The following is a 57,671-nucleotide window of genomic DNA, read 5'->3' on the forward strand; positions in this document are numbered from 1 at the left end:
GCACGGGCTCGATCTGCCAGGAGTAGTTGTCGGTGGTGAACTCGCCGCCCTTGTCCTTGAAGACGCGCTCCACGTCCTCGTAACGGGAGACGACGTAGCTCTGCGTGGGCTCGTGCCAGAAGAGGGGGGCGCTCTCACGCATCACGCGATAGGCCCGGTAGGGATCCGCGGCGAACTCGGGCGAGAGGATGTCGGGGACCTGCTGAGCGGTGGACATGGATCTCCCTGGGACCGGTAACAGGCTTACCGCACAAGGTTATTGATCATCCGACGGCCGGGACAGCCTGTCCCGGCCAGCTGTTCAACGATGGACGATCCTTGGCCGAAAAGCGCCCCCGTCCGGAAGCTAGCAGCTCGGCACCGAGCCCTGGTCCTTCTCCAGCTCGACGAGGGAGTCGACGGCGCCCTCGAGGGTGGTCACCGGGATCAGGCGCAGCCCCTCGGGCAGTTCGGACTTGGCCTCGGAGCACTCCGCCCTCGGCACCAGGAAGACGGTGGCGCCGTCCCGGCGGGCGGCCTGCGTCTTCAGCGCCACCCCGCCGACCGCGCCGACCTTGCCGTTCGCGTCGATGGTCCCGGTGCCGGCGATCGTACGGCCGCCCGTGAGGTCGCCGCCGCTGCCGTCGCCGTCGAGCCGGTCGACGATCCCCAGGGAGAACAGCAGGCCCGCGCTGGGGCCGCCGACGTCGGCGAGCCTGAGCGTGACCTCGATGCCGTCGTCCGTGCGGTCGAGGTACCTCAGCGCGGCCTCGGTCGCGGTGTCCTGGGACTTCTCCATCTGCTCGGTGTTGTACCGCTCGATCTCCTTGGTGCTGTCCCCCGCGGGGTAGACCGCGTCACGCGGCATCACGGCCTGGTCGGTGCGGAACCAGCCGTCGATCACCTCGCCCAGGGTGACGTGCGTGTCGGGGCCGGTCGCCTCGATGGTCGTCATCCGCAGCTGCCCGGTCGTGTCGCGGGTGGGAGCGCCGGAGATCGTGATGACGGGGGTGCCCTTGTTGTCGCCGAGGACGTTCGCCGTCATCCCCGGCTGCGCCACCGAGAACGGCAGCGGCGCGAACCCCGCGGTGGCGAGCAGCGCCACGAGCGGAAGGGCGCAGACGGCGAGGGCCTGGGGACGTGTGAGGCGTGAGAGCACGCGCCCAATCTAACGCGCGCCCCGGCCCCGGCCGCGCGCCGGTGCCCGGCCCGCAGCCCCACGGCGACCCGCGGCGGCCCGCGGGCACGCGTCCCGCCGGCCGCGGCCCCGGCGTCCGGTCCGGCCCACGCCGGACGGCCCCGCTCACTGCCCGCCCGCGCCCTCCCGCCCTCCGCCCGGCGGCCTGCGATCAGCGGTCGGTCACCAACGGCCTGCGGCCTGCGGTCAGCGGCCTGCGGCCGGCGGTCGGTCACCAACGGCCTGCGGTCAGCGGCCTGGGACAGGCGACCGGTCCGGCGACCGGCCGACCGGTGACCGGCCGAGCAGCGGGCGGGCAGCGGGCGGTGGGTCAGCGCAGCGCCTCCGCCACCTCCCGGGCCGCTTCCATCACCCGCTGGCCGACCCGCTCCGGCACCGCGTCGGCCAGCATCACGACCCCCACGCTGCCCTCCACGCCCGTCACGCCCAGCAGGGGCGCCGCGGCCCCGCTCGCGCCGGCCTCCAGTTCGCCGTGGGTCAGGGTGTACCCGGGGTCCCCGGAAGCCCTCCGCTGCCGGGCGGACAGGATCGCCTTGCCCGCCGCGCCCCGCTCCAGGGGATGGCGGAATCCGGCCCGGTAGGCCACGTGGTAGTCGGTCCACGTCGGTTCGACCACGGCGACGGCCAGTGCCTCGGCCCCGTCGACGAGCGTCAGGTGCGCGGTGGCCCCGATGTCCTCGGCCAGCGACCGCAGCGCGGGCAGCGCGGCCTCCCGCACCAGCGGGTGCACCTGCCGGCCCAGCCTCAGCACCCCGAGCCCGACCCGGGCTCGTCCGCCCAGGTCGCGTCGCACGAGGGCGTGCTGTTCCAGTGTGGCGAGCAACCGGTACACGACGGTGCGGTTCACGCCCAGTTTGTGGGATAGCTCGGTGACGGTCAGCCCGTGGTCGGTGTCGGCCAGCAGCTTGAGGACCCGCAGTCCCCTGTCGAGCGTCTGAGAGGTCTCCGCGGTCACGACGCCCACTCCTTAGTGGTGAGGTCGGCGGCCCCACGGCGGCGGATGCGTCGCCGAGTCCCGTCAGCGACGCGCGTCAGAGGCCGCCGATCGGCAGAGGGGTCCGGTGGATCCGGACCCGGTCGCTTCACGGCTGCGCTCCGCGGCGGCGCTGCCACGGGGCGTGTGCGTAGCGGGACAGTAGCGAAGCAGGTTCGCTCAGCGGAAGGCTCCGTCCAGAATCCGGGCAGTGGCCGGTGGGGACTACCTGTGTTTGTCCCCATACGTACGGTGCGCGATCCGGCGCCGACCGCCCCACCGGCGCGCGGTGGACACCCCGGGGGGTCACTTCCGCTTGCGGGCACCCCTTCCGTCGCGGACACCTCTTCCGCTTACGGGCCCCACTCCCCTCCACGGGGGTCACTTCCGTCCGCGGGGGTCGCTTCCGTCCGCAGGCGTCACTTCCGTCCGCAGGCGTCACTTCATGCGGGTCGCCCACTCCTGCACCTTGGCGATGCGCTGCCGCAGCTGCCCCGCCGTCGCCTCCGCGCTCGGCGGCCCGCCGCACACCCGCCGCAGCTCGGTGTGGATCACCCCGTGCGGCTTGCCGCTCTGGTGGACGTACGCGCCGACCATCGTGTTGAGCTGCTTGCGCAGCTCCATCAGCTCCTTGTGGGAGACCACCGGGCGCCGCTCGGCCGGCAGCTCCAGCAGGTCGGCCTCGGTGTCCGGCTTCTTGCGGCTGTGCGCGATCTGCTTGGCCTGCCGCTTCTGCAGGAGCAACTGCACCTGCTCGGGCTCGAGCAGCCCGGGGATGCCGAGGTAGTCCTGCTCCTCCTCGCTCCCGGGGTGGGCCTGCATGCCGAACTCGGCGCCGTTGTACATGACCCGGTCGAAGACGGCGTCGGACTCCAGCGCCTCGAAGGGCAGCATGTCCTGCTCGCCGGTGTCCTCGTCCTGCTCCCGGTTCGCCTCGTCCATCTCCTTCTCGGACTCGGCGTACGGGTCCTCCTCGCCCTCCTTCTTCGGCTTGTCGAGGACGTGGTCGCGCTCGCGCTCCATCTCGTTGGCGAAGCCGAGGAGGTCGGGCACGGTCGGCAGGAACACGGAGGCGGTCTCGCCGCGCCGCCGCGACCGCACGAAACGGCCGACGGCCTGCGCGAAGAACAGCGGCGTGGAGATGGTGGTGGCGTACACGCCGACCGCGAGGCGCGGCACGTCGACGCCTTCCGACACCATCCGCACCGCGACCATCCACCGGTCGGTGCCGCGACTGAACTCGTCGATCCGGTTCGACGCGCCGGCGTCGTCGGACAGCACGAGGGTCGCCTTCGATCCGGTGATCTCCCGGATCAGCTTGGCGTAGGCGCGGGCCGACTCCTGGTCGGAGGCGATGACCAGCGCGCCCGCGTCCGGTATGGCCTTGCGGACCTCGGTGAGCCGCTGGTCGGCGGCGCGCAGCACGCTCGGCATCCACTCGCCGCGCGGGTCGAGCGCCGTGCGCCAGGCCTGGCTGATCGCGTCCTTCGTCATCGGCTCGCCGAGCCGCGCGGCGATCTCGTCGCCGGCCTTCGTGCGCCAGCGCATGTTGCCGCTGTAGGAGAGGAAGATGACGGGCCGCACGACGTTGTCCGCGAGGGCGGAGCCGTAGCCGTACGTGTAGTCGGCGGACGAGCGGCGGATGCCGTCGTCGCCCTCCGCGTACGTCACGAAGGGGATCGGGTTGGTGTCGGAGCGGAACGGCGTACCGGTGAGCGCGAGCCGCCGCGTGGCCGGCTCGAACGCCTCCAGGCAGGCCTCGCCCCAGGACTTGGAGTCACCGGCGTGGTGGATCTCGTCGAGGATGACGAGGGTCTTGCGCTGCTCGGCCCGGTTGCGGTGCAGCATCGGCCGCACGCCGACGCCCGCGTACGTCACGGCGACACCGTGGTAGTCCTTGCTGAGCGGCCCGGCGCTGTACTCGGGGTCCAGCCGGATGCCGATCCGCGCGGCCGCCTCCGCCCACTGCTTCTTCAGGTGCTCGGTGGGCGCCACCACGGTCACCTGCTGCACGACGTGATGGTGCAGCAGCCAGGAGGCGAGGGTCAGCGCGAAGGTCGTCTTGCCGGCGCCGGGGGTGGCGACGGCGAGGAAGTCGCGCGGCTGCTCCTGGAGGTACTTCTCCATCGCCCCCTGCTGCCAGGCACGCAGCTTGCCGGCGGTGCCCCAGGGGGCCCGGCCGGGGAAGGCGGGGGAGAGGTGGTGCGAGTGGGAGGCGGTGCTGGCGCTGGCGGTGGTAGTCACGGTCTCCGTCGTGGGGCTCGGGCGGCTCGGCTACGTAGAACGACCGGGCCACCCTACCGGCGGGCCGACACGGCCGACGCGCGGACGATGCCGGGTCGGCCTTCGGTGGGACTGACGTCACATCGACGGTTCGGACAGCTCCCGCAGCGCCTCGGAGATGACCTCGACCTCGTCCGCGGCACCGGTGGCCACCGCGATCACCAGGCGTTCGGCGGCATCGATGTCCGGACGCAGTTGCACCCCGTTCATCGCCAGGAAGACGACACAGGAGGTCCATGCCGTGCGCTTGTTCCCGTCGACGAAGGGGCGGTTGATCGCCAGCGACTGCAGGAGCGCGGCCGCCTTGCCGAAGAGGTCCGGATACGCCTCCTGTCCGAACATGGCGGCAGCCGGGCGGTGCGCGGCCGATTCCAGCAGCCCCGCATCGCGGACGACGACGTCCTGGTCATCGACCGCGAGGTCGGCGATGGCCAGGACGTCCTCGGCCGTCAGGTAGACAGGGGTCACTTGAGCCGCTCCAGCAGTTCGGCCCACTTGGCGGTCTGCTCCTTGGCCGCCTTGCGCACGAGTGCTTCGTGAGCCGTCCGCGCCAGGTAGTCGTCCACGGCCCGGAGCAGTATCGCGTGCATGCTGACCCCCTCCTCCTCGGCGCGCAGCTTCAGGGCTTCCGTCTGGTCGTCGCGGAGACGCAGGTTCATGGCCATACCAAAACGGTACCCCCTTGTGGGGTCAAACTGGTACCACTCAGGAAGAGGTCCGCAGCCGCGTCGTCACCCACGCCCCCACCAGGGCCACCGCCGCCATCGGCAGGAAGACGGCGGCGAAGGCGGCCGGGTGGGAGGCGCCGGAGGCCTCGGCGGCCGCGTGCGACACGGTCCCGCCGCCGAGCGCCGCGAAGGCGGCGCCGCCCGCGGACAGCAGCAGCACGTTGGACAGGCCGTCGGAGATCTGGAGGGCGGCCGAGTTGGCGCCGGCCTCCTCGGGGGCGGAGAGCTGGAGCAGGAGCACGCTGGTCGAGGAGATCACCAGGCCCATCCCGAAGCAGCCGAAGCCCCAGGCGACGGCCACCGTCCAGACGGGCACCGCGTCGATCAGGACGCTCGGCGCGGCGGCGACGGCGGCGGCCACGAGCACCATCCCGCCGGTCGTCAGCCGGTCCCGGTACGGCTCCACGCGCGGCCGGGACTGCACCCAGGAGCCCAGCGCCCAGGTCGCCCCGCCGGCCGCGAGGGAGAACCCCGCGAGGGTCGGGCTGAGGCCGCGCTGGGTGACCAGCATCAGCGGCACGAAGGACTCGGCGGCGATGAACGACCCGGCGGCCACCCCGCGCAGCAGCACCACCGAGGGCAGGCCGCGGGCCGCCCGCCAGGTGCCGGGCGGGAGCAGTCCGAGGACGGCCGGCACCAGCAGGGCGACGCCCGCGGCGGCGGGCAGGAGGGAGAGCGGACGCAGGTCCTGGGCGGCGTACTGGAGCAGGCCCGCACCGAGGGAGATGCCGAGGGCGAGACGGATGCGGCGCCGGTCGGAGGAGGCGTCCGCGGCGCCGTCGACCGGGCCCGCGGCCCGCCGTCGTATCTGCGGCAGTGCGAGGGCCAGCGGCAGGAGGACCAGCACGGGGATGCCGAGGAACACCCACCGCCAGCCCAGGTGCTCGGTCACCGCGCCGGACGCCAGCGGGCCCACGACCGACGGCACCACCCAGCTCGCCGCGAACGCCGCCATGATCGCGGGCCGCAGCCGCTCCGGGTAGGCCCGCCCCACGACGACGTACAGCGCGACGATCACCAGCCCGCCGCCGAGCCCCTGCACGGCCCGGCCGAGGATGAACAGCCACATGACCCCCGCGGTCCCCGACAGCAGGAGTCCTGCGGCGAAGGCGGCGATCCCGCACGTCAGCGCGCCGAGCGGGCCGCGGCGGTCGGACCACTGACCGGCCAGCACCATGCCGAACAGGCTGGTCGTGAAGTATCCCGAGAACGCGAAGGCGTACAGGGACAGTCCGTCCAGCTCCCGCGCGGCCACCGGCATGGCCGTCCCCACGGCGGTCGCCTCGAAGGCGATCAGCAGGACGACGGACACGATCCCGATGCTCAGGGCCCGGTGGTCCCGCCCCAGCACGGTCCCCTCCGACCGGCGCGGGCCGGGCTTCCCGGGTACGTCTGCTGTGCCTGCTGCGTCTGCTGCTGTGTCCGCGACATCGGTGTCGCGGGGTTCCTGGACGGCCATGACGGTCAGGGTAAGGCCCACAACCGACATTGACCCCTGTCGGGAGGCGGGACCGGCCCTCGTCCTTCGGTCCTCGTCCATCGGTCCTACGCCGCCCCGGCCGCCGCCGGACCACCCGTCCGCGCTTCCGCCGGATCACCCCGTTCGTGAACGGCACATGGCAGTCGCGTTGCAGCCCCCACGGCTCCCTTGAGCCCACCGGTTTCCGGGGCCTACGGTCGTCACGAGCGGTTCGGGGGGAGCACCTCCCGGAGAACCCGCCCGCCGGCCGTACGGTGCGATCGCCGCCACGGCCGTGAAGAAAAAGCAGTGACACGGCCGTGTGCCCGAGTGGTTCAGGGAGTCGCCTGCGCCGCACTCATCAGCGAGCTCCGCTCACGGGGACTTACGCGGGTTCGATTCCCGCCACGGCCTCCACCACCGTTTCCCGCCGGGGGCGTTCCCCGTCTACGCCTCTCGCCCCGCCCCATCCGGCCACGACGTGCCGAGGTCCTCGCGCATCGCCGCCTGGGCCGCTTCCGCGGCCGCCAGGTAGTCGCGCACGTGGGCCCGGAACTCCGGGGCGTCCGTGACGGTGCCCGCCGCCGCCAGGTCGCGCAGGGCCCGCACCTTCCAGAAGGCCTCGTTGACCGGGGCCATGACGTCCCACGGTGCGATCAGGGCCAGTTCGTAGCGCAGCGGGTACAGGTTGCTGGCGGTGAAGACCCCGTGGGCGGCCGTGCGGGCCTCCGCCGGGGGGAGCGAATCGCCGGCGGTCTCGTGCAGGCGGGTGTACGCGTCGGACAGCGCGGCCATGAACGCCGCGTACGCCTGCCGGCGGGTGTCCCGGTCGAGGGCCTCGCGGTCACGGCGCCAGCGGACGCGGTCGGCGAGCAGGGTCGATCCGATGCCGATCACCGCGCCGGTCAGGGTGTTCACGGGTGCCAGCCAGTCCATGCGGGAGACCTTACGGCGTGGGCTATGCGTAGAGTCCGCCGCCCGCCTCGTCCTCGAACACGCCCGGCCAGTAGCGCCAGCCGTCGTCGGTGGGCGTCCTCGGGGTCGGGTCGCAGGCCACCGGGTCGAGGGCGGCCAGGGTGCGGGCCATGACGGCGGCCAACTGGTCGTAGGCCTCCGTCAGTTCGTGTTCCGCGTCGAGGGTGTGCTCGCGGTGGACGAGCCAGAGGGTGAACGCCAGCGTCGAGATGTCGGCGTTCAGCGGACGGAGTCTGGACTCCGCCCCGCTCCAGGCCAGCACCGCGCCGGTGGCGCCGTCGAGGACGAGGCTGGTGTCCTCCACGAGGTGCCCGAGGCGGATCAACCGGTCCGCGCCCTCGGGGAGTTCGGTGTGCGGCTCGTCGGCCCAGTGCTCGGTGAGGGTGGGCAGGGGCACGTCCAGGTCGAGGGAGAACCAGACGCACTCCTCGGGCAGTCCCGTCTCCCGCAGGAAGCGGCGGGTCGGCTCGTGGGAGAGGGCGGCCGGGAAGTCGACCTCCTCGAAGCGGACGATCGCGCCGGTGTCGAACTCCTCGTCCAGCAGCCGGGGCGGCAGGTCCAGGGCGAGCCCGGAACGGGTGCCGGGGCCCGCGACCAGCGCGAGGGGACGGATCACGGCGGCCAGCCGCCAGAACGGGGGCACCTCGCCGTCCGCCCCCGACTCGTACAGCGCGAGGAGCCGACCGGACGCCTCGGCCACCGCCTCGGGCCCTGAGCGCCCGGCGTAGGCCGCGAACTGGCCTCTGAGCGCCGCGAGTTCGTCGGCGGCGGTGGCGAACCGCACCAGCTTCTCCAGGGAGGGCGCGAGCGGCCGGCGGTCCATCAGGTCGGGGCGGTCGTGGAGGAGGTACGTCGTCGTGATCTCGCCGGTCGCGCCGTCGAGGAGCACGGCCTCGGTCCCGGGGCCCGCCGGGCCGAGGAGCCCGCCGATGACCAGCTGGCCGCGCAGGTCGTCGGGGAGCCGGTGGCCGGGGCCGGCGGTGGAGTCGGCGACCGGGCGCAGGCCGTCCGCGCGCAGCGCCTCGAACGTCACCAGCGCGCCGACGTCGGGCAGTCCGGGGCCGGTCAGCCAGCGGCGGCTCGGCGCGTGGGTGACGTAGGGATCCAGCTCGGCCTCGGAGAGGGTGATCACCGGCGTGCCGGTGGTGGTGCTGGTCGTGCTCATCGGTCCCCCGTGCGTGAAGTTCGCCGTCCCACTGCTGCGCACCTTACGCGGCACCACTGACAACGGCCCTCGACAGGAAGGACGTCCGGTCACGCGCGCGCGTTGCCTCTCCGCGAGGATCGCACCGGCCCTCTCCCCCGCGGTCGACTCCGCGGTGTCGGGCCGGGGTCGGAGACGTGACGCGCGGGTGCGGGCCGGTGGACGCCGTCGGGCGGGCGCCCGGCACCACGTCCCCCCGCGCGACGACCGCGCACCCCGCACGACGGTCGTGCGTCCCGCGCGCGGCACGTGTCGGGGACGTCCCGCACGCGCACGTGTCCGGGACGTCCAGCGCGCGTGCATGTCCGGAGCGGCCCGCGCCGGCGGGCCGGCGCCGCGACCGCGGGCCGGCGGCGTCGAGGGCCTCCCCGTCGGCGCCGGAAAGGCGCTCCTCACGGCCCCGTTCGTGCGGGGGCCGCGCTCACCGGCTCGTGACGACGGCCGCCTGCGGCCTTATCGGCAGCCGGTTCACCGGGCGGCCGGTCGCCGCCCGCACGGCGGAGGCGATCGCCGCCGGGGAGGTCACGACCGGCACCGCGCTGGCCGCCTTCGCGCCGAACGGGGCCACCACGTCCCGCTCCTCGACCAGTTTGACGATCCGGATGTCCGGCACGTCCAGGGCCGTGGGCAGGGCGTAGCCGGTGAGGTCGGGGTGGCGGACCAGGCCGCGCGGGGTGCGCAGGTTCTCGGTGAGGGCGATGCCGACGCCCTGGGTGACGCCGGCCTCGATCCGGGCGGCGAGCTGTGCCGGGTTGAGCACCCGGCCGACGTCCTGGGCGACCGCCAGTTCGACGACCCGCACCGAGCCCAGCTCGATGTCGACGTCGACGACCGCGCGGATCGCGCAGAAGGCGAGGCCGACGAACGCGTCGCCCTGGCCTGCCCCGTCCAGCGGCTCGGTGGGGTGCGGGCGGCACTGCGCGGTGGCCCACAGCTCCTTGCCGTGCAGTTCCTCGGCGACGGTCGTCGACAGGACGCCGTCGTACGAGGTGATCTTGCCGTCGGTGATCTGGAGGAGTTCGGTGGACATGCCGAACTTGTGGGCCAGGGGCTGGAGGAGCTGGGTGCGGACCATCTTGGCCGCGCGTTCCACCGCGCCGCCGGAGACCCAGGTGTGGCGGCCGCGGCAGCCGGGGCCGGCCGGGGGCTGGTCGGTGTCGACGGGCGCGACGTGCACCTCGTCGACGCCGAGGGTCTCCTGGACGATCTGGCGGGCGAGGGTGGTGAAGCCCTGGCCGCTCTCGACGGCCGCGCACAGGACGGTCGCGACGCCGTCCTGGACCTTGACGGTGGCGGTGGAGACCTCGTCCGTGCCCTCCGCGCCGAGCATGTGGACCATGCCGAGGCCGTAGCCGACGCCCCGGCGCACCGCGCCCGGCTCGCCCGCGCCCTCGGGGCCGCCGGGCAGCAGCCAGTCCTCCTCGGGGGTGTCCTTCGGCAGGGCGGGCAGCGGGAAGTCCTGGACGGCCTGGAGGAGTTCGGCGACGGGCGCCGGACAGGTCACCGTCTGGCCGGTCGGCAGGACGTCGCCGGTGGCCATGGCGTTGCGCAGCCGCAGCTCCGCCGGGTCCACGCCGAGTTTCTTGGCCAGTTTGTCCATCTGCGCCTCGTAGGCGGCGCAGACCTGCATCGCGCCCTCGCCGCGGACATGGCCGGAGGGCGGGTTGTTGGTGCGGACGACCCAGCCCTCGATGAAGGCGTTGGGGACGACGTAGGGGCCGCAGGCGAAGGAGACGGCGGCGGCGAGGGCCTCGGCGGAGGTGTCGGCGTAGGCGCCGGCGTCGAGGAGGATCTGCGCCTCCACCTTGACCAGCCTGCCCTCGGCGTCCGCGTGGTGGCGGTACCGCAGCAGGGTGGGGTGGCGGTGGGCGTGGCCGAGGAACGACTCCTCGCGGGTGGCGGTGAGCTTGACCGGGCAGCCGGTCCGCAGCGCGAGCAGGCCGAGCGGGAGCTGGAAGCCCTGGTCCTCGCGGTCTGCGGTGGCGCCGGGCACACCGGTGACGACGATCTTCACCTGATCGGGCGACAGGCCGAAGCAGGCCGCGGCGGTGTCCCGGTCGCTGTGCGGGTCGGTGGAGGCCAGGTACAGCTCGACGCCGCCGTCGGGCCTGGGCACGGCGAGGCCGGCCTCGGCGCCGATGGGGGCGGGGTCGGCGCGGCCGATGCGGTACTGGCCCTCGACGACGACCTCGCCGGTCGCGGCCGGGTCGCCGTGGTGCAGCGGGATGTGCCGGATCAGGTTGCCGTCGGGGTGCAGCGGCTCGGCCTCGAAGGCGAGTTCGGGGTCGGTGACCGGGTCGAGCACCTCGTACTCGACGATGACGGCCGCGGCGGCCATCCGCGCGGTGTCGGGGTGGTCCGCGGCGACGGCCGCGATGGGCTCGCCGTGGTGGCGCACGACCTCGGAGGCGAACACCGGGCGGTCGGCCCGGCCGCGTCCGTGGAGCGGCCGGCCCGGCACGTCCTCGTGCGTGACGACGGCCCGTACCCCGGGCATCTCCCGCGCGTGGGTGGTGTCGATGGAGACGATGCGCGCGTGGGCGTGCGGGGAGCGCAGCACGGCCGCCCAGAGCAGGCCCTCGGCCCACAGGTCGGCCGCGTACGGGAAGGTGCCCTCGGTCTTGGCGCGGGCGTCGGCGGCCGGCAGGGAGGCGCCGAGGCCGTGCGGGATCGGCTCGGGGGCCGGGGCGGCCTCCGCGGGGCCTGTCGCGGTGGCTGCTTCGTCGGTCACGCCTGGCCTCCGTCCTGGCCGTACGCCGGGTCGTGCGGGTGGGGCTGCGCGGGGTTCTCGAACGCCGACGCGTGGATGCCTCCGCCGCCGGGGCCCGCCTGGTGGGGAATGCGTGGCTCGTCGCCGTCCGGCTCGGTGTCCGCCGAGGCGTGCGCCTCGCGTTCGGCGACGACGTCCTGGACGGCCTGGAGGACGCCCCGGTAGCCGGAGCAGCGGCACAGGTTGCCGCAGAGCGCCTGGCGGGCCTCCAGCTCGGTGGGCGCGGGGTTGCCCTCCAGCAGGTCGTGCACGGTCATCGCCATGCCGGGCACGCAGAAACCGCACTGCACGGCCCCGCACCGGGCGAGGGCCCGCTGCACGTCGGAGGGCTGCCCGTCGACGGCGAGGCCCTCGACGGTGCGGATCTCGCTGCCGGCGGTGGTGACGGCGGGCACCAGGCAGGAGGCGACGAGGCGCCCGTCCACCTGGACGTTGCAGGCGCCGCACTCGCCCTGGGAGCAACCGTCCTTGGCGCCGGCGAGCCCGAGCCGCTCCCGCAGGACGTAGAGCAGCGACTCGCCGATCCAGGCGTCGGCGACGGGCCGTTCCGAGCCGTTGACGCGCAGGGCGTAGGAGGCGAGGGGGTGGTCGTCGTGGTGGGCCGCACCCGGCGCGGGCCCGGCCTCCGTGCCCGCGTCCACAGGCGCGGACGCGGGGTCGGGGTCGGAGTCGTCGGGGCCGACGGGGTTGGGGAATCCGGCGGGTTCGGCGGGTTCGGCGGGCTCGACGGGCTGAGCCCGTCCGGCGGGTTCGGCCTGTCCGCCGCCTTCGCCGTGTTCGCCACGTTCGCCGTGTTCGCCGTGTTCGCCGTGTTCGCGGCCTTTACCGCTTTCGTGGCCCTCGCCGCTTTCGCGGCCTTCTTCGTATTCGTCGTACTCGCCGCGTTCGCCATGTTCGCCGTGTTCGCCGGGCCCGTCCGGGCGGGCGTCCGGGTCCGGGGCGTCCGCCGGCCGGGAGGGCTCGGCGGTCGCCGCGGGCTCGTGGGCGCCTTCCCCGCCGTCGGGGCCTCCGGGGTCCCCGGGCGCCCCGGAGGGCGCCTGGCGGGCCTCCGCGGGGCCCGGTGCGGCCTCGTACGGCTGTCCGGGCGCGGGGTGGCCGCCGGGGTGCTCGTGGGACGCGGGGCCGGCGTCGTGCCGCGGGGGGTACCCGAAGGCGGGGGCGTCCGGCCGGACTCCGGCGGCCTCGGCGAGCGGGGCGCCGGCCCCGCCGGTCCCGCCGGTCCCGCCGTCCCAGAGCCGCTCGTCCGGCGCGGGCTCCGGCGCCCAGGGCGCGGAGGCGCCGCCCGGCAGGGTGGCCGGGGGCGTGCCGCCGCCCCACTGCTCGACCAGTGCCGAGGTGGTGAACTCTCCCGACTCGTCGGGCAGATCGCCGCCCGCGACGGGGATCGACCACTGGCCGGTCACGTCGTGGCCGGGCGCCGGGGCGGACTCGGCGGGCGCGCCCGCGTCGCCGAAGGTCCACTGGCCGGTGGCGCCGGGGTGGTACGTGAACCGGTCGCCGCCCGCCGTCCCGTTCGCCGGCGCGGGCCAGTCGGTACCGGCGGCGGGGTCCGCCCAGGTGCCGTCGCCGGCCGCCGGGCCGGTCCCGTCGTGGGTCGCCTCGATCTGCGGGGGCACGTAGCCGTGGCCGGGCGCCGCGAGCGGACTGCCGTCGCCGCGGGCGGCCAGGAGTGCGTCGATGCCGCCCTCGGGGAGCTTCACGAAGGCGGTGGCGCCGTCGTCGTAGTCGCCCTGGGGCAGCGGGTCCCAGCGGCCGCCGCCCGGCGGCGTGCCCTGTCCGTGCTGGTCGTCGGTCATGACAGTGCCCTCCCCAGTGCTCGTCGGGCGAGCGCGGCGACGGTGCGCCGCAGGTGCAGTACGGCGGGCGGTAGCGGTTGCACGGAGCCGTCCTCGGCGGGGACCGGTTCAGGGATGCAGGCGGCGGCGACGTACTCGCCGAAGGCGTGGAGCGCCTCCGGGACGAGCGCGCGGTTGTTGTCCCAGTCGATGAGCCGGGCGACCCACTGCTCGGCCTCCAGGGGCCGCAGCGGCATCGGCGCTATGGCTCCGACGGCGCACCGGACCCCGCGCCGGGCGGGGTCGAGGACGAGGGCGACGGAGGCGACGGCCCGTCCGGGGCCGGTGCGGCCGGTGGCCTTCAGGAAGACCTGGGGGGCGTGCAGCAGCGGCACGCGCACGTACCCGATGAGTTCGCCGCCGCGCAGCATGTCCATGCCCGCCAGGAGGTGCGACACCGGGATCTCGCGGCGGATGCCGTCCGGACCCGCGATGATCAGGGTCGCCTCCAGCGCGGCCAGCACGGGCAGCGCGTCACCGGTGGGCGAGGCGGAGGCGATGTTGCCGCCCAGGGTGCCCGCGTTGCGGATGTGCGGCGGGCCCGCGGCGCGCGCGGCGGCGGCGAGCGCCGGGATGAGGGCGGCGAAGTCGGGGCGGCCCATGCGCGCGTGGGTGAGTCCGGCGCCGAGCAGGGCGTGCCCGTCCTGGTACTGCCAGCCGCGGATCTCGCTGATGCGGCCGAGTCCCACCAGGGCGGTGGGCCTGAGCTGGCCGGAGTTGACGGCGGCCATCAGGTCGGTGCCGCCCGCCACGGGCACGGCGGCCGGCGTGACGGCGAGCGCCGCCACGGCTTCGTCCAGTGTCGCGGGCAGCGTGACGGCCTGCCCCGCCTGCGGCGCGTGCGTGGTCAAAACCGGCTGCCCCTTCCCGCTGCCCCACCTGGTCCCACCTGTGCTGCCGTACGGTACGTGCTGACAGGGCGGACGTGGCAACTCTGGCACATCTTCGCAAGGCCCGGACGCGGGGGTCCGCCAGGAGGCATTCGCCCACCTCACCCGCGAGATGGTCCGGTTTCGGGCGACATCGCCGATGTGCGCGAATTGCCACTCTTCAGGTATCCCTGCGGTGTTCTTCCGTGATCGGGCCGCGGTCCGGACCGAGTTGTCCGGTTGTCCGGGCCCGTCGGTCCGGACTCACCGGTCCGGGCTCACCGGTTCGGGGCGGCGGTCCGGGCTCACCGGTCCGGGGGCGGGCCCTCGATCGGGCGGCCGAGCACGCCGGGCCGCTTCTGCCAGGGCTTCGGGCCGCCCGGTGGCCGGTAGGCGACGCCCAGGGCGTCCAGGCGCTCGTAGTGGAGCTCCATCCGCCGTTCGAAGCCAGCGAAGTCCCGCCGCTCCGGGGCGGGCAGCCGGCTCCAGGCGACCTCGGCGAAGGCCGCGAGCCGGGGGAAGACCTGGTAGTCCACGCGGGCGGCGTCCTCCATCGCCTCGGTCCACACGTTGGCCTGCGCGCCCAGCACGTGCCGCGCCTCGTCGGGCGTCAGCCCGGGCGGCACGGGCTCGAACCGGTAGACGTCCTCCAGGCCGCGCACGTAGCCGATCGGCACGGGCTCGTCGGCGCCGCCGTCCTGCCGGTGGTCCAGGTACACCTGCTGCTCGGGGCACATGACGACGTCGTGCCCCGCGCGCGCGGCGGCGATCCCGCCCGCGTACCCCCGCCAGGACGACACGGCGGCGCCCTCGGCGAGGCCGCCCTCGAGGATCTCGTCCCAGCCGATGAGGCGCCGTCCGCGGGCGGCGAGCCAGGTGGCGAAGTGGCCGATGAACCAGGCCTGCAGTCCGTCCTCGCCGTCGAGGCCGAGTTCCCCGATGCGGGCCTGCGCGGTGGGCGAGGCGCGCCACTGGTCCTTGGGGCACTCGTCGCCGCCGACGTGGACGAACTCCGACGGGAAGAGTTCGAGGACCTCCTCGAAGACCCCCTCGTAGAAGCGCAGGGTGTCCTCGGTGGGGGCGAGGACGTTCGGGCTGATCCCCCAGGTGTCCCAGACGGAGAGCGCCTCCGTGTCGACGACGTCGGTGTTGCCGAGTTCCGGACAGGCGGCGATGGCCGCCTGCGAGTGTCCGGGCACGTCGATCTCGGGGACGACGGTGATGTGCCGGTCGGCGGCGTAGGCCACGATCTCCCGGATGTCGTCCCGGGTGTAGAAACCGCCGTGCGGCCTGTCGTCCCACAGCGGTGAGGCGCGGTGGCCGAATTTCGTGCGGGAGCGCCAGGAGCCGATCTCGGTCAGCCGCGGGTGGCGCTCGATCTCGATGCGCCAGCCCTGGTCGTCGGTCAGGTGGAAGTGGAGGACGTTGAGTTTGTGCGCGGCCATCAGGTCGAGTTGGCGCAGGACTCCTTCCTTGGGCATGAAGTGCCGGGCCACGTCGAGGAGAAGACCGCGCCAGCGGAAACGGGGGCCGTCCTCGATGACCTGGTGCGGGATGCCGTGGCGCGTCGCGGGCCGCACAGGGGCGCGCCGGAAGGCCTCCGGGCCGAGGAGCTGACGCAGGCTCTGCGCACCCCAGAAGACGCCGGCCGGGTCGCCGCCGCGGATCTCGACGCCCTGGCGGACACCGACGCCCAGCCGGTACGTCTCCGGCTCCATCGTGTCGTCGACCAGCAGCCGTATCCCGCCGCGGGCCTGCTCGGAGCCGGTGCGCAGCGGCAGGCCGAGCGCGGTGCCGAGGCCGGCCCGCAGCCAGCGTTCGGTGCTCTGCGTGCCGGGCGCGGCCCACAGGGTGGTGCGCTCGTCCAGCAGCACCTCGCCCCGTGTGGGGCCCTCGACGGCGCGCGGCGCCGGAATGATCTCGTTGCCAGAAGTCACGTCGGTCCTTCACCGCCGCGCCGGGTCCGGAGGACACCGGCGGCGCCATCGACAGGGTCGACTGCGAAGTGTCGCCGATGACGGGCGACTTGGTGAAGAGGAAGGTGTTCCGGACGGAGGCGCGGAGGTGGGGGAAAACGCACTCGCGGCCACCGGGCCGGGCCGGACGGGGGAAAAGGATCCGCCGCGGGAATCCGCGCGCGGCTCGGCCCGTCGAGGGGTGCGGTCCTCCTCCGGCGCCCGCGGGAGGCCTTTCCCTAAGCCCTCGGCATGCGGATCGCGAAGGCATCGCGAAAGCGTCACGAAGACACCGGAAACGCGCGGGGAAGGCGCGGGGGAAGGCGTCGCGAAACCGGTGAGAAGGCAACCGGGAAGGCGGTGCGGGCCGGGGTCGGCGGGGCGGTCCGAAAACAGAACCGGAGCCGGAACCGGAATCGTGCGACGGCGGCCGCGACGGGAAACGCGACGGCCGCCGGGACGAGCACCGGGGCGACCGTGGCGGCCTCACCGGCGGGGAGGACGACGGCCGGAATCCCCACCGCCCGAGGGCGCGGCGGAAGGAATCCGGGGAGCCCGGAAAATCCGGGCCCGGAACCGGGGACGGGGCCCGGAAGGCCGGGCCCGGCGCGGCGGAACAGCGCGACGGAACGGGGGCCGCGGAACGGGAAGCCGCGGATTTCCCCGCCGAAGCCCTGACCCGCCGAAGCCCTGACCCGCAGAAACCCTGCCCCGCCGAAGCCCTGCCCCGCCGAAGCCCTGCCGCGCGGCGGCGCGGCCCCCGGCGGGGAGGAACGCGGTCCCCGGGCCTCAGCCCGGGGAGCACGTCACTTGTCGCCCTTGCCCTTGCCCTTGCCGTCGTCGCCACCGGAGCCCATGGACTCGTAGATCTCCTTGCACATGGGGCACACGGGGTACTTCTTCGGGTCGCGGCCGGGCACCCACACCTTGCCGCAGAGCGCCACGACGGGGGTCCCGTCGAGCGCGCTCGCCATGATCTTGTCCTTCTGGACGTAGTGCGCGAAGCGCTCGTGGTCACCGTCGCCGTGCGACACCTGCGGCGTCGGCTCTACGAGGGTCCCCGTTCCGGTGCCGCGCTCGGGCTCAAGAGTGCTCATACGGCCAAGGGTACTGAAGGTCACACGCGTCAGTTGAGCGAAGGGTCGTCCGGGTACGTCGCCACCATCGCCAGCTCGTTGCGCTGCCGGCGCAGGACCTCGCGCCAGAGGGTCTCCGGCGAGGGCGAGGACACGTCGCCGGGCTCGGACTCCACCACGTACCAGGCGCCCTCCACCAGTTCGTCCTCCAGCTGGCCGGGGCCCCACCCGGCGTACCCGGCGAAGATCCGCAGGGAGCCGAGGGCCGAGGCGAGCAGCTCCGGCGGGGCCTCCAGGTCGACGAGGCCGATCGCGCCGTGCACCCGCCGCCAGCCCAGCGGCGCGCCGTCGACGGCGGCGCCGCCGGGGACCACCGCGACGCCGAGCGCCGAGTCGAGGGAGACCGGGCCGCCCTGGAAGACGACGCCCGGCTCGCCGGTGAGGTCCGCCCAGTCCTCGAGGATGTCCCCGACGCCCACCGGGGTCGGGCGGTTGAGGACGACGCCGAGCGAGCCCTCCTCGTCGTGGTCGAGGAGGAGCACCACCGCGCGGTCGAAGTTCGGGTCCGCCAGGGCGGGGGTCGCCACGAGCAGCCGCCCTGTGAGCGAGGACACCTCGGTCATGCCAGACATGATCCCCCATCTTCCCCTCGCGTGGGGAGGCGACCGGGAACACGGGCAGGGGTGCAGGCCGGGCGCACGCGCGCGGTCCGGGCGCACGGGCACCGCGTCCCCGCCCGCGGTGACCCCGTGTGCCCGGCGGGAAACGGTTCGTGTTGTGACGCAGCCATGACCTCCCCGAGCGCTCCTCGGGCTTACGGGACCGGGGTCCACGGCGATTACTCTGTCTTCTCTGCCCTGCCCCACTCCACGGAACGCGAGATACATGACCGTCAACGGCTCAGACGACGTCCTGCTTGTCCACGGCGGAACCCCGCTTCAGGGCGAGATCCGGGTCCGCGGTGCGAAGAACCTCGTGCCCAAGGCCATGGTCGCCGCCCTGCTGGGCAGTGAGCCGAGCCGGCTGCGCAACGTTCCGGACATCCGTGACGTGCGAGTCGTACGCGGCCTGCTGCAACTGCACGGGGTGACGGTCCGTCCGGGTGAGGAGCCGGGCGAGCTGGTGCTCGACCCGACCTACGTCGAGAGCGCCAACGTCGCCGACATCGACGCCCACGCGGGTTCCAGCCGCATCCCGATCCTGTTCTGCGGCCCGCTGCTGCACCGCCTCGGCCACGCCTTCATCCCCGGCCTGGGCGGCTGCGACATCGGCGGCCGGCCCATCGACTTCCACTTCGACGTGCTGCGGCAGTTCGGCGCGAAGATCGAGAAGCGGGCGGACGGCCAGTACCTGGAGGCCCCGCAGCGGCTGCGCGGCACCAAGATCCGGCTGCCGTACCCGTCCGTCGGCGCGACCGAGCAGGTGCTGCTGACGGCCGTCCTCGCCGAGGGCGTCACGGAACTCTCGAACGCGGCCGTCGAGCCGGAGATCGAGGACCTGATCTGCGTCCTGCAGAAGATGGGCGCCATCATCGCGATGGACACCGACCGCACGATCCGCATCACCGGTGTGGACACGCTCGGCGGCTACGACCACCGCGCCCTGTCGGACCGGCTGGAGGCCGCCTCCTGGGCGTCCGCGGCGCTGGCGACCGAGGGCGACATCTACGTCCGCGGCGCCCAGCAGCGCTCGATGATGACGTTCCTGAACACGTACCGCAAGGTGGGCGGCGCCTTCCGGATCGACGACGAGGGCATCCGCTTCTGGCACCCCGGCGGCCGGCTGAAGTCGATCGCGCTGGAGACGGACGTCCACCCGGGCTTCCAGACGGACTGGCAGCAGCCGCTCGTCGTCGCCCTCACCCAGGCCACGGGCCTGTCCATCGTCCACGAGACGGTCTACGAGTCGCGGCTGGGCTTCACGTCCGCGCTCAACCAGATGGGCGCCCACATCCAGCTGTACCGCGAGTGCCTGGGCGGTTCGGACTGCCGCTTCGGCCAGCGCAACTTCCTGCACTCGGCGGTCGTGTCCGGCCCGACCCAGCTCCAGGGCGCGGACCTGGTCATCCCCGACCTGCGCGGCGGCTTCTCCTACCTGATCGCCGCCCTCGCGGCCCAGGGCACGTCCCGGGTCCACGGCATCGACCTGATCAACCGCGGCTACGAGAACTTCATGGACAAGCTGATGGAGCTCGGCGCGAAGGTGGAACTGCCGGGCAAGGCACTCGGATAGCCCGGTCCCGCACACGCCGATGGGGCGGCGACCCGGACCGGGTCGCCGCCCCATCGGCGTGTGTCTGCGCGCCCTGAGGGGCGCGGGGCGCTGCGGGACCGGCCACAGATGGCCCGCAGCCGCCCCACGGCGCTCTCAGCGGAGCGTCACTTGCCCTTGGCCGCTTCCTTGAGCTTGCTGCCCGCGGAGACCTTGACGCTGTAGCCGGCCGGGATCTGGATCGGGTCGCCGGTCTGCGGGTTGCGCGCGGTGCGAGCGGCACGGTGGGTGCGCTCGAAGGTCAGGAAGCCGGGGATGGTGACCTTCTCGTCGCCCTTGGAGACGATCTCGCCGACGACCTCGGCGAACGCGGCCAGCACGGCGTCGGCGTCCTTGCGGGTCACCTCGGCGCGGTCGGCCAGCGCGGCCACCAGCTCACTGCGGTTCATGTTCTTACTCCCGTGTTCTTCTTGCCGTTGCGGCGTGCCACGCGGCGGAGCCGCATGTTGGGCACAGCGAAGCCGATGCTGCCAGGGTCTTCGGACAGTCCCCGGACCCGGGTCCCTTGTCGGACCCTCGCGCCCAGGGACGCATCCTGCCCCCACCTGCGGCGGGAAAGCCAATCCGGCACCCGCAGGAGTCGTGAGAACACCCTTGGGAGTCACACGGAGAGGCCCACTGACTGGCCGCCCACCCTAGAGGGCGGTCAGATGGACCGGGTTCCACGACGCGCCGGTTTCATGACACATCGTGGCGATCCTCACAGCCTCCGCACACCGGGGGACCTCAGGCGGTGACCCCGGCGGCCTTCGCGGCCTCGCGCACGGCCCCGGCGACGGCGCCGGCGACCTTGTCGTTGAAGACGGAGGGGATGATGTAGTTCGCGTTCAGTTCGTCCTCGGAGACGACGTCGGCGAGGGCCTTCGCGGCGGCGAGCATCATCTCGGTGTTGACGGTGCGGGACTGGGCGTCCAGCAGGCCGCGGAAGACGCCGGGGAAGACCAGCACGTTGTTGATCTGGTTGGGGAAGTCGGAGCGGCCGGTGGCCACCACGGCGGCCGTGCGGCGGGCGACCGCCGGGTCGACCTCGGGGTCGGGATTCGCGAGCGCGAACACGATCGCGTCGTCGGCCATGGCGGCCACGTCGTCGCCGTCGAGGACGTTGGGGGCGGAGACGCCGATGAAGACGTCCGCGCCCCGCACGGCCTCCTTCAGGGTGCCGGTGAGGTTCTCGGGGTTGGTGTTGTCGGCGATCCAGCGCAGCGCGGAGCCGGGGGCCGCGTCGACGAGGTCGGTGCGGCCGGCGTGCACCACGCCGTGGATGTCGGCGACGACGGCGTTCTTCACGCCGGCCGCGAGCAGCAGCTTGAGGATGGCCGTGCCGGCCGCGCCCGCGCCGGACATGACCACGCGGATGTTCTCCATGGTCTTGCCCGCCACGCGCAGGGCGTTGGTCAGGGCGGCCAGGACGACGATGGCGGTGCCGTGCTGGTCGTCGTGGAAGACGGGGATGTCGAGGGCCTCGCGCAGCCGGGCCTCGATCTCGAAGCAGCGGGGGGCGGAGATGTCCTCGAGGTTGATGCCGGCGAAGCCCGGCGCGATGGCCTTGACGATCTCGACGATGGCGTCGGTGTCCTGGGTGTCCAGGCAGATGGGCCAGGCGTCGATGCCGGCGAACCGCTTGAACAGGGCCGCCTTGCCCTCCATGACCGGCAGCGCGGCCTTGGGGCCGATGTTGCCCAGGCCCAGCACGGCCGAGCCGTCCGTCACGACCGCAACGGAGTTGCGCTTGATGGTCAGGCGGCGGGCGTCCTCGGGATTCTCCGCGATCGCCATGCACACCCGGGCCACGCCCGGCGTGTAGATCATGGAGAGGTCGTCGCGGTTGCGGATCGGGTGCTTCGACGCCATCTCGATCTTGCCGCCGAGGTGCATCAGGAACGTACGGTCCGAGACCTTGCCCAGCATCACGCCCTCGATGCCGCGCAGCTGCTCGACGATCTCGTCGGCGTGCGCCGTGGACGTGGCCGCGATCGTCACGTCGATGCGGAGCTTCTCGTGGCCGGACGCCGTGACGTCGAGGCCGGTCACCGAGCCTCCGTGGGACTCGACGGCCCCGGTGAGCTGGGAGACCGCGGTTCCGCTCGCGGGCACCTCCAGCCGGACCGTCATCGAGTAGGAGACGCTGGGCGCCGTTGCCATGGCCGACTTCCTCTGCTTTCACCGGTGACGCTGGATGCCGTTCGATCGTCGCACCTACTGTCGAGTAGGCGTTAGCCGCCCCGGGTTGCGAACGTTGAGTTCACAACGAAAGAGGCCCACGTCACACGGACGTGGGCCTCTTCCCTCTGTCTGCGACACCGGCCCGCCATGCTCGCCTCGCGGCAAGTGGTCGCTCGTGGCGACGAAGGTTGGGCCCGGGGGCTTGGATCGGGCCGGTGTCACGTCCAGGCTAACAAACGGATCCCGGAACACCATTCCCGTGCGGGGACTTCACGGGAATCAGTCCCTCAGCAGATCGGGCACCCCGTCCCCGTCGGGTTCGTCGCGGTCCGCGGAGACGACCGTCAGCTGCTGGGTCGCCCTGGTCAGCGCGACGTACAGCACCCGCAGGCCGGCCGGGGACTCGTCGGCGATCTCGGCCGGGGAGACGACCACCGTCGCGTCGTACTCCAGGCCCTTGGCCTCCAGGCTGCCGAGGGCCACCACGCGGTCGCCGAGTCCGGCGAGCCAGCGGCGGGCCTCCTCGCGGCGGTTCATGGCCACGACGACGCCGACGGTGCCGTCGACCCGTTCCAGGAGGCGTCCGGCCTCGGCGCGAACGGTGGCGCCCGGGGAGTCCTCCACGGCGACGAACCGCGGTACGACCCCCGTGGACCGCACCGCCGCCGGGGACTCGGCGCCCGGCATCGCCAGGGCCAGCACCTTCGCGGCCAGCTCGGCGATCTCCGCCGGGTTGCGGTAGTTCACGGTGAGTCGGAAGCGGCGGCGCGGACGGCTGCCGAGGGCCTCGTCGCGGGCCTGGGCGGCCTCGTCGGGGTCGGACCAGGAGGACTGGGCGGGATCGCCGACGACCGTCCAGGTGGCGTGCCGGCCGCGGCGGCCGACCATGCGCCACTGCATCGGCGTGAGGTCCTGGGCCTCGTCGACGATGACGTGGGCGTACTCGGTGCGCTCCTGGGCGAGGCGCTCGGCCCGCTCGCGCTGCGACTCCTCGCGCACCGGCATCAGCTCCTCGAGGCCGGTGAGCTGGTCCAGCGGGTCGAGTTCGCGTCTCCTGCGGGGGCGGGCCGGGGTGCCGAGGATCGCCTGGAGCTCGTCGAGCATCGCGATGTCGTGCACCGAGTGGCCCTCGCGCCTCAGCGAGCGGGCGACCCTGCGGATCTCGCCGGGGTTGAGGATGCGGCGGGCCCAGCGGCCGAGCCGGCGTTCGTCGGCCATGGCGGCGAGGACGGACTTCGGGGTCAGTTCGGGCCACCAGGCGTCGAGGAACGCGATGAAGGAGTCCTCGCCGGTGACGTCCTCGTCGAAGGAGGAGCGCAGTTCGGCGGCCAGTTCGGGGTCGGCGTGCCGGCCGGCCGCGCCGGAGCGCTCCCACAGGGCGTCCAGCAGGAGCCTGCGGGCGCGGGGGCGCAGCAGGTTGACCGGCGCGGTGCCGCCGAGGGCGCTCTGCCGGATCCGGTCGAGGTCGCCGGCCTCCAGTTCCAGGCGCCGCCCGAAGGCGACCACGCGCAGCCGGTCGGGCGTGCCCGCGGGGGCCTGGGGGCGGCCGCCCGCGGGGCCGGTGTCGCCGTCGCCGTCGGCGGACTCCCCGAACGCGAGCTGCCCGGCCGGCGGGCCGCCGCCCGGCCGCCCCGCCTCGAGGGCCCCGCGCGCCGCCTTCCGCAGCACCTTGAGCATCCGGTACGACCCCTTGGCGCGGGCCACCGCCGGGGGGTCGTACAGGGTGGCCTCGACGCCGTCGACGAGGGAGCCGACGGCGCGGATCGCGACCTGGCCCTCCTCGCCGAGGGAGGGCAGGACGCCCTCGGTGTACGCGACGAGGAGCGGGGTCGGGGAGACGATCAGGATGCCGCCCGCGTAGCGGCGGCGGTCCTGGTAGAGGAGGTAGGCGGCCCGGTGCAGGGCGACGGCCGTCTTCCCGGTGCCGGGGCCGCCCTCGACGTAGGTGACGGAGGCGGCGGGGGCACGGATGACCATGTCCTGCTCGGCCTGGATGGAGGCGACGATGTCGCGCATGGTGTGGCTGCGGGCCTGGCCGAGGGCGGCCATGAGGGCGCCGTCGCCGACGACGGGCAGTTCCCGGCCGTCGAGGCGGGCCGTGAGCTGCGGCCGCATCAGGTCGTCCTCGACGCCGAGGACGCGGCGTCCCTTGGACCGGATGACCCGGCGGCGCACGACCCGGCCGGGGTCGACCGGCGTGGACCGGTAGAACGGGGCGGCGGCCGGGGCCCGCCAGTCGATGACGAGCGGCTCGTAGTGCTCGTCGAGGACCCCGATGCGCCCGATGTGGAGGGTCTCGGCGATGTCGGCGGTGTGGTCGTCGCGGATCGCGCCGTCGGCGGGTTCGACGGCGGTGTAGGCGCCGTCGGGTCCCTTTTTGCCGTCCTTGCCGGCGAGCAGGTCGATCCGGCCGAAGAGGAAGTCCTCGAACTCGTTGTTGAGGCGGTTGAGGTGGATCCCCGCCCGGAACACCTGGGCGTCCCGCTCGGCCAGGGCGCCGGGCGTGCCGACCTGACCGCGGCGGGCCGCGTCGTGCATGAGGAACTCGGCCTCGCGGATGTTCTCCTCGAGGCGCCGGTACACCCGGTCCAGGTGTTCTTGTTCGACGCTGATCTCACGGTCACGAACTGAGTCCTGAACCGAGTCGACCGCGGTTTCCTGCTGAGCCTGAGCGGCCACCGGGCCCCCTTCTGACGTGCTGGGCAGCCGTCAACCGTACGCGAAGGGGGCCACCGCGGGCTACGGCGCGTCGACCTCGACGAGTTTCTTCCCGTCGAAGGTCATCACCTCGAAGTGGTCGATCTCGTTCGGGGTGAACGCGGCGCCGCCCTGGACGTAGAGCGGGTTCTTGGCCTGCTCGGTCTTGGCGCCGGGCAGGCCGTAGCCCCATTCCGGGACGGACCAGGACGAGACGGTCTCCCGTTCGCCGTTCTTGCCGACGGCGATGAGCGAGCACTTGTTCGGTCCCGCCACGTTCTTCAGCTCGACCACGGCCTCGGTGCCCCAGGCCTTCTCGCCCATGGCGACGGTCGCGGTGACCTTGGTGCCCGGGTCGGTGCCCGTGACCTTGTCGGAGAGCGTCTCGAAGACCGACCGCGCGGGGCTCGCGCCCGCCTCGACGGTGGTGCCGCCGCCGTCGTCGCCGCCACCGGCCGCCACGGCCACGAGCGGGCCGCCGATGATCAGCGCGACACCGGCTGCGATCATGTACATGCTGCGCCGGCGCTTCCGGGCGCGGTGGTCGGAGACCTCGACGACGAGCTTCTCGGCCAGTCGCGGGCCCGGTTTCGCGGACAGGGACTCGCCGATGGCGGGGGTCCCGGCGCCCGGCAGGTCCGCGAGCGCGGCCAGCATCGGCTCCATCCCGGCGAGTTCGTCGAGCTGCTGGGCGCACCACTCGCACCCGGCGAGGTGCGCCTCGAAAGCGGTTGCCTCGGCGTCGTCGAGGATCCCGAGGGCGTAGGCGCCCACGGTCTCGTGTTCGCTCGGGCCCGGAGATCCCTGCGCGGCTCCCTGCATGGGCCCAGACATACCCGAACCACCCGTTCCGAATCCCCCGTACACGCTCATCACGCCGTCACCCCCCGCTCCTCCAGAGCCAGCTTCATCGACCGCAGGGCATAGAAAACCCGTGAGCGTACGGTGCCGCTGGGTATCCCCAGCGTCTCAGCCGCCTCGTTGACGGTACGCCCCTTGAAGTAGGTCTCGACGAGCACCTCTCGGTGGGCCGGGGTCAGGTCGTCGAGAGCGTCCGACAGCGTCATCAGCCACAGCGCCTTGTCGATCTCGTCCTCCGCGGGGATGACCTCCAGCGGCGACGGGTCGACCTCCTGCGGCCGGGCCTGCCGGCTGCGGTGGCCGTCGATGACGATGCGACGTGCGACCGTCACCAGCCAGGGGCGTACCGATCCGGTCGCCCGGTTGAGCTGACCGGCGTTCTTCCAGGCACGGATGAGTGTCTCCTGCACGACGTCCTCGGCGCGCTGCCGGTCACCGGCAACCAGTCGCAGGACGTACGCGAGGAGGGGTCCGGCATGCTCCCGATACAGAGCGCGCATCAGCTCCTCATCAGGTTCCGAGGGCTGGGACATGCGATGTCGGGCCCTCGATCCACGTTCATTGGCCACGGCCGCATCCTTGCGCACGCCCACCTCCGGTGTCCGGGGGTTCCCCCGAGTCGGTCGCTCTCCCACCGGTACGGATGCGGTCCGGCGGGTGTTCAAACCGGAGTGACAGATTTCTGCGGAGTGACACGACAAGGGGAACATGAGGGCACATTCCCGCCCCTCTTTCTTTACATTTCCCCCACACGAACGACGGGGCGGCGGGCTGCCCGGCGGCGCGCGAAGGTAAACGACGTGTAATCGAAATCACGTCGACAGCGCGGCGGCGGAATGGGCGTCAAACCCCCATACCGGACGGCCCACTTGTCGCCCACTTGTCGCCCGGTGGCGGTCAGGCGCGCGCGAGCGCCGCGCGCCGGCGGTGCCGGGCGACCCGTTCGCGGTTCCCGCAGACCTCGCTGGAACACCAACGCCTGCGCCGCCCGCGGGACGTGTCGACGTACACGATCGGGCAGTCGTCCCCCGCGCACTGCCGCAGGGCCGCCCGCGCGACGGGATCCGTCAGCAGCGACACCGCGTCCCGGGCGACCACCGCGAGCAGCGCCGCACACTCCGGCTCCCGGTCCAACTCCCGCACCAGGGAGCCGTCCTGCCCGCGTACGGCACGGGGGACCGGGGGCGCGGCGCGGGCGACGGCGTTGACGTGCGCGAGGGCGGCGCCGTACGCCGGCCGCGTCTCGCCGCCGAGCCACCCGGACACCAGGTGGCGGACGCTGCCGCGGAGTTCCCGGAAGGCGGGCGGCCAGGAGGGGCCGGCGTGGGCCAGCGGCGTGCCGGGCGGCACGAGACCGGCCCCGCCGATCCAGGCGCACAACGGCGGCAGGGCGTCGAGCCGTTCGAGGGGGTGGGCGGTGGCGAGCAGGTCCAGGCAGATCCGTCCGGCGCCGAAGCGGAGGTCGTAGGGGGACGTGCCCGTGCCCAGTGCCATGTGCCTGTCACCACCGAGGAGAGGCTGCCGGAGGAAGCGTCACCTTTCACAGTGCGGGGTGGGACCGGCTCCCCGGAAGCCCTCCGACGGGACGGGGGCGTCTTTCAGCCCGGGGGTTCCTCGGAGACGCCGGCGGGACGACTCGGCCCGCCCGGCGGTCCCTTCTCGGCACCGGTCCGGGTGATCCAGCCCGTCCGGCGTTTGAGGACGAGGCCGTTCAGGCCGAAGCGGGGGTCCGGGGGCGGCAGCCCCCGCGACGGGGGCCCGGGGGCGCAGCCCCCGCGACGGCCACCCGAACCCCGGTTCACCCCTCACCCGCCCGCATACTTCGCATCGGCCGCGGGGTCCAGCGCCAGCCGGTACCCCCGCTTGACCACCGTCTGGATCAGCTTCGGCGCCCCGAGGGCGGTCCGGAGCCGGGCCATGGCCGTCTCCACGGCGTGCTCGTCCTTCCCCGTGCCGGGCAGCGCCCGCAGCAGGTCGGCGCGCGGGACGACCCAGCCCGGCCGCCGGGCCAGCGCCCGCAGCAGGGACATCCCGGCGGGCGGTACGGGCCGGAGACGGTCGTCGACCAGCACGGCGTGGCCGCGGATCTCCATCCGGTGGCCGGCGACGGGCAGCGCGCGGGCCCGGCCCGGCAGTTCCGTGCACAGCAGTTGTACGAGGGGCCCGAGCCGGAACCGGTCGGGCGAGACGGTGTCCACCCCGCGCGCCTGCAGGGGCAGCGCGGTGACCGGGCCGACGCAGGCCGGCAGGACGTCGTGGTGCAGGGCGGCGAGGAGTTCGGGGAGCTGCCCGCGTTCCTCGGCGCGGGACAGCAGGGAGGCGGCGGCGGGCGCGCTGGTGAAGGTCACCGCGTCCAGGCCGCGCGAGACGGTGGCGTCCAGCAGCCGGTCGAGGGGCGAGACGTCCTCCGGCGGCATCCACCGGTACACGGGCACGCCCACGACCTCCGCTCCCCCGGCGCGCAGCGCCTCCACGAAGCCGGGCAGCGGTTCGCCGTGCAGCTGGACGGCGATCCGGCGGCCCTCGACGCCCTCCTCCAGCAGCCGGTCGAGGACCTCGGCCATCGACTCGCTGGAGGGGGACCACTCCTCGGTGAGCCCGGCGGCGCGGATCGCGCCCTTGACCTTGGGGCCGCGGGCGAGGAGTTCGACGCCGCCGAGGCGGGCGACGAGCTGTTCGCCGAGTCCCCAGCCGTCGGCGGCCTCCACCCAGCCCCGGAAGCCGATGGCGGTGGTGGCGACCACGACGTCGGGCGCCTGGTCGAGGAGGTCCTTGGTGGCGGCGAGGAGTTCGCCGTCGTCGGCGAGCGGCACGATCCGCAGGGCGGGCGCGTGCAGCACCGCCGCCCCGCGCCGCCGGAGCAGTGCCCCGAGCTCGTCGGCGCGGCGCGCGGCGGTCACCCCCACCGTGAAGCCGGCGAGGGGGCCGTGCGGCTCGGCGTCCCGTCCGTCGGGGTCGTGGTCCGGTCGCTGCTGTCGCTGCTCGTACATCACTCTCGTCCCGCAGTGGAGTCGTATGGCCTTACATGCCGAGCGAGCCTGCCAAGGGTGCGTGACAGGCTCGGTTCGGCTTCGTGTCGCCGGTGTTACGTCACACCTCGGCGTAGCTGAGCTGCGGCTTCGCCTCGGGTGCGGTCCCGGTGGCGGTGATCCGGCCGGCCGGACGACGAAGGTATACGGCCCAGGTGACCACGAAGCACACGCCGTAGAAGGCGAGGAAGGCGAGGAAGGCGCCGGTGCCGGTGCCGTAGGAGAGGAAGGACTGCCGGAAGGCGAGGTTGATGGCGACGCCGCCCAGTGCGCCGACGGCTCCGATGAGCCCCATGGAGGCGCCGGAGAGCCGGCGTCCGTAGGCGGCCGCCGCCTCGCCCTCGAGCCCCTTCGCGACGGCCTTCGCCTGGAAGATGCCGGGGATCATCTTGTACGTCGACCCGTTGCCGAGGCCGGTGAGGACGAACAGGACGACGAAGACGCAGACGAACAGCGGCAGTGACTTCCGCATGCCGGCGAAGACCAGGACGGCGGTGGCGGCGGCCATGCCGACGTAGTTGTAGAGGGTGATGCGGGCCCCGCCGTAGCGGTCGGCGAGCCAGCCGCCGACGGGGCGGATCAGGGAGCCGAGGAGCGGGCCGATGAAGGTGAGGTAGGCGGCCTGCAGGGGCGTGCGGCCGAACTGGTTGGTGAGCACCTGCCCGAAGGCGAAGGAGTACCCGATGAACGACCCGAACGTCCCGACGTAGAGGAAGGACATGATCCAGGTGTGGCCGTCCTTCGCGGCGTCGATCGCGGCGCCGGTGTCGTTCTTCACGGACGCCAGGTTGTCCATGTACAGGGCGGCGAGGGTCGCGGCGACGAGGATCAGCGGGATGTAGATCCCGAGCAGCACGCGGGGCCCGCCGCTCGCGCCGATGACGGCGAGGGCGATCAGCTGGATCACCGGCACGCCGATGTTGCCGCCGCCCGCGTTGAGGCCGAGCGCCCAGCCCTTCCTGCGGAGCGGGAAGAAGGCGTTGATGTTGGTCATCGAGGAGGCGAAGTTGCCGCCGCCGACGCCGGCCAGCAGGCCCACGAGGAGGAAGGTGCCGAACGAGGTGCCCGGCTCCATGACCGCGAAGGCCGCGGTGGCGGGGACGAGCAGCATGGCGGCGGAGACGACCGTCCAGTTCCGTCCGCCGAACACCGCGACGGCGAAGGTGTACGGCACGCGGACGACGGCGCCGACGAGGGTCACCATCGAGGTGAGCAGGAACTTGTCGGCGGGGGTGAGGCCGTACTCCGGGCCCATGAAGAGGACCAGCACCGACCACAGGGTCCAGATCGAGAACCCGATGTGCTCGGAGAGGACGGAGAAGGCGAGGTTGCGCCGGGCGATCTTCTCGCCCCCGGCGTTCCAGAAGGCCTCGTCCTCCGGGTCCCACTCCTCGATCCAGCGGCTCCCCCTCTTCGCGGAGGCCGGCGCGGTGCTCGGGTCGGTCGGGGGTGCGGGGGCTGTACCAGGGGCTGTCATGACGCCTCCACGTGCTCCGGGGCTCGGGTGGTTCGCGGGGATGGACGGGGATGAGAGGTGATGAGTCCCGAAGGTAGGGAGGGCGCGTTTCCGGCCTGTGGCTGTGGGTGACCGGAAGGGAACGTTGCTCTCACCTCGCGCGGAGGCGTCATGAGAGGTCAGGCCCGGTGGGCCCCCGGGCGCCCGTCGGGCCAGATCCTCGGGCGCCGGCCGGCCGCCAGGTCCTCCACCCAGCCGAAACAGACGACGCAGGCCGCGGTGAGCAGCCAGACGGCCGGGAGCTGGGGCCAGGGGCTGACCAGGACCCAGTGGGCGTCCGTCTCCAGGACGCCGACGTCCCACAGGCGGTCCCAGAGGGATCCCACGACCACGATGCACACGTTGTGCCAGAGGTAGACCGTCACCGCGCGCGCGTTGAGCAGGGTGACCGGCCGGTCCCAGCGGCGCAGGCGCCGGGGCCACTCCCGCCAGGCGGGGCTGAGGTGCAGCAGGAGGAGGACGGCCGCGAAGGACCACAGGGCCTGCGCGAAGGGCATGTCGTCGAGGTCGTGCCCCGTCCTGAGGTCCTGGGTCAGGGCGTACCAGAGGCCGGCGCACGCCACCACCGGCGCGAGGGAGGGGACGACGTACCGCGGCAGCCGGCGCAGGACGCCCTCCTGGTGGGCCATGCCGAGCAGCCAGCACGCGCCGAACGCGCCGATGTCGCTGAGCGTCGACTCCAGCCGCCAGCCGGGGACGGCCGCCGGGCCGGACTCCAGGGCGGCCGACAGCGCGACCGGCGCGAGGACCGTCGGCCAGGGCGCGGCCCGCAGGGCGCGCAGCAGCAGCGGGGACAGCAGCACGAACCAGAGGTAGGCGCGCAGGTACCACAGGGGTACGCCGACGGCGACCGCCCAGTCGTCGCCGATCAGCCCGGGGACGCCGGGCAGGCCCTCGGCGTAGGGCGGGTCGCTCAGCGGGAGGACCCAGAAGGCGAGGTGGAGCCACCACCAGCCGGGGTGGCCCTCCGCGTCCGGACCCCAGCCGCCCAGCAGCATGCCGGTGACGCCCACCGCGCCGAGCAGCCACAGGGGCGGCAGGAGGCGGCGGAGCCGGCCGCGGACGACGTCGGTCGCGGGACGGCGGCGCAGGGAGCGGGCCATGAGGTTGCCGGCCAGCGCGAACATCACGCCCATGGAGGGGAAGACGACGGGCAGCCAGGCCCAGCCCATGAGGTGGTAGAGGACGACGCGGAACAGGGCGACGGCGCGCAGGAGGTCGAAGTAGCGGTCGCGGGAGGCCGGTTCGCGCGGTGCCTCCCGCTCTTCCCCCCGTTCTTCCCCCGCCGCCCGGGCCTCGGGGCCCGCCCCGGTCGGCACCTGCACGGGGAGGCCGACGGGGTGGGTGCCCGTGAGGTCGGAGGACCGGATGCCCGTCGGGTCGGAAGGCCGGGTGCCCGTCGGGTCGGAGGACCAGGTGCCCGTCGGGTCGGAGGACCGGGTGCCCGTCGGGTCGGAGGACCGGGTGCTCATCGGGTCGCCCCCTGTTCCGCGGCGGGCCGCGTCTCCTCGGCGGGTGGGACCGCCACCTGGCCCATCCGGCGCAGTTTCTGCCAGCGCAGCCGGCCGCCGGTGAGGGCGGTGATCCAGGACTGGAGCAGGACGACGTACATCAGCTGGCGGTAGAGGAGCTGTTGCAGGGGCAGGGAGATCAGCGGGGTCAGGCGCTCCCGGTCCAGGACGAAGGCGTACGCCGCGCAGGCCGCCTGGACGGCCAGGACGCCGCACCAGGCCGCGATCGTCCTCCCCGTCGGGCCGAACAGCAGTCCGTAGACCAGGAACAGGTCGATCAGGGGCGCCAGCAGCGGGGCGACGACCATGAACAGGGAGACCAGGGGCAGCCCGACCCGGCCGAAGCGGCCCGAGGGGCCCCGTTCCAGCAGGGCGCGGCGGTGCTTCCAGATGGCCTGCATGGTGCCGTAGCACCAGCGGTAGCGCTGGGACCACAGCTGCTGGACCGACTCGGGGGCCTCGGTCCAGGCGCGGGCCTTCTCGGCGTAGACGACCTTCCAGCCGTCGCGGTGCAGCGCCATGGTGATGTCGGTGTCCTCGGCGAGGGTGTCGTCGCTCATGCCGCCGACCCGGGCGAGGGCGGTGCGGCGGAACGCGCCGACCGCGCCCGGGATGGTCGGCATGCAGCCCAGGACGTCGTACATGCGGCGGTCGAGGTTGAAGCCCATCACGTACTCGATGTGCTGCCAGGCGCCGATGAGGGTGTCCTTGTTGCCGACCTTGGCGTTGCCGGCGACGGCGCCGACGCGCGGGTCGGCGAAGGGCTGCACCAGCTCGCGGACGGTGGAGGGCTCGAAGACGGTGTCGCCGTCCATCATGACGACGAGGTCGTGGCGGGCGTTCGCGATGCCCCGGTTGAGGGCGGCGGGCTTGCCCGCGTTGAGCTGGCGGACGACGCGTACGCCGGGCAGGCCCAGGTCCTCCACGATGCGGGCGGTGTCGTCGGAGGAGCCGTCGTCGACGACGAGCACCTCGACGGGATGGTCGCTCACGACCAGGGAACGGACCGTGTTCTCGATGCACTTGGCCTCGTTGTACGCCGGGACCAGCACCGACACCGGTTCGGTGACCGGCGTGTCGGGTCCCCGCACGAAGCCGGCGCGGCGGGTGCGACGGGTGTGGACGGCGGACAGCAGCAGCATCAGGCCGAAGCGGGCGAAGACGAGGAAGCCGATGACGGCGAGGCCGACGACGAGCACGCCGGTGAGGTCGTCGGCGGCGGTGACCAGGGCGGTCCAGGCGCGGCCCTTCCACAGGTCGAGGCCGGTGACCCCGGTGTGCGCGCTGGGCGCCCCGAGGGCGTCGGTGAGGTTCTCGAACACGTAGCCCTGCCCCTCGAGTCGGGGGAGGTAGAGGTCGAGGGCCCGGACCGTCTGGCCGCGGTCGCCGCCGGAGTCGTGCATCAGGACGATCGCGCCCTTGCCGTCGGCGGGCGTGGCGTTGCGGATGATCCGCGCGACGCCCGGCCTGCGCCAGTCCTCGCTGTCGTCGCCGGTGAGGACGGTGAGGTAACCGCGGCTGCCGACGTACCGGGTCACCGGCCAGGTGTCGTTGTTCAGGGCGGAGGCGGTGGAGGAGTAGGGCGGGCGGAACAGGGAGGTGCGGATGCCGGCGGCTCCGGCGAGGGCGAGCTGGTTCTGGGTCAGCTCCCAGTCGATGCGCTTCTTCGACTGGTAGGAGAGGTCGGGGTGGTTGAAGGTGTGCAGGCCGATCTCGTGGCCCTCGTCGACCATGCGCCGCACGAGGTCCGGGTAGCGGCTGGCCATCGTGCCGGTGATGAAGAAGACGGCGTGCGCGCGGTGCTTCTTCAGGACGTCGAGGACCTGCGGCGTCCAGCGGGGGTCGGGGCCGTCGTCGAAGGTGAGGACGATCCGGTGGTCCGGGACGTCGATGCTGGTGGCCCGGCCGCCGCGGGTGTCGACGACGGGGCCGCCGTCGAGGATCGCCTGCGGCACCCGGTCGGCGGCGGCGTCCGGGCGCACGCGGTGGTCGGCGAGGACCTCGCTGTGCACGTAGCCGCGCAGCATCAGCATCGCCATCACGGCGGCCAGCACCACGAGGGGCAGCAGACGGCGCAGGCGCAGGGGTGGCCGCAGACGCCTGCGGGCGGCGCCCGCCGGGGCTCCGGCCCCGGCCGGTGTCCGGCGGGCGCGGGACCGGCCCCGGCCGGCACGGCGTCGGGCCGCGGGCGGCCGCGGTGCGCCGTGCCGCTCGCCGTCGTGTCCGGGCGCGGACGGGGCAGGCGTCGGGGTCGGGGCGGGGTCGTGCGGGGGGTGGGCGGGGTGTCCGGCGGACCTTCTGGTCGTGGGCCGGTTGTCGCGTGGAGCCATGAGAGACGTTCTTTCGGGGACGAGGACGGGCCGGCCGGACGCCGGAAGGGGACGGGTACGGGTCGGGTGCTGGACGAGTGCGGGACGAGTGCGGAGACGGCGGCGCCGGGTGCGACCGCGGTGCCGGGCACGGCGGTGCCGATGGCTGACGGCCGAGGGGCCGATGGGCCGATGAGTCGGGAGGTGCCACCGAGCCCGGAGGAAGAAGGGGCCGCACTGGCGGGCCGGACGACCGCACGGGTGGACCGGCGCCGTGGGCGCGTCGGCACGGCGCCGCGGCAGCCGTACGGGACGGGGCCGCGGGCCGGTGGAGGCCGGCGCGGCCGGACCGGCCGGCCGCGCCACGGATACGCGAACGTGCGGACGCGCGGGACGACCGGCGAGGTCGGCGAGGTCGGCGAGACGGAACCGAACGGAACGGAACGAACCGGGAGGAAGTGAAAGAAGGCGGGGCGAGGCGGATCAGGTCTCAGAGGACGATGCCGGACACCGTCACCCGAACGGAAACGCCCTCGGCACCGGAGGACGGCGACAGGGACGGCCCCGGCTCGGGTGCGGAGCCGGTTCCCGGATCGCCCCCCGTGGCCGCGGCCGTACCGGTCCCCTCACCGGGACCGGAGCCGGACCCCGAACCGGACCCCGAACCGGACCCGGCCCCCAAGCCGGAACCGGACCCGGAGCCCGAGCCGGTCCCCGAGCCCGACCCCGAACCGCCCCCCGTCTCCGCCCCGACGGCCACCGGATCCACCGCGCCTCCCGCCACCGCGCCCCCTGGGCTCCCCGCGCCCCCCGCGTCTCCCGCCGGGGAGGGCGAGGGCGGCGGGGTGGGTTCGGCGGTGGCGGACGGGGACGGCTCGGGCGGCGGCGCGGCGGGGCTGCTGGGCACCGGGACCGGGGGCGCGCTGGTGAGGACCGGGCTGGGCCGGCCGGAGCCGCCGGGCAGGGGCCGCGGCGCGGCGGCGGACCCGCTCGGCGGTGCGACGGCGCTGCCCGAGGCGCCGGGTGCCGTGCCCGTATCCGGCGGGAGCACGGCCGGTACGGAGGTGGTGGGGCCGGGGCGGCCGGGCGCGGCGAAGCCGGGCGGCGTCGGGGTGGACGAGGAGCTGGGCTCGCCGGAGGTCTCGACCCGGGCGGCCGGCTCGTCGTCGTGCCGGCCCGGCACCGGCAGCCAGGGCGCGCCGGCGTTCCCGGACAGGAGCGTGGCGACGATGACGACGGCGTAGGCGGCGCAGCCGACGGCGACGGCGATGCCGAGGCGGCGGAAGGTGCGGCCGCGACGGCCCGTCTCGTCGACGAACACGGGCACGTCGGAGGCGTCCGTGCGGTTGCCGCGCGGGCCCGCCCCCGGGTGCGGGGAGTCGAGCCGGACGGTCATCTCGTCGGGATCGCCGGGACCGCCGGGACCGTCGGGGTCACAGCCCTCCGCGTCCCTGCCGGGCAGGAGGACGGACACTTCCGCGGTCTCCTGCCAGGGGTCCCGGAGCCCGCCGTTCGACCGTTCGTTTTCGGAAAGGCCGTTCGAGGTGGACGGCTCACCGATACGCCCTGTTTTGCCCAGATGTCCGGCCGGTGCCGGGCCACCCGCCCCGGGGCCGGCGTCCGGGAGGACGTCCCGGGCGCCGCGCCCCGGTCCGCCCCTCACGGGCTGTCGCGCACCGCCGGGAAACTCCCGGACGCCTCCCTTCGCGGCCGGTACGTCTCCGGTCGGCGACGCCGCTTCCGGCCGGTCCGGCCGGTCCGGTTGGGCATCTTCCCGCCAATTCTTCACGTGTGCGTTTCCCCCCACGGGACACCACGGGCCAGTTCCTGAATGCGCCTGAGACGACGAGCACATGCCGACGAACCCGGGCCCCCACCCGGTCAGCGCATCCCTGTGACCCCCGCGTGCTCAGGGCGACGAATCTAGCGCAGGCGCGGGGTCGATGTGTGCGATGTCTCTTTTATGGGTACACGCCATGTTCATGTCCATGTCTGGAATCCACCCCCCGGCCGGAGGCTCCAACCACCCCTCCGCGAACCCGAGTTCGACCGCCGCGCGGCGCAGTGCCCCGAGCGCCGGATGGACCAGCCCCTTTCGCCACACCAGTGACACGGGGGACAGCGGGACCGGGTCGACGAGCGGCCGCAGCACCGCTCCGGGCATGGCCGGAAAACCTACTACCGCGAGGATCGGCGACGGCTCCTTGGCCATGATCCGGCGGAATTCCTCCTCCCCCACGGCGAGCGGGACGGGTGGCGCGATCTCGATGCCGCGCCCCTCGAACAGGAGTCGGGCGAGGTCGGTCCACTCCGGGGTCCGCGGGTTCCCCGCGCCCGCGTAGACCCGCTCCCCCGCCAGCGCGGACAGCGGCACCCGGGGCGCCGACGCCCACGGGTGCCCCTCGGGCAGCAGGACCGCCATCGGTTCCCAGCGCACGAGTTGATGGTCCAACTGGGCGCGCAGCACCGGGTCCAGGCCCGCGTACCGGCCGAACGACACGTCCAGCCGGCCCGCGGCGATCTCCACGGCCGCCCCGGTCAGACCGCTCTCGAAGCGGGCCATCAGCTCGTGCTCGGGGGCCAGTTCACGGGCCCGGTGCAGCACCCGGCGGCCGGTGGACAGCCCCGGGGAGTTCAGGTCGACCAGCAACGGCCGGGCCGGGCCGAACGCGGCGAGCAGGTCGTCCAGCGCGCGCAGGACCGCGCGCGCGTGGGGCACCAGCCGCTCGCCCTCGGCGGTGAGCATCACCTGACGGGTGGTCCGCAGGAAGAGTTCGGCGCCCAGCTCGCGCTCCAGCCGCCGTACGTCCCGGCTGAGTGCCTGCTGGGCGACGTGGAGGCGGGCCGCGGCGCGCGTGAAGTGGAGTTCCCCGGCGACGGCCAGGAAGGCGCGCAGCAGGCGGGGGTCGACGTGAGCGGACATCCGCCGAATTTACAACGCGGGTGCGTGAATCGGCTCCGAACAGGTGTTGGACCCCGGGACCGGCCGCGGGTGACGGTGGGCGCATGCCGCCTCCCCACCCCTACCGCCGTCTCTTCGCCGTCCCCGGCGCCCGCGCCTTCACCGCCGGGAACCTCATGGCCCGCCTGCCCATGGGCATGTTCAGCGTGAGCGCGGTCGTGATGATCGCCGGCACCCGCGGCTCGTACGCCCTCGCCGGTGCCGTCACCGCCGCCGGACTGGCCGCGACCGCGCTGGTCGCGCCCTGGACGGCGCGGCTCGTCGACCGGTACGGGCAGGCCCGGATCGCCGTGCCGGCCACGCTGTTCGCGGCGCTCGGCAGCCTCGCGCTGGTGCTGTGCGTGCGCGGGGACGCCCCCGACTGGACGCTGTTCGCCGCGTACGCCGCCACCGCGACCACGCCCAACACCGGCGGCATGTCGCGGGCCCGCTGGAACCATCTGCTCCGGGGCGACCCGGCCGGCCTGCACGCGGCGAACTCCTTCGAACAGGCCGCCGACGAACTGTGCTTCATGCTGGGCCCGGTGCTCGCGGCCTTCCTGTGCGGCACGTTCTTCCCGGAGGCGGGCACGCTGGCCGGCGTGCTGCTGCTGGTGAGCGGGGTGCTGGTGTTCGCCGCCCAGCGCGCGACCGAGCCGCCGCCCGTCGCCCGCACGGCCTCCGCGTCGCCGCTGCGCACCCCCGGCATACCGCCGCTGCTCGCGTGCTTCGTCGCCACCGGCGCGGTGTTCGGCTCGACGGAGGTCGTCACGATCGCCTACGCGGACGCGGAGGGCCACCGCTCGGCGGCCGGGGTGGTGCTGGCGCTCCAGGCGGCGGGGTCGTGCGCCGCGGGGCTGGTGTACGGGGCGCGCGGACCGCACGGCCCGGCGGACCGCCGGCTGCCGTGGTGCCTGCTGGCGATGGCGGCGCTGATGTCCCTGCCGCTGCTCGCCGCCCGCACCGCCGGAACACTTCCCGTGCTGGCGGCGGCCCTGCTGGTGGCGGGCATGGCGACCGCGCCGACGATGGTGACCGCGATGGCCCTGGTCCAGGACCGCACCCCGCCCGACCGCCTCAACGAGGGCATGAGCCTGGTCGTCACCGCCCTGCTCGCCGGCCTGGCGTGCGGTTCGGTGGCCGGCGGCTCGGCGGTGGAGCACGGCTCGGCCGCGGGCGCCTTCGCGGTGCCGGCCGCGGCGGCCTGCACCGCCCTGCTGATCCACACCCTGACCCGCGGTGCCGGCTCACGTCGTCGAAACGCTTGCACCAACTCCGACCGCACCCATTGACGCTCCGGCGGCTCCCGCATACCTTCCACGTCGAAGCGCTTCGACACCACGCGTCGCATCGGTCCCACGAGCGCCGCGCGGCATCACCCAGAACCGTCCGAGTCCCCTGGAGGCACTCGATGTTGACGACACGAAGGCGCGCGGCGGCCGCGGCGGTGATCCTTTCCGGATCACTCCTCCTGTCCTCCTGCGGCGACTCGGACAGCGGTGCGTCCGACGGCAGCACGCTCCGGCTCTGGCACTACGAGGGCCCCGACAGCGCGATGGGCCAGGCCTGGAAGGAGGCGGTCGAGGAGTTCGAGGCCACGCACCCGGGCGTGACGGTGAAGGTCGAGGAGAAGGGCTTCGAGCAGATCCAGAAGACGGCGTCCATGGTCCTCAACTCCTCGGACGCGCCGGACCTCATGGAGTACAACAAGGGCAACGCGACCGCGGGCCTGCTGTCGAGACAGGGCCTGCTGACCGACCTGACGACCGAGACGGCCAAGCGCGGCTGGGACAAGAAGCTCAGCGCCGGCGTGAGCACGACCAGCAGGTACGACACCGACGGGGTCATGGGCTCCGGCAAGTGGTACGGCGTGCCGAACTACGCCGAGTACACGATGGTCTACTACAACAAGGACCTCTTCGCGAAGTACAGAATCGCCGAGCCGAAGACGTTCGACCAGCTCACGGCGGCCATGGACGCCTTCGCCGGGAAGGGCGTCACCCCGCTGGCCAACGGCGGCGCCGAGTACCCCGCCCAGCAGTACCTCTACCAGCTCGCCCTCTCCCGGGCCGACCGCTCCTGGGTCGACACGTACGAGCTGTACAAGGGGAAGGCCGACTTCCACGACGCGGCCTGGACGTACGCGGCGAACACCTTCGCGGACTGGGTGGAGAAGGGCTACATCGGCGAGAAGTCGACCAGCGCCAAGGCCGAGGACGCGGGCGTCTCCTTCATCCAGGGCAAGGCACCGATCCTGTTCTCCGGCAGCTGGTGGTACGGCCGCTTCCAGGCCGAGGCGACGTTCGACTGGGACACCACCCTGTGGCCCGGCTCCGACCTGACCCTCGGCTCCGGCGGCAACCTCTGGGTGGTCCCGAAGAACGCGAAGAACAAGGACCTCGCCTACGACTTCATCGATATCACCCTGTCGAAGAAGATCCAGAACCTGCTCGGCAACAAGGGCGGCGTCCCGGTCGCGGCCGACGCGAGCGCCGTCACGGACCCGAAGGCCAAGAAGCTCATCTCCGACTTCAACACGCTGAGCGGACGGGACGGCCTGGCCTTCTACCCGGACTGGCCGGTGAACGGCTTCTACGACGTCCTGGTCTCCGAGACGCAGAAGCTGATGACGGGCGCCCGGAAGCCGGACGACTACCTCAGCGCCCTGCAGCAGGCCTACGACAAGGGTGCGCCGAAGCGATGACGGCCACCGTCGAACGGGGCGCGCGGGCCGTCGGCAGGCACCTGCCGGCCGGCCCGCGCCGCCCCCGCGATACGTACACGCTGTTCCTGCTCCCCGGGATCCTCGCCTTCCTCACCGTGATCGTCGTGCCGTTCCTGATGAACACGGGCGTGAGCTTCACCGACTGGCAGGGCGTCGGCAGCCCCGAGTGGTCCGGCCTCGCCAACTACCGCGAGCTGCTGGACGACGCGGAGTTCTGGGCGTCCTTCCGGCACAGCCTGTTCATGGTCGTCGCCATGGCGGCCGTACCGACGGTGATCGGTCTCGTGCTGGCCGCCGCCCTGTTCGACTTCGTCGGCAAGCACTTCGGACCGAGGTGGGCCGCGGTGCTGCGCGCCTGCTTCTACCTCCCGCAGGTGCTGCCGATCGCGGTGGCCGGCATCGTCTGGAGCTGGATCCTCGCCCCCGACGGCGGCTCCCTCAACGCCCTGCTGAGGGCGGTCGGGCTGGGCTCCTGGCAGCAGGACTGGCTCGGCGACCCCGACATCGCGCTGTACGGCGTGATGGGCGTGATGGTGTGGGTGCAGATCGGCTTCCCGCTGGTCGTCTTCATGGCGGGCCTGCAGCGCGTCGACCCGCAGCTGTACGAGGCGGCCGAGCTGGACGGCGCCGGCTGGTGGCGCCGCTTCCGGCACATCACGCTGCCGCAGATCCGCCCGGAGACCTACGTCGTGCTGACCTGGTGCACGATCGCCGCCCTGAAGGTGTTCGGCGCGGTGTACGTGCTGACCAAGGGCGGGCCGGGCGGCGCGACGAACGTGCCGTCGTACTTCTCCTTCGCCACCTTCTTCGAGAAGACGCAGGTCGGCTACGGCGCCGCGATCTCCACCGTCCTGACGGTGATCATCCTGGCCGTCTCCCTGATCGGCCTGAGACTCCAGACCCGTGCCGAGGACGCCGAGGAGGGGATCCGCGCATGACCGCAGCCCTGCGCCGCTACCCGGTGCTGGCGGCCCTGTGCCTGGCCGCCCTGTTCATGGTGGTGCCGTTCGTGATCGTGGCCGTGAACGCGGTCAAGTCACCGGCCGAGTACTCCGCGCACGGCCCGCTCAGCCTGCCCGACGGCCTCTACCTGGACGGCCTGAGGGACTTCTGGCAGCGGGTCGACTACGGACAGAAGCTGTTCAACTCGGTGCTGATCAGCGGCTCGGTGGCCGTGCTCGCCGCGGCCCTGTCGGTGCTCAACGCGTACGCGATCGGCATCGGCCGGATCAGGGGCCGCACCTGGGTGCTCGCCTTCTTCGTGCTGGCCAACATGCTGCCGCAGGAGGCGCTGGTCTACCCGGTCTACTACCTGAGCAAGCAGGTGGGCCTCTACGACACCCGGCTCAGCGTGATCATCGTGTTCACGGTGGTCCAGGCGGCCTTCGGCACCTACCTCCTGTCCTCGGTGCTCGGGCAGTTCCCCCGCGAGATCATCGAGGCCGCCCGCATGGACGGCGCGAACAAGTGGCAGGTGCTGTGGCGGATCGTGGTCCCGGTCAGCCGCCCCACGCTCGGGGTCCTGATGGTGTTTTTCTTCATCTGGACCTGGAACGAGTTCCTGCTCCCGCTGGTCATGCTGATCTCCAACGACAACCAGACCGTGTCGGTGGCGCTCGGCGTCCTGCAGGGCCAGCGCCTCATGGACGCCACGATGACCAACGCGGCCGCCCTGCTGGGCGTGCTGCCCGCGATCGTCTTCTTCCTCGTCTTCCAGCGGACGCTCACCCGCGGCATCGCCGTGGGCGCGGTCAAGTAAGGGGTGCACGCGTGAAGTTCACCGACGGCTACTGGCTGCTGCGCGAGGGCGTCACCGCGGCGCACCCGGTGGAGGTCCTCGACGTCGACGCGACCGGGGGCACCACCGCCGGGGGCGGCACGCTGGAGATCCACGCGCCGACCCGGCCCGTCCGCCACCGCGGCGACCTGCTGAAGGGGCCGGTCGTGACGATCACCGCCCACACCCCGATGCCGGACGTCATCGGGGTGACCCTCACCCACTTCGAGGGCGGCCGGCCGGCCGGGCCGGTGTTCGAGCTCACCGGGCAGGAGACCGCCGCCCGCGCCGAGTACGACGACGAGTACGCCACCCTCACCTCGGGCGCCCTGTCGGTCAGGGTGGCGCGCACCGGACCGTGGCGCGTCGACTTCCTGGCCCACGGCCGGGTCCTGACCTCCAGCGGCCCCAAGGGCATGGGCATCATCCGGGACGGGACCGGCGCCCACTACCTGCGCGAGCAGCTGGGCCTCGGCGTGGGCACCCACGTGTACGGGCTCGGCGAGCGGTTCGGGCCGCTGGTGAAGAACGGGCAGGTCGTCGACATCTGGAACGCCGACGGCGGCACGGCGACCGAGCAGGCCTACAAGAACGTGCCCTTCTACCTCACCGACGCCGGCTACGGCGTCTTCGTCGACCATCCGGGCAAGGTGTCCTTCGAGGTCGGCTCGGAGACGGTGTCCAGGGTCCAGTTCAGCGCCGAGACCCAGCAGTTGACGTACTACGTCGTCCACGGGCCGACCCCGAAGGAGATCCTGCGCAAGTACACCGCCCTCACCGGGCGGCCGGCCCTCCCGCCCGCCTGGTCCTTCGGGCTGTGGCTGTCGACGTCGTTCACCACCTCCTACGACGAGGAGACGGTGACGTCGTTCATCGACGGCATGCGGGAGCGCGGACTCCCGCTGTCCGTCTTCCACTTCGACTGCTTCTGGATGCGCGAGTTCCAGTGGTGCGACTTCCGGTGGGACCCCCGGGTGTTCCCCGACCCGGAGGGGATGCTGGCACGGCTGAAGGAGAAGGGGCTGCACGTCTGTGTGTGGATCAACCCCTACATCGCCCAGCGCTCCCCGCTGTTCGCCGAGGGCAAGGAGCTCGGGCACCTGCTCAGGCGGCCCGACGGCAGCGTGTGGCAGTGGGACCTGTGGCAGCCGGGCATGGCCCTGGTCGACTTCACCAGCCCGGCCGCCCGCGACTGGTACGCGGCGAAGCTGGAGGCCCTGCTCGCGCAGGGCGTCGACTGCTTCAAGACCGACTTCGGCGAACGCGTCCCGGTCGACGTGGCCTGGGCGGACGGCTCCGATCCGGAACGGATGCACAACTACTACACCCACCTGTACAACCGCACCGTCTTCGAGGTGCTCCGCAAGCACCGGGGCGAGGGGGAGGCGGTGCTCTTCGCCCGCTCGGCGACGGCCGGCGGCCAGCAGTTCCCCGTGCACTGGGGCGGCGACTGCGAGGCGACGTACGAGTCGATGGCCGAGTCGCTGCGCGGCGGCCTGTCGCTGGGCCTGTCCGGGTTCGGGTACTGGAGCCACGACATCGGCGGCTTCGAGGGCACACCGACGCCCGCGCTGTTCAAGCGGTGGCTGGCCTTCGGGCTGCTGTCCTCGCACAGCCGGCTGCACGGGTCCTCCACGTACCGCGTGCCGTGGCTGTTCGACGAGGAGTCGGTGGACGTGCTGCGGCTGTTCACCCGGCTGAAGCTGACCCTGATGCCCTACCTGTACGAGGCGGCCCGCACCGCGCATGCCGAGGGCCTGCCGGTGATGCGGGCGATGGCGCTGGAGTTCCCGGACGATCCCGGGTGCGCGCACCTGGAGCGGCAGTACATGCTCGGCCCGGACCTGCTGGTGGCGCCGGTGTTCAGCGACGAGGGAGACGTGACGTACTACGTGCCGGAGGGCACCTGGACGCACTTCCTGAGCGGCCGGACGGTCACCGGGCCGCGCTGGGTGCGCGAACGCCACGGGTTCTCGAGCGTGCCGCTGCTGGTCAGGCCGGGGGCGGTGATCCCGGTGGGGGCGGTGGACGACCGGCCGGACTACGCCCACGCGGACGGGGTGACCCTGCGGGCGTACGGGCTCGAACGCGGCGCGCGGGTGACGGTGCGGGTCGGGGACGTGACCTTCACCGTCGTGCGGGAGGGCGACACCCTGCGGGCCTCCTGCGGTGATCCTTCGGCGCCGTGGGCGCTGGCGGCCGGGGAGCGGGTGGCGCGGGCGGCGGCCGGGACCGGGTCCCTCACGCTGGAGCCGGCGTCCGGTTGACGGGAAGGAAAGGACGGACAGCAGAAAACCCCGCCTCCCGAGGGGGGCGGGGTTCTCCGTTCACATGGGGTGGTGGAGATGGCGGGAATCGAACCCGCGTCCAACGGTGCAAAATCAGGGCTTCTCCGTGTGCAGTTCGCTGCGATTTTCTCGGCCCCGGCGATCACGCGAACAAGTCGCCGACGGGCCCAGTCACTGTTTGGTTTCCCATCGAGCCCCGTGACCGGGCTCGATGGTTTAGTCCCCTAGATTATGCCAGGATCCGGGCCGGGAACACTCCCGGGCTGACACCCATTAAGGGTCCTTCACTCACTGCTTATCAGGCAGCGAGGGCGAAGGACTGGGAATCGCGCTTAGAATTGGCGATTATTTTTTGCGACATATGGTTAACGAGATCATTGCCGCTTCCTCGACACGCTTCCCCTGGTTCAACAGCCGCTGTCGAAACCGATCATCCCCATGTTGATTTTTCAATGCCCCCGAGGGGGCGGTGCGTCCCCGCCGTGGGGGACTGTCGCCATCGTACGTGACCAACGCACCGCGATGCCAGCCTATTCCCGCCGGCCGGCCGGTCACCGAACCCGCGACCGGACGCACCGGGTCGCCGCGGGGGCGCCACCGGTCCGCTGCCTGGCCGCCACCGGGCCGTCGGGGACCGCTGCCGGCCCGTCTACTGGCCCCGCTGCTTCCGCTTGGCCGCCGCGATGGCGCGGTCCGACTCCCGGCGGTCCTGCTTCTCCCGCAGGGTCTGCCGCTTGTCGTACTCCTTCTTGCCCCGTGCCAGCGCGATCTCGGCCTTCGCGCGGCCGTCCTTGAAGTACAGGGCGAGCGGCACGATCGTGTGCCCCGTCTCCTCCGCCTTCGAGGCCAGCTTGTCGATCTCCTCGCGGTGCAGCAGCAGCTTGCGCTTGCGGCGCGCGGAGTGGTTGGTCCAGCTGCCCTGGCTGTACTCCGGGATGTGCGCGTTGTGCAGCCAGGCCTCGTCGCCGTCGATCTGCACGAAGCCGTCGGCCAGCGAGGCGCGGCCCTGGCGCAGCGACTTCACCTCGGTGCCGGTGAGCACCAGGCCGGCCTCGTACACGTCGATGATCGCGTAGTCGTGCCGGGCCTTCTTGTTCTGGGCGACGATCTTGCGCTGGCCCTTGGTCTTGTCCGCGGCCGGCTTGACCTGCTTCGGCTGGGACTCCTTGGGTACGTACATTGCCTTGTTCATAGTGCGGCCATTTTCGCACCCGAGGGGGCCGTGGGGGAAAGCCGATTACCAGGAGCGCGGAGGGGCGCTCACGAGGCGTCCCCCAGCCCGCTCAGCACGGTCTCCGCCCGCTCCAGCGCCCCGTCGTCCGCGTCCAGGTCCGGGGTGACGCCGGTGCCGTCGACGGTCCGGCCGGACGGGGTGCGGTAGTGGCCGACGGTCAGTTCGGCGACCGAGCCGTCGGGCAGCCGGCTCGGCATCTGGACCGAGCCCTTGCCGAAGGTGCGCGAGCCGACGACGACCGCCCGGCCGCGGTCCCGCAGGGCACCGGTGAGCAGTTCGGCGGCGCTCATGGTGCCGCCGTCGACGAGCGTCACCAGGGGGCGCGTGGTGTCGCCGCCGGAGTCGGCGTGCAGGGCGCGCTGCTCGCCGTCGACGTCGTAGGTGGCGACGAGGCCGCCGTCGAGGAAGGCCGAGGCGGTGGAGACGGCCTCGGTGACCAGTCCGCCGGAGTTGCCGCGCAGGTCCAGGACGATGCCGGTGCCGGCCGGGGCCGCGTCGACGGCGGTGCGGACGGCGTCGCCGGACCCCTTGGTGAACGCGGTGACCCTGATGACGGTGACGCCCCCGGCGAGGGTGCGCACGGTGACCGAGTCGGTGGACAGGCGGGCCCGGCGCAGCGTCTGGGTCCACGCGCGCGTGCCGCGCTCCACTCCGAGACGGACGGTGGTGCCGGCGGGCGCGTCCGTCGCGTCACCGCGCAGCAGGGAGACGACCTCGGTGACCGGACGTCCGTCGACGGTCCGGCCGTCGACGGCCCGCAGCCGGTCGCCCGCCCGGATCCCGGCGGCGGCCGCCGGCGACCCGGCCTGCACCTTCGTGACCTCGATCCGGCCGTCCCGCTCGCGCCGCGCCTCCAGGCCGACACCGGTGTACTGGCCGTCGAGGGAATCCGCGAACTCCTCGTACTCCTCCTCGGAGTACACCGCCGCCCAGCGGTCCCCGCTGCGGCTGACGGCGCGCTCGGCGGCCTCCAGGGGCGACTTCCCGTCGGCCATCGCCTCCTCGGCGGCCCTGGTCACGGCCTCGGGAGGGCTGACGGGACGGGTGGGGCCGGCGGAGCGGGCCGCGTCGGCGGCGGCCGGACCGCCGTCCCCGGGCAGCGAGCCGGTCGCCGCGCCCGCCACCAGAACACCGGCGAACACGAAGGTCAGGGCGGCCCCACGGCCGAAGCGGCGGGGCGAACAGAGCGGGTCGCGGCCTGACATGGCGGTGAGTCTAGGGGAACGCCAAGGGGCCGCACGGTCCCTTGACCGTACGGCCCCCTTGGCATGCGTCACACCTTCAGGTACTTGCGCAACGCGAAGAACGCCGCCAGCGCGGGCATCAGCAGGCTCGTGGCGAGGATCAGCGGGAGCTTCGTCAGCACGGCGTCCCAGCCGACGAAGTTGATGAGGTTGAGCTTCGAGGACAGGGCCATGCCGTGGTCGATGGTGAAGTACCGGCCGACGACCAGGAACACGCACGCCAGGCTGCCGCCGATGAGGCCCGCGACGGCGGCCTCCATGATGAACGGCGCCTGGATGTAGAAGCCGGAGGCGCCCACGAGCCGCATGATCCCGGTCTCACGCCGTCGGCTGAACGCCGAGACGCGCACGGTGTTGACGATCAGCAGCAGGGCGACGACCAGCATGAGCGCCATCACCCCGAGCGCCGCCCGGTTCATCAGGTTCAGCAGGCCGAAGAGGTTGTCCAGGATGCCCTTCTGGTCCTGCACGGACTGCACGCCCTCCCGCCCGTTGAAGGCGGTCGCGATGACCTGGTACTTCTCCGGGTTCTTCAGCTTGATGCGGTACGACTCCTGCATCTGGTCCGGCGTGAGGGAGCTGGCCAGCGGGGAGTCGCCGAACTGCTCCTTGTAGTGCTTGTAGGCGTCGTCCTGCGACTCGTAGGTCACCGAGTCGACGACCGACATCTTGCCGAGGTCGGACTTGATCTGCTTCTTCTGGTCCTCGGTCACCGCGCCCTTGGCGCAGTTGGGGTCCGAGGCGGCGTCGCTCTTGTTGCAGAGGAAGATCGAGACGTTGACCTTGTCGTACCAGTAGCCCTTCATGGCTCCGACCTGGTCGCTCATCAGGAGCGACCCGCCGAACAGGGCGAGCGACAGGGCGACGGAGACGATGACGGCGAAGGTCATCGTCAGGTTGCGGCGGAGACCGACACCGATCTCGGACAGTACGAACTGGGCGCGCATGGCGGGTTGTTCAAGCCTTTCCGTGGACGGTCGCGGTCAGTGCTGGTAGCCGTAGACGCCGCGGGCCTGGTCGCGGACGAGGCGGCCCTTCTCCAGCTCGATGACGCGCTTGCGCATCTGGTCCACGATGTTCTGGTCGTGCGTCGCCATCACCACGGTGGTGCCCGTCCGGTTGATCCGGTCGAGCAGCTTCATGATGCCGACGGAGGTCTGCGGGTCGAGGTTGCCGGTGGGCTCGTCGGCGATCAGCAGTTTGGGACGGTTCACGAAGGCCCGGGCGATGGCCACGCGCTGCTGCTCACCGCCGGACAGCTCACCGGGCATCCGCTCCTCCTTGCCGCCGAGCCCGACGAGGTCGAGCACCTGCGGCACGGACTTGCGGATCTCGCCGCGGGACTTGCCGATCACCTCCTGCGCGAAGGCGACGTTCTCGGCGACCGTCTTGTTGGGGAGCAGCCGGAAGTCCTGGAAGACCGTGCCCAGCTGGCGGCGCATCTGCGGCACCTTCCAGTTGGACAGGCGCGCGAGGTCCTTGCCCAGGACGTGCACCTGGCCGTGGCTGCACCGCTCCTCGCGGAGGACCAGCCGCAGGAAGGTGGACTTCCCGGAGCCGGAGGACCCCACGAGGAACACGAACTCGCCCTTCTCCACTTCCAGGGACACATCCCTGAGTGCGGGGCGGGTCTGCTTGGGGTAGACCTTGGAGACATTGTCGAATCGGATCACGGATGCACCACGGGTCGCCGGGGGTAGATGAGCGTGACCATACGCGAACCGGGGAGGCGTGCGCAGGCAGCGGTCACGGTTGCGTGCGGCTTGTGCGTTTTTGTACGTCCACCCGTGCTGTGAGGCAGCTCCTGCCGGGACCCCGCGCTGAATTCCGCGGAACCTGGCAGAGTGGAGGGGAACGTTCGCGTCGCGGCGGGCGTTCTCCATGGGGAACCACCGGTGCAAGGAGGGCGAGCGCATGACGTACGACCGGCTGGTGTGCGCCAACTGCGCCGCGCCCGTGAGCGAGGGCCGGTGCTCGGTGTGCCGCGCGAACCGCGAGCGGCTGCAGCAGGAGAACTTCTTCGCGGGACTGAACCCGATGGCGCTGATCGCGCTGCTGGCCGTGCTGGTGGCCGCGTTCGCGCTGCTCGCCCACCAGACCGCCTAGGGCGTGTTTCGAAAGTGGCGTCGTCTGCCCGAAGGGCAGGCCCGGCGGCGTCTGGTGCGTGCGATCGCAAGGCGGAGGGTCGCCCCGATACTGGTTGTATCGGGGTGATCCCGACAACGCGGCGAGCGTGCGTGCCAGGCGTCGCCGGGCAGACGGGACTTTCGAAACACGCCCTAGGGCGTACGACGCCGAAGGGCCCGGAGCCGGCAGGCTCCGGGCCCTTCGTGTGTGCGTACCGTGCCGGTGCGGCTACCCGACGTCAGGCAGCGGCCGCGCCGCGGCCCTCCACGAGGCGCGGGAGCACGCGGAAGCCGACGCCACCGACGATCATCGTGGCGGCACCGACGATCAGGAAGGTGGTCTGCCCGGCGCCGGTCTCGGCCAGCTCCTTGCCGCCGCCCTGGGCGACGTTGTCGGAGGTGGTGTCCGAGGTGTCGGTCAGCGCGGAGCTGCCGACCTCCTGGACGGCGGTGCCGTCGGGGGTGGTGCCGGTACCGCCGGTGGCGGAACCACCGGTCGCCGAGCCGCCGGAGGTGGAGCCGCCGTCCGCGGAGCCGCCGGTGCTGCCGGAACCGCCGGTGGCGGAGCTGCCGCCGGTGCTGCTGGAGCCACCGTTGCCGTTCGAACCGCCGTTGCCGTTCGAGCCGCTGTTGCCGCCGGAGTTGCCGTTCGAGCCGCCGTTGCCGGAGGTCCCGTTGCTGGAGTTGCCGTTCGAGCCGCCGTCGGTCGAACCACCGTCGGTCGAACCACCGTCAGTGGAGCCACCGTCGGTCGAACCACCGTCAGTGGAGCCACCGTCGGTGGAGCCACCGTCGGTCGAACCACCGTCGGTCGAACCACCGTCGGTCGAACCACCGTCAGTGGAGCCACCGTCGGTCGAACCACCGTCAGTGGAGCCACCGTCGGTCGAACCACCGTCGGTCGAACCACCGTCAGTGGAGCCACCGTCGGTCGAACCACCGTCGGTCGAACCACCGTCGGAGGTGCCACCGTCGGCGCAGACTCCGATCGGCTCGCAGGGGTCTTCACCCGTCTGCACGGTGACGTCGCCGGACGACGTGTCCACCAGGCCGCTGAGGCCGTCCTCGTTGCCGGTGGCCGAAGCCACGCCCGCCACCGTCAGCGAAGCGCCCGCGGCGATCACTGCGCCCGCGGCGATGCGCGCGATACGAACGCGCGTCTTCTTGGTCATAAGGTCGCTACCCCCAGTAGCCGAAATCGTCGATGAGGCCGCGCCGGGGCGGTGATCGACGGGGGTAGCCGGAACTGGCGAAGCCCCCCGGTTCACATGCGCCCCAGAGATACGCATGCCACCGTTCACCCTTACGATTTTTCACAGCAGCGTCAAGGCCGTTGCGCACGCAATGTCCAACTCGGCACGCTTTGCCGGACGTTGAAGGTGTGAGTGTGACGTAAAACCCAGGCGCGCCGGGAAACGCGGGCAAGGGAAAAGGCAACCACCCCCATCGCGGGGGCAGTTGCCTTGTCGACAAGATTACTTCTCCTGCTGCTTGCGCCAGCGAATGCCGGCCTCCAGGAACCCGTCGATCTCACCGTTGAAAACGGCCTCGGGGTTGCCGACCTCGAAGTCGGTGCGCAGGTCCTTGACCATCTGGTACGGGTGCAGGACGTACGAACGCATCTGGTTGCCCCAGGAGTTGCCGCCGTCGCCCTTGAGGGCGTTCATCTTCTCCTGCTCCTCCTGGCGGCGCCGCTCGAGCAGCTTGGCCTGGAGGACGTTCATCGCGGTCGCCTTGTTCTGGATCTGCGACCGCTCGTTCTGGCAGGAGACGACGATGCCGGTGGGCAGGTGGGTGAGGCGCACCGCGGAGTCGGTGGTGTTCACGCCCTGGCCGCCCGGGCCGGAGGAGCGGTAGACGTCCACGCGCAGCTCGGACTCGTCGATCTCGATGTGGTCGGTCTTCTCGACCACCGGGAGGACCTCGACGCCCGCGAAGGAGGTCTGGCGGCGCCCCTGGTTGTCGAAGGGCGAGATGCGCACCAGGCGGTGCGTGCCCTGCTCGACGGAGAGGGTGCCGTAGGCGTACGGGATCTGCACGGCGAAGGTGGTCGACTTGATGCCGGCCTCCTCGGCGTACGAGGTCTCGTAGACCTCGGTCTTGTAGCCCTTCTGCTCCGCCCACCGCAGGTACATCCGCTGGAGCTTCTCGGCGAAGTCGGCGGCGTCGACGCCACCGGCCTCGGCACGGATGTTGACCAGCGCCTCGCGGGAGTCGTACTCCCCGCTGAGCAGCGTCCGGACCTCCAGCTCGTCCAGCGCCTTCCTGACGGCGGTCAGCTCGGACTCGGCCTCGGCACGGGCGTCCGGGTCGTCCTCCTCCTCGGCCATCTCGAACATGACGGAGAGATCGTCGATCCGGCCGCGCAGGGCGTCGGCCTTCCTGACCTCGGCCTGGAGGTGGGACAGCTTGCTGGTGATCTTCTGCGCCTCGTCCGGGTTGTCCCACAGGGACGGCGCGGCCGCCTGCTCCTCGAGCACGGCGATGTCTGCCCTCAGCTTGTCGAGGTCCAGAACGGCCTCGATCGACTCCATGGTCGAGGAGAGGGACTTGAGCTCTTCGGATACATCGACGACTGCCACCCCTCCAGCGTAACGGCTCCGCCAAGCGGCGGACGCCTCCGGCCACGGACACCCCGGCGGGCACCGGTCGGCGCGTCCGGCCCGTCCGGTGTCCGAGGGGCGGGGCCGTCCGGGCCGGCAGGGGCCCGGGGCGCGGCACCCGGGCCCCGGGAAGGGGCGGGGGGCGGCGAGGGCGGACCCCCGCTCAGGGCGCCGCCGGCGCCGAGTTCCCGGACCCGCCGGACCCGGGCCCGCCCTCGTCGTCGCCCGTCGTGGCCGCCCACGTCCCCACGCCCGCCGCGGCGACCAGCACCGCCGCGGCCACCCCCACGACGATCCTCCGCCGCCGGGTGGCCGCGCGGTTGCGCGCCGACCCCGGACGCGGCGTCCCCGCCGCCCGGGGCACGCGTGCCGTCCCGCGCGCGCCGCCCGCCAGCTCGTCCGGCGCCGGCACCCGCATCGAGGTGTGGGTGTCCCGGTTGGAGTCGGGCTCGGCGCCGGGCACCAGGGACACCGATCCCCGCCGGGCCCGCCCGGCGGTGCCGGCGGCGGCCGGTGCCTGCGGGGCGTCGGCGGCCCGGCCCGGCCCCGGCTCGTCCTCCGCCGCCCCGGCGTCCGGCTCGTCCACGTCCAGCGGCGGCATCCCCGCCAGCGACGGCAGCTGCTCGCGCAGCCGGGCGGCCAGTTCGGAGGCCCGCAGCCGGGAGGCCGGCGCCTTGGCCAGGCACTGCACGATCAGCTGCCACAGCTCGTCGGGGATGCCGGGCAGCGGGGCGACGGACTCGGTGACGTGCCGGCGCAGCACCGCGCCCGGATGCCCGCCGCCGAACGGCGTGAAGCCCGCGAGCAGCTCGTACAGCACGGTGGCCAGCGCGTAGATGTCCACCGAGGCCCGCGGCGGGAGGCCCTCGACGATCTCGGGGGCGAGGTAGTCCGGCGTGCCGATGATCTTCGTGGCGCGGGTCCGTCTGGGGGTGTCGATCAGTTTCGCGACGCCGAAGTCGGTGAGCAGGGCCCGGTGCGAGCCGCCGGGGCCGAGCGGGCCCTGCATGTCGAGGAGGATGTTCTCCGGCTTGACGTCCCGGTGGACGATCCCGGCCGCGTGCGCGGCGGCGAGCCCCTCGGCGACGTCCGCGACGATCGCCACCGCGGCCTCGGGCGCGAGCCGGCGGTCCCGGTCGAGGCGGGTCCGCAGATCGGTGCCGCGGACCAGGTCCATGACGAGTGCCAGGTCGTTGCCGTCGACCACGAGGTCCCGCACGGAGACCACGTGGGGGTGTTCCAGACCGAGCAGGGCGGTGCGCTCCTGCACGAAGCGGCCGACCAGCTCCTCGTCGGAGGCGAGGTCCTCGCGCAGCAGCTTGACGGCGACGGGACCGTCCGGTCCCTCGCCCAGCCACACCGTGCCGGCACTGCCCCGTCCCAGGATCTGGTGGGCGGTGTACCGGCTGCCGATCTTCCGTGCCAAGGCTGCTCCTACAGACGCGTGGTGCCGACGCTGCGCCGTGCGGGGGCACCGGCGTCGGCGGCCGGGCCGCGGACCCCCGGCGGCCCCCCGGCCGACCAACCTACGCGCCCCGCGGGGCGATCCTCACCTCGGAGGCGGAAATCACCCGTCGGGAGTCGACAAATCACCAGACCCGTCGTGGGGCCCCCGCGCCGGTGCGTCCGTCAGGCTGCGCCGCCGGTCTTCGAGCCGAGGTCGCCGATCCAGTCGCTCACGGTGTCGAACCAGTCGCCGAGCTGCTGCCAGTAGCCCTTGCCCGTGCCGATCCAGTCCTGGAGCGGGGTCAGTTCCCAGATCAGCCAGCCGGCCACGAAGAGGATGACGACCGTGAACAGGCAGCCCTTGAGGCAGCCGAGTCCGGGGATCTTCATCGGGTTGGCGCTGCGCTGCCTCGGCGCGCGCGGCTCCCGCGGCGGGCGTGGCTCCGGCGCGGGCCGCTGCGGCGGCTGCTGGGGCTGCGGGGTGTGCCGCCGCGGCTGGGGCTGCTGCGGCGGGGCGTACTGCTGCTGCGGCTGCTGCTGGGGTGCCCCGTAGGCCTGCTGGGGCCGCTGCTGCTGCTGCGGGCGGGGCTGCTGCTGCGGGCGGGCGACCTGCCGCTGGGGGCGGCGGCGCAGCGGGTCCTCGTCCGGGTCGAGGTACTGGATCTGGGTCTGTTCGTTGCGGTCGCGGGCGGCGCGCAGCTGGTTCTGCCAGGGGTGCGGCTCCTCCGGCCGCTGTCCCTGCCCCTGCCCCTGTCCCTGCGGGCCGGGTCCGCCGGTCTGGTGCGGCGGTACCGGCGGCAGGACGGCCGTCGGGTCGGCGGCGCCCGCCGGGCCGCCGGTGCGCGGCAGGACGGCGGTGGGGTCGGCGGCACCGGACGGGGCGCCGGGTCCGCCGGTGTGCGGCAGGACGCTGGTCGCGGCGTTCGGGTCGTACCCGCCGGCGGGCGCGCCGGGCACGGCCGCGGGCGCCGGGTCGGGCGCGAGGAGGTGGCCCACGCCCTCGGCGGCGGCGATCTGCATCGAGTTGGCGTGCACGCCGACGCCCTCGGCGACGACGCGCAGTGCGCGCGCGAGGTTCTCGGCGCCGGGACGTTCGTCGGGGTTCTTGCGCAGGCAGCGCTCTATGACCGTCCACAGCGGTTCGGGCACCGTGGAGGGGCGGCGCGGTTCGGCGCTCAGGTGCTGGTGGAGGACCTCCAGGGCCGAGCTGCCGGAGAACGGCGGGCGGCCGGTGACCAGCTCGTACAGCAGGATGCCGGCGCCGTAGACGTCGACGGCGGAGGTCTGCGGACGGCCCTCGGCGGACTCCGGGGCGACGTACGCGGGCGTGCCGACGAACTCGCTGGTGCGGGTGAGGCCCGGGGAGTCGGCGAGGCGCGCGATGCCGAAGTCGGTGAGCAGCGGGTGCATCTGCCCGCCGTTCTGCAGGAGCAGGACGTTGGCCGGCTTCAGGTCGCGGTGGACCACGCCGTCGGCGTGGCTCGCGGCGAGGGCGTCGGCGACCTGCGCAGTGAGCAGGGCGGCGGCGACGGGGGTGAAGGGGCCGTTCTCGCGCAGGTAGCGGTGCAGGTCGGGGCCCTCGACGAGGTCCATGACCAGGGCCAGCAGATCGCCCTCGACGACCAGATCGCGGACCCGGACGATGTTGGGGTGGGTCAGCCGGAGCAGCACGGAGCGCTCCCGCAGGAAACGCATCACGATGTCGGGGTCGCTCGCGAGTTCTTCCTTGAGGACCTTGATGGCCACGGTCTCGCCGGGCTGGCCGGCCACGGCCGCCTCGGCGCCCGCGGTCTCGCGCTGGCGGGCTCGCCAGACGGTGCCCGTGGCGCCGCGTCCGAGCGGCTCCTCGAGCAGGTACTTGCTGCCGACTGGCCGCACGTCACGCGCTCCCTGCTGCTTGCTTGCCTCTGTTCCGACACACTGTAGTGCCGCGCCCCCCGCCGGGGGCTGTCGTCTTCCTGTGGTCCTGTGGGTCCTGTTGGTCCTCGCGCACGTCTTCACATACGCGGCGTACGCGCTTCCGCACGCCCTTGCGTACGGTTCCGGCCCCTCCCGTACGTGTTCGAAGGAAAGACGCTCGCCTCGGTCCGTTGGTTGCCGGAGACGGTCGTGACCGATCTCAAGCGGTCATCCGCGGGTCATCGGCCAGGCACTTTTGCGGGCAGAGCCGACCAATCAAGATCACTTGTCCTCCGGTGGCGGGCACATTGTCGGTGACAGGTGCGAGGATGCCTGGAGTACTGGCCGACGTGCTCGTGCGGGGTGGGGGAAAGTCCGCGCCCGGGCAGAAGGGACCGCTGACGGCTATGCAGATCCGGCTGACCGTCGTAGACCCGCAGGGCCCGCCCGGGGAGAGCCGGGGCCGCGCCGCGCACTGCGACGTGCTGGTCACGGCGCCCGCCGGCACGGCCCTGGCCGCGGTGGCGTCCGCCCTGGCCGCGGCGGTCTCCGGGGAGGGGGGCACTGCTCCGTCCGGGGGAGCGCAGCCCGTGTTCCACGCGGGCGCGCAGCGGCTCGACGCCCAGCGCTGCACCCTCGGCGAACCGCCCCTGATCGACGGCGCCGTGCTCAGCCTCGGCGTCCCGGCCGATCCCGAGCCGCACCCGGAGGTCGACGACGCCCCGGCCCGGCTGCACGTGGTGGCGGGCCCGGACGCGGGCGGGGTCCACCTGCTGCACGGCGGCCGGATCCGCGTGGGCCGCTCCGCCGAGGCCGACGTCCCGCTCGACGACCCCGACGTCTCCCGCCTGCACTGCGCGGTGACGCTCCTGGCCGACGGCCGGGTCACCGTGGCCGACCTCGGCTCCACCAACGGCACCACCCTGGACGGCGCGCGCGTGCCGGACCGTCCGCTCCGCTTCGCCCCGGGCGCCCTGCTGCGCGTCGGCGAGTCGGGGCTGCGGCTGGCGCCGCCCGGCGGTCCGGGCGCCCGGGTGGCCACGACCCCCGACGGGGAGGGCCACGTCCGGGTGCCGTGTGCGGGCCCGCGGCCCGCGGACCCCTCACCCGCGCGCGGGGGCGGCGACAGCGCTCCCCCGGGCCCCGCGGCCGCCGCCGGCCCCGGCGCGCCCACCGGCCACGCCTACGGCACGGTCGACTGGCGCGGCCCCGCGCCCGCCCGCGGCGAGCGGGCGCCGACGTCCCTCGTGCCGGGCCAGGGCGGCGCGCCGCCCATCGAGAACCACGACGCCGCCCACGACGCCACCCACGGCGGCCGCCCGGGCGGCCCCCTCACCGACCCCTTCGGGGCGGGCGGCCCGTACGGCCCCTCCCCGGACGAGGACGGCGGCGGCACCTCCCGCAAGGGCACCCCCCTGCGCGGCACCGAGGTGCCGCAGGGGCTGCGCAGGCGCGGCGGCCTGTCGGCCTGGGCCCGTCGGCTGGCCGGCGGCCGGGACACCCCGCAGGAGACGGACGGTCCGCGGGCGTACGACGACCGGCCGGCCCCGGCGCGGCCGGAACCGGCCGCCGGGCCGGCGGCCGCCCCGGACACCTGGCCGGACCCGGCCGCCCTGCTGCTGACCGCGCTCGGCCCCGGCCCGCGCCTGTGGGAACGCGGACCGGGTCACCCCGAGACGCTCGCCGTCCGGCTGGGCACGGCCGACCGGGTGGCGCCCGACGGGTCGCTGCTGCCCGCCGTACCGGTGACGGCGGGCCTGCGCGAGGCCGGCGCCCTGGGCCTGGCCGGGCCGCGCCCGCGGCTGGCCGGGCTGGCCCGCGCGGTGCTGGCGCAGCTCGCGGCGCTGCACTCCCCCGACCTGCTGGAGATCGTCCTGATCAGCACGGACCGCGCGCGTTCCGAGCGGGAGCGGGTCGCCGAGTGGTCCTGGCTGGGCTGGCTGCCGCACCTGCGTCCGGGACACGGCCAGGACTGCCGGCTCCTCCTCGCCCACGACCCGGACCAGGCCGCCGCCCGCACCGACGAACTGCTGCGCCGCCTGGACGACCGCCTGGCGGACGGCGTCGCGCCGCCCGTCCCCGCCCCGCGCGACACGCACCGCCGCCCCTCGTGGGCGGTGACGGACGACGCCGGGGGCGGCTTCCGGGGCCCGTACACGGTCCTCGTCGTGGACGGCGACCCCGGCGGTGCCGCGCTGCGCGAGGCGACGGCCCGGCTGGCGGCGGCCGGCCCCCGGGCCGGGATCCACGTCCTCTGCCTGGCCGAGACGGCCGCCGCCTCCCCCGCCGCGCCGGTCACCGACGTGTACGAGGCGGCCTGCGCGGCGGCGCCCGCCTTCCGCGCGTGCGGGGCGGTGGCGCTGCTCAGCGGCGACGTGGCGACCGCGCTGCGGCTGCTGCGGGTCGCCCCCGCCGGGTCGGAGTCCGAGCGGCCGGGCCCGGTGGGCCACGGCACGGTCGGCGCCGTCGACGCGGTCTCCGCCGCCTGGGCGGAGCGGTTCGCGCGGGCCCTGGCGCCCCTGCGCCCGGAGACGGCCGCCGACGGCGGTGAGCGCCCCGCGCGCGTGTCCGCCCCGCTGCCCCTGTCGGCCCGCCTCCTCGACGAGCTGGGCCTGGCCCGCGCGACCCCGGCCTCGCTGATGGCCCGCTGGGCCGACGCGGCCGACGACACCGAGGCGCTCGGCGGCCGGACCTCGGCCGTGCTGGGCGCGGGTCCGCGCGGCCCGGTCTGCGTGGACCTGTCCGCGGAGGGCCCGCACCTGCTGATAGAGGGCCCGCCCGGCAGCGGACGTACGGAACTGCTGCGGGCGGTCGTCGCGTCGCTGGCCGCCGCCGAGCGCCCCGACCGGCTCGGCATCGTCCTGCTGGACGGCCGGGACACCGCCGGCAAGGCGGGCGCCGGCCACGGCGAGGGCCTGCGGGTCTGCACGGACGTACCGCACGTCACCACGCACCTCACCGCCAACGACCCGGTCCGCATGCGGGAGTTCGCACAGTCGCTGGCCGCCGAGCTGAAGCGGCGGGCGGAGCTGCTCGGGCGGTCCGACTTCGCCGAGTGGCACACGCACCGCGCGGTGTCCGGCCGTATCGTCCCGCAGCGCCAGCCGGCCGGCGGGGGGAGCGGCGCCGAGGACCTCGACAGCCCGCCCAGTTCGACCCTGCGGCTGCGCCCCGGCGCGGCGGCCCGCCGGCAGGCGGAGGCGGCCCCGCCGCTGCCGCGCCTGGTCGTCGTGGTGGACGACCTGGACGCCCTGGTCTCGCCCGCGCTCGGCTCGCCCGGCCGGCCCGCCGCCGGGTCGGTGATGCGCGCGCTGGAGGCGGTGGCCCGCGAGGGCGAGCGGCTCGGCGTGCACCTGGTGGCCGCCACCGGTCCGGGCGGCCGTACGGCGGAGTCCGAGCCCGCCCGGCGGGCCGGCGTGCGGATCGTCCTCGACGCACCGGGCTCGGGCCCCGACGAACCCGCCCCCGGCCGCGGCAGCGTCAGGGGCGGGGACGGCCGGCTCACCCCCTTCCAGGGCGGCCGGGTCACCGGCCGCATCCCCCGCACCGCGACGCTGCGTCCCACGGTCGTCCCCCTGGAGTGGCAGCGCATGGGCGACCCGCCGGCCCGCAGGCCCGTCCGCGAACTGGGCAACGGCCCCACCGACCTCGCCCTCCTGGCCAGCGCCCTGGAACGGGCGGCCCGCGAGGTCTCGGCGGCGGAGGTGCCCTCGCTGCTGTGAGCACG

General features: G+C 73.4%; 43 protein-coding genes, 1 tRNA gene and 1 other RNA gene (1 of these 45 cut by a window edge). 9 read left to right on the forward strand and 36 right to left on the reverse strand.

What is annotated here, in order from left to right:
• From ACF09K_RS07585 to ACF09K_RS07615, 7 genes are all read right to left on the reverse strand, one after another.
• Positions 1–217, reverse strand: the start of a protein-coding gene (locus ACF09K_RS07585) for a cytochrome P450 (RefSeq protein ID WP_392241564.1). Its footprint begins 1,010 nt before the window's first position; the window shows 217 of its 1,227 coding nt (coding positions 1–217); it begins with the start codon at positions 215–217; the stop codon falls past the left edge of the window.
• Positions 218–346: 129 nt separating this feature from the next.
• Entirely contained in the window at positions 347–1,138 is a 792-nt protein-coding gene (locus tag ACF09K_RS07590; RefSeq protein ID WP_392241565.1) for a PDZ domain-containing protein, read from the reverse strand.
• A 349-nt stretch (positions 1,139–1,487) separates the two neighbouring features.
• Entirely contained in the window at positions 1,488–2,132 is a 645-nt protein-coding gene (locus tag ACF09K_RS07595) for an IclR family transcriptional regulator (RefSeq protein WP_392241566.1), read from the reverse strand.
• Positions 2,133–2,588: 456 nt separating this feature from the next.
• The gene (locus tag ACF09K_RS07600) at positions 2,589–4,394 is read right to left on the reverse strand and encodes a DEAD/DEAH box helicase (protein WP_392241567.1); all 1,806 of its coding nucleotides are present in this window, start codon (positions 4,392–4,394) and stop codon (positions 2,589–2,591) included.
• A 117-nt stretch (positions 4,395–4,511) separates the two neighbouring features.
• Complete coding sequence (locus tag ACF09K_RS07605) at positions 4,512–4,901, reverse strand: type II toxin-antitoxin system death-on-curing family toxin (protein WP_392241568.1); 390 nt, start codon at positions 4,899–4,901, stop codon at positions 4,512–4,514.
• Positions 4,898–5,098 carry a ribbon-helix-helix protein, CopG family gene (locus ACF09K_RS07610; RefSeq protein WP_016826066.1) on the reverse strand — a complete coding sequence of 67 codons (201 nt, stop codon included), beginning with the start codon at positions 5,096–5,098 and terminating at the stop codon, positions 4,898–4,900. Before ACF09K_RS07610 ends, ACF09K_RS07605 begins: the two co-directional genes overlap by 4 nt.
• A 40-nt stretch (positions 5,099–5,138) precedes the next feature.
• Positions 5,139–6,620 (reverse strand): MFS transporter, encoded by a 1,482-nt coding sequence (locus tag ACF09K_RS07615; protein WP_392241569.1) that lies wholly within the window; start codon positions 6,618–6,620, stop codon positions 5,139–5,141.
• A 316-nt stretch (positions 6,621–6,936) separates the two neighbouring features.
• Between ACF09K_RS07615 and ACF09K_RS07620 the strand changes: the two genes are divergently transcribed.
• Positions 6,937–7,037: transfer RNA gene (locus ACF09K_RS07620), tRNA-Glu, on the forward strand.
• A 30-nt stretch (positions 7,038–7,067) separates the two neighbouring features.
• Here ACF09K_RS07620 and ACF09K_RS07625 read toward each other — a convergent pair.
• The 8 genes from ACF09K_RS07625 to ACF09K_RS07660 form a co-directional block, all read right to left on the reverse strand.
• A complete protein-coding gene (locus tag ACF09K_RS07625) occupies positions 7,068–7,556 on the reverse strand; it encodes a hypothetical protein (RefSeq protein ID WP_392241570.1) in 489 nt (162 codons plus the stop codon).
• Between the two features lie 22 nt (positions 7,557–7,578).
• A complete protein-coding gene (locus ACF09K_RS07630) occupies positions 7,579–8,760 on the reverse strand; it encodes an SUKH-4 family immunity protein (RefSeq protein ID WP_392241571.1) in 1,182 nt (393 codons plus the stop codon).
• 460 nt (positions 8,761–9,220) lie between these two features.
• Entirely contained in the window at positions 9,221–11,530 is a 2,310-nt protein-coding gene (locus tag ACF09K_RS07635; RefSeq protein WP_392241572.1) for a xanthine dehydrogenase family protein molybdopterin-binding subunit, read from the reverse strand.
• The gene (locus ACF09K_RS07640; RefSeq protein WP_392241573.1) at positions 11,527–13,365 is read right to left on the reverse strand and encodes a 2Fe-2S iron-sulfur cluster-binding protein; all 1,839 of its coding nucleotides are present in this window, start codon (positions 13,363–13,365) and stop codon (positions 11,527–11,529) included. Before ACF09K_RS07640 ends, ACF09K_RS07635 begins: the two co-directional genes overlap by 4 nt.
• A complete protein-coding gene (locus ACF09K_RS07645) occupies positions 13,362–14,255 on the reverse strand; it encodes an FAD binding domain-containing protein (RefSeq protein ID WP_392241574.1) in 894 nt (297 codons plus the stop codon). Before ACF09K_RS07645 ends, ACF09K_RS07640 begins: the two co-directional genes overlap by 4 nt.
• 323 nt (positions 14,256–14,578) lie before the next feature.
• Positions 14,579–16,210: a beta-N-acetylhexosaminidase gene (locus ACF09K_RS07650; protein WP_392241575.1), complete on the reverse strand. Its 1,632-nt coding sequence runs from the start codon at positions 16,208–16,210 to the stop codon at positions 14,579–14,581.
• An 824-nt stretch (positions 16,211–17,034) separates the two neighbouring features.
• Complete coding sequence (locus ACF09K_RS07655) at positions 17,035–17,325, reverse strand: DUF3039 domain-containing protein (RefSeq protein WP_086770502.1); 291 nt, start codon at positions 17,323–17,325, stop codon at positions 17,035–17,037.
• 29 nt (positions 17,326–17,354) lie between these two features.
• On the reverse strand, positions 17,355–17,927 hold the full coding sequence (locus tag ACF09K_RS07660; RefSeq protein ID WP_392241576.1) for a YqgE/AlgH family protein: 573 nt from the start codon (positions 17,925–17,927) through the stop codon (positions 17,355–17,357).
• A gap of 262 nt (positions 17,928–18,189) precedes the next feature.
• Here ACF09K_RS07660 and murA point away from each other — a divergent pair, with 262 nt between their 5' ends.
• Positions 18,190–19,536, forward strand: coding sequence for a UDP-N-acetylglucosamine 1-carboxyvinyltransferase (gene murA / locus ACF09K_RS07665; RefSeq protein ID WP_392241577.1), 1,347 nt, complete (start codon positions 18,190–18,192; stop codon positions 19,534–19,536).
• Between the two features lie 146 nt (positions 19,537–19,682).
• Here murA and ACF09K_RS07670 read toward each other — a convergent pair whose 3' ends face one another.
• The 12 genes from ACF09K_RS07670 to ACF09K_RS07725 all read right to left on the reverse strand — a co-directional run bounded on the left by ACF09K_RS07670 (position 19,683) and on the right by ACF09K_RS07725 (position 36,584).
• Positions 19,683–19,964: an HU family DNA-binding protein gene (locus ACF09K_RS07670; protein ID WP_363088559.1), complete on the reverse strand. Its 282-nt coding sequence runs from the start codon at positions 19,962–19,964 to the stop codon at positions 19,683–19,685.
• Positions 19,965–20,301: 337 nt separating this feature from the next.
• Complete coding sequence (locus ACF09K_RS07675) at positions 20,302–21,717, reverse strand: NAD-dependent malic enzyme (protein WP_392241578.1); 1,416 nt, start codon at positions 21,715–21,717, stop codon at positions 20,302–20,304.
• Positions 21,718–22,017: 300 nt separating this feature from the next.
• Entirely contained in the window at positions 22,018–24,417 is a 2,400-nt protein-coding gene (locus ACF09K_RS07680; protein ID WP_392241579.1) for a HelD family protein, read from the reverse strand.
• A gap of 60 nt (positions 24,418–24,477) precedes the next feature.
• The gene (locus ACF09K_RS07685; RefSeq protein ID WP_392241580.1) at positions 24,478–25,269 is read right to left on the reverse strand and encodes an anti-sigma factor family protein; all 792 of its coding nucleotides are present in this window, start codon (positions 25,267–25,269) and stop codon (positions 24,478–24,480) included.
• Positions 25,270–25,307: 38 nt separating this feature from the next.
• Positions 25,308–25,829 (reverse strand): sigma-70 family RNA polymerase sigma factor, encoded by a 522-nt coding sequence (locus tag ACF09K_RS07690; protein ID WP_010039908.1) that lies wholly within the window; start codon positions 25,827–25,829, stop codon positions 25,308–25,310.
• Positions 25,830–26,193: 364 nt separating this feature from the next.
• Positions 26,194–26,790, reverse strand: a complete 597-nt coding sequence (locus ACF09K_RS07695; protein WP_392241581.1) for a CGNR zinc finger domain-containing protein — start codon at positions 26,788–26,790, stop codon at positions 26,194–26,196.
• 311 nt (positions 26,791–27,101) lie between these two features.
• Complete coding sequence (locus ACF09K_RS07700; RefSeq protein ID WP_392241582.1) at positions 27,102–28,286, reverse strand: uroporphyrinogen-III synthase; 1,185 nt, start codon at positions 28,284–28,286, stop codon at positions 27,102–27,104.
• Positions 28,287–28,386: 100 nt separating this feature from the next.
• Entirely contained in the window at positions 28,387–29,802 is a 1,416-nt protein-coding gene (locus tag ACF09K_RS07705; protein WP_392241583.1) for a nitrate/nitrite transporter, read from the reverse strand.
• Between the two features lie 158 nt (positions 29,803–29,960).
• Positions 29,961–31,313, reverse strand: coding sequence for an acyltransferase family protein (locus tag ACF09K_RS07710; RefSeq protein WP_392241584.1), 1,353 nt, complete (start codon positions 31,311–31,313; stop codon positions 29,961–29,963).
• Positions 31,310–33,418 carry a bifunctional polysaccharide deacetylase/glycosyltransferase family 2 protein gene (locus ACF09K_RS07715; RefSeq protein WP_392241647.1) on the reverse strand — a complete coding sequence of 703 codons (2,109 nt, stop codon included), beginning with the start codon at positions 33,416–33,418 and terminating at the stop codon, positions 31,310–31,312. The genes ACF09K_RS07710 and ACF09K_RS07715 overlap by 4 nt, the downstream gene beginning before the upstream one ends.
• A 733-nt stretch (positions 33,419–34,151) precedes the next feature.
• Positions 34,152–35,135, reverse strand: a complete 984-nt coding sequence (locus ACF09K_RS07720; RefSeq protein WP_392241585.1) for a translation initiation factor IF-2 — start codon at positions 35,133–35,135, stop codon at positions 34,152–34,154.
• A gap of 435 nt (positions 35,136–35,570) precedes the next feature.
• Complete coding sequence (locus ACF09K_RS07725; protein ID WP_392241586.1) at positions 35,571–36,584, reverse strand: LysR family transcriptional regulator; 1,014 nt, start codon at positions 36,582–36,584, stop codon at positions 35,571–35,573.
• Between the two features lie 83 nt (positions 36,585–36,667).
• Here ACF09K_RS07725 and ACF09K_RS07730 point away from each other — a divergent pair, with 83 nt between their 5' ends.
• The 5 genes from ACF09K_RS07730 to yicI all read left to right on the forward strand — a co-directional run bounded on the left by ACF09K_RS07730 (position 36,668) and on the right by yicI (position 43,371).
• Positions 36,668–37,894, forward strand: coding sequence for an MFS transporter (locus tag ACF09K_RS07730; RefSeq protein WP_392241587.1), 1,227 nt, complete (start codon positions 36,668–36,670; stop codon positions 37,892–37,894).
• Positions 37,895–38,013: 119 nt separating this feature from the next.
• Complete coding sequence (locus ACF09K_RS07735) at positions 38,014–39,306, forward strand: extracellular solute-binding protein (RefSeq protein ID WP_392241588.1); 1,293 nt, start codon at positions 38,014–38,016, stop codon at positions 39,304–39,306.
• Positions 39,303–40,265 carry a carbohydrate ABC transporter permease gene (locus ACF09K_RS07740; RefSeq protein ID WP_392241589.1) on the forward strand — a complete coding sequence of 321 codons (963 nt, stop codon included), beginning with the start codon at positions 39,303–39,305 and terminating at the stop codon, positions 40,263–40,265. The genes ACF09K_RS07735 and ACF09K_RS07740 overlap by 4 nt, the downstream gene beginning before the upstream one ends.
• On the forward strand, positions 40,262–41,086 hold the full coding sequence (locus ACF09K_RS07745) for a carbohydrate ABC transporter permease (RefSeq protein ID WP_392241590.1): 825 nt from the start codon (positions 40,262–40,264) through the stop codon (positions 41,084–41,086). Before ACF09K_RS07740 ends, ACF09K_RS07745 begins: the two co-directional genes overlap by 4 nt.
• 11 nt (positions 41,087–41,097) lie before the next feature.
• On the forward strand, positions 41,098–43,371 hold the full coding sequence (gene yicI / locus ACF09K_RS07750; RefSeq protein WP_392241591.1) for an alpha-xylosidase: 2,274 nt from the start codon (positions 41,098–41,100) through the stop codon (positions 43,369–43,371).
• 70 nt (positions 43,372–43,441) lie between these two features.
• On the opposite strand, the gene ssrA is transcribed toward yicI, so the two are convergent.
• The 5 genes from ssrA to ftsE all read right to left on the reverse strand — a co-directional run bounded on the left by ssrA (position 43,442) and on the right by ftsE (position 47,543).
• Positions 43,442–43,830, reverse strand: a transfer-messenger RNA (tmRNA) gene (gene ssrA / locus ACF09K_RS07755).
• Between the two features lie 211 nt (positions 43,831–44,041).
• Positions 44,042–44,572, reverse strand: coding sequence for an SsrA-binding protein SmpB (gene smpB / locus ACF09K_RS07760; RefSeq protein ID WP_392241648.1), 531 nt, complete (start codon positions 44,570–44,572; stop codon positions 44,042–44,044).
• 80 nt (positions 44,573–44,652) lie between these two features.
• Positions 44,653–45,831 (reverse strand): S41 family peptidase, encoded by a 1,179-nt coding sequence (locus ACF09K_RS07765; RefSeq protein ID WP_392241592.1) that lies wholly within the window; start codon positions 45,829–45,831, stop codon positions 44,653–44,655.
• Between the two features lie 68 nt (positions 45,832–45,899).
• Positions 45,900–46,817 carry a permease-like cell division protein FtsX gene (gene ftsX / locus ACF09K_RS07770; RefSeq protein WP_392241593.1) on the reverse strand — a complete coding sequence of 306 codons (918 nt, stop codon included), beginning with the start codon at positions 46,815–46,817 and terminating at the stop codon, positions 45,900–45,902.
• A gap of 36 nt (positions 46,818–46,853) precedes the next feature.
• A complete protein-coding gene (gene ftsE / locus ACF09K_RS07775) occupies positions 46,854–47,543 on the reverse strand; it encodes a cell division ATP-binding protein FtsE (RefSeq protein WP_130436517.1) in 690 nt (229 codons plus the stop codon).
• Between the two features lie 241 nt (positions 47,544–47,784).
• On the opposite strand from ftsE, the gene ACF09K_RS07780 reads away from it, so the two are divergent.
• Positions 47,785–47,976 carry a hypothetical protein gene (locus ACF09K_RS07780; RefSeq protein ID WP_366062304.1) on the forward strand — a complete coding sequence of 64 codons (192 nt, stop codon included), beginning with the start codon at positions 47,785–47,787 and terminating at the stop codon, positions 47,974–47,976.
• A 259-nt stretch (positions 47,977–48,235) separates the two neighbouring features.
• Here the strand turns inward: ACF09K_RS07780 and ACF09K_RS07785 are convergent, their stop codons facing one another.
• From ACF09K_RS07785 to ACF09K_RS07800, 4 genes are all read right to left on the reverse strand, one after another.
• Positions 48,236–49,168 carry a hypothetical protein gene (locus ACF09K_RS07785; protein WP_392241649.1) on the reverse strand — a complete coding sequence of 311 codons (933 nt, stop codon included), beginning with the start codon at positions 49,166–49,168 and terminating at the stop codon, positions 48,236–48,238.
• Positions 49,169–49,471: 303 nt separating this feature from the next.
• Positions 49,472–50,578: a peptide chain release factor 2 gene (prfB, locus tag ACF09K_RS07790; protein WP_392241594.1), complete on the reverse strand. Its 1,107-nt coding sequence runs from the start codon at positions 50,576–50,578 to the stop codon at positions 49,472–49,474.
• Between the two features lie 184 nt (positions 50,579–50,762).
• Positions 50,763–52,025 carry a serine/threonine-protein kinase gene (locus ACF09K_RS07795; RefSeq protein ID WP_392241595.1) on the reverse strand — a complete coding sequence of 421 codons (1,263 nt, stop codon included), beginning with the start codon at positions 52,023–52,025 and terminating at the stop codon, positions 50,763–50,765.
• Between the two features lie 203 nt (positions 52,026–52,228).
• A complete protein-coding gene (locus tag ACF09K_RS07800; protein WP_392241596.1) occupies positions 52,229–53,923 on the reverse strand; it encodes a serine/threonine-protein kinase in 1,695 nt (564 codons plus the stop codon).
• A gap of 428 nt (positions 53,924–54,351) precedes the next feature.
• On the opposite strand from ACF09K_RS07800, the gene ACF09K_RS07805 reads away from it, so the two are divergent.
• Entirely contained in the window at positions 54,352–57,666 is a 3,315-nt protein-coding gene (locus ACF09K_RS07805; protein WP_392241650.1) for an FtsK/SpoIIIE domain-containing protein, read from the forward strand.
• Positions 57,667–57,671: the final 5 nt, after the last annotated feature.

The organism is Streptomyces sp. NPDC014882 (assembly GCF_043081325.1).
In the GTDB taxonomy this organism is placed as follows: Bacteria; Actinomycetota; Actinomycetes; order Streptomycetales; family Streptomycetaceae; genus Streptomyces.

Bases quoted from the DNA above. Each gene is read 5' to 3' on its own strand.
- ACF09K_RS07610 (WP_016826066.1), bottom strand. From the start codon at position 5,098: ATGGCCATGAACCTGCGTCTCCGCGACGACCAGACGGAAGCCCTGAAG.
- ACF09K_RS07615 (WP_392241569.1), bottom strand. From the start codon at position 6,620: ATGGCCGTCCAGGAACCCCGCGACACCGATGTCGCGGACACAGCAGCA.
- ACF09K_RS07625 (WP_392241570.1), bottom strand. From the start codon at position 7,556: ATGGACTGGCTGGCACCCGTGAACACCCTGACCGGCGCGGTGATCGGC.
- ACF09K_RS07630 (WP_392241571.1), bottom strand. From the start codon at position 8,760: ATGAGCACGACCAGCACCACCACCGGCACGCCGGTGATCACCCTCTCC.
- ACF09K_RS07640 (WP_392241573.1), bottom strand. From the start codon at position 13,365: ATGACCGACGACCAGCACGGACAGGGCACGCCGCCGGGCGGCGGCCGC.
- ACF09K_RS07655 (WP_086770502.1), bottom strand. From the start codon at position 17,325: ATGAGCACTCTTGAGCCCGAGCGCGGCACCGGAACGGGGACCCTCGTA.
- ACF09K_RS07660 (WP_392241576.1), bottom strand. From the start codon at position 17,927: ATGACCGAGGTGTCCTCGCTCACAGGGCGGCTGCTCGTGGCGACCCCC.
- murA (WP_392241577.1), top strand. From the start codon at position 18,190: ATGACCGTCAACGGCTCAGACGACGTCCTGCTTGTCCACGGCGGAACC.
- ACF09K_RS07670 (WP_363088559.1), bottom strand. From the start codon at position 19,964: ATGAACCGCAGTGAGCTGGTGGCCGCGCTGGCCGACCGCGCCGAGGTG.
- ACF09K_RS07675 (WP_392241578.1), bottom strand. From the start codon at position 21,717: ATGGCAACGGCGCCCAGCGTCTCCTACTCGATGACGGTCCGGCTGGAG.
- ACF09K_RS07685 (WP_392241580.1), bottom strand. From the start codon at position 25,269: ATGTCTGGGCCCATGCAGGGAGCCGCGCAGGGATCTCCGGGCCCGAGC.
- ACF09K_RS07690 (WP_010039908.1), bottom strand. From the start codon at position 25,829: ATGTCCCAGCCCTCGGAACCTGATGAGGAGCTGATGCGCGCTCTGTAT.
- ACF09K_RS07695 (WP_392241581.1), bottom strand. From the start codon at position 26,790: ATGGCACTGGGCACGGGCACGTCCCCCTACGACCTCCGCTTCGGCGCC.
- ACF09K_RS07700 (WP_392241582.1), bottom strand. From the start codon at position 28,286: ATGTACGAGCAGCGACAGCAGCGACCGGACCACGACCCCGACGGACGG.
- ACF09K_RS07705 (WP_392241583.1), bottom strand. From the start codon at position 29,802: ATGACAGCCCCTGGTACAGCCCCCGCACCCCCGACCGACCCGAGCACC.
- ACF09K_RS07710 (WP_392241584.1), bottom strand. From the start codon at position 31,313: ATGAGCACCCGGTCCTCCGACCCGACGGGCACCCGGTCCTCCGACCCG.
- ACF09K_RS07725 (WP_392241586.1), bottom strand. From the start codon at position 36,584: ATGTCCGCTCACGTCGACCCCCGCCTGCTGCGCGCCTTCCTGGCCGTC.
- ACF09K_RS07730 (WP_392241587.1), top strand. From the start codon at position 36,668: ATGCCGCCTCCCCACCCCTACCGCCGTCTCTTCGCCGTCCCCGGCGCC.
- ACF09K_RS07735 (WP_392241588.1), top strand. From the start codon at position 38,014: ATGTTGACGACACGAAGGCGCGCGGCGGCCGCGGCGGTGATCCTTTCC.
- ACF09K_RS07740 (WP_392241589.1), top strand. From the start codon at position 39,303: ATGACGGCCACCGTCGAACGGGGCGCGCGGGCCGTCGGCAGGCACCTG.
- ACF09K_RS07745 (WP_392241590.1), top strand. From the start codon at position 40,262: ATGACCGCAGCCCTGCGCCGCTACCCGGTGCTGGCGGCCCTGTGCCTG.
- smpB (WP_392241648.1), bottom strand. From the start codon at position 44,572: ATGTACGTACCCAAGGAGTCCCAGCCGAAGCAGGTCAAGCCGGCCGCG.
- ACF09K_RS07765 (WP_392241592.1), bottom strand. From the start codon at position 45,831: ATGTCAGGCCGCGACCCGCTCTGTTCGCCCCGCCGCTTCGGCCGTGGG.
- ftsX (WP_392241593.1), bottom strand. From the start codon at position 46,817: ATGCGCGCCCAGTTCGTACTGTCCGAGATCGGTGTCGGTCTCCGCCGC.
- ACF09K_RS07780 (WP_366062304.1), top strand. From the start codon at position 47,785: ATGACGTACGACCGGCTGGTGTGCGCCAACTGCGCCGCGCCCGTGAGC.
- ACF09K_RS07785 (WP_392241649.1), bottom strand. From the start codon at position 49,168: ATGACCAAGAAGACGCGCGTTCGTATCGCGCGCATCGCCGCGGGCGCA.
- ACF09K_RS07805 (WP_392241650.1), top strand. From the start codon at position 54,352: ATGCAGATCCGGCTGACCGTCGTAGACCCGCAGGGCCCGCCCGGGGAG.